This is a genomic window from Anabaenopsis arnoldii, from assembly GCF_028331025.1.
Classification (GTDB): domain Bacteria; phylum Cyanobacteriota; class Cyanobacteriia; order Cyanobacteriales; family Nostocaceae; genus Anabaenopsis; species Anabaenopsis arnoldii.
Genome location: NZ_JAQMUH010000106.1, coordinates 1 through 51,408, shown reverse-complemented (window position 1 = coordinate 51,408; position 51,408 = coordinate 1). Strand labels below are relative to the sequence as shown.

At 41.3% G+C, this 51,408-nt stretch carries 44 protein-coding genes, 1 tRNA gene and 4 pseudogenes; 27 read left to right on the top strand and 22 right to left on the bottom strand.

The features are described 5' to 3' along the window. Nucleotides 1-145, top strand: a pseudogene (locus PN457_RS09910) (photosystem II q(b) protein); the annotation flags it as partial. 180 nt (nucleotides 146-325) lie between these two features. Here PN457_RS09910 and PN457_RS09905 read toward each other — a convergent pair. Together PN457_RS09905 and PN457_RS09900 are read right to left on the bottom strand one after the other, a co-directional pair. Beyond that, the gene (locus PN457_RS09905; RefSeq protein WP_271733061.1) at nucleotides 326-829 is read right to left on the bottom strand and encodes a thermonuclease family protein; all 504 of its coding nucleotides are present in this window, start codon (nucleotides 827-829) and stop codon (nucleotides 326-328) included. Further along, nucleotides 823-2,580, bottom strand: a complete 1,758-nt coding sequence (locus PN457_RS09900) for an ABC transporter ATP-binding protein (protein ID WP_271733059.1) — start codon at nucleotides 2,578-2,580, stop codon at nucleotides 823-825. Before PN457_RS09900 ends, PN457_RS09905 begins: the two co-directional genes overlap by 7 nt. A 41-nt stretch (nucleotides 2,581-2,621) precedes the next feature. Between PN457_RS09900 and PN457_RS09895 the strand changes: the two genes are divergently transcribed. Beyond that, nucleotides 2,622-3,569, top strand: coding sequence for an ROK family protein (locus PN457_RS09895; RefSeq protein WP_271733057.1), 948 nt, complete (start codon nucleotides 2,622-2,624; stop codon nucleotides 3,567-3,569). Nucleotides 3,570-3,636: 67 nt separating this feature from the next. On the opposite strand, the gene PN457_RS09890 is transcribed toward PN457_RS09895, so the two are convergent. Further along, nucleotides 3,637-4,575, bottom strand: a complete 939-nt coding sequence (locus PN457_RS09890) for a phosphoribulokinase (protein ID WP_271733054.1) — start codon at nucleotides 4,573-4,575, stop codon at nucleotides 3,637-3,639. 360 nt (nucleotides 4,576-4,935) lie between these two features. On the opposite strand from PN457_RS09890, the gene PN457_RS09885 reads away from it, so the two are divergent. Continuing rightward, the gene (locus PN457_RS09885) at nucleotides 4,936-6,537 is read left to right on the top strand and encodes a peptide ligase PGM1-related protein (RefSeq protein WP_271733051.1); all 1,602 of its coding nucleotides are present in this window, start codon (nucleotides 4,936-4,938) and stop codon (nucleotides 6,535-6,537) included. Nucleotides 6,538-6,883: 346 nt separating this feature from the next. On the opposite strand, the gene PN457_RS09880 is transcribed toward PN457_RS09885, so the two are convergent. After that, nucleotides 6,884-7,093, bottom strand: coding sequence for a plasmid partition protein ParG (locus PN457_RS09880; RefSeq protein ID WP_271733049.1), 210 nt, complete (start codon nucleotides 7,091-7,093; stop codon nucleotides 6,884-6,886). A gap of 423 nt (nucleotides 7,094-7,516) precedes the next feature. On the opposite strand from PN457_RS09880, the gene PN457_RS09875 reads away from it, so the two are divergent. From PN457_RS09875 to devC, 7 genes are all read left to right on the top strand, one after another. Next, nucleotides 7,517-8,551 carry an aromatic ring-hydroxylating dioxygenase subunit alpha gene (locus tag PN457_RS09875; protein WP_271733047.1) on the top strand — a complete coding sequence of 345 codons (1,035 nt, stop codon included), beginning with the start codon at nucleotides 7,517-7,519 and terminating at the stop codon, nucleotides 8,549-8,551. A gap of 93 nt (nucleotides 8,552-8,644) precedes the next feature. After that, nucleotides 8,645-9,658, top strand: coding sequence for an aromatic ring-hydroxylating dioxygenase subunit alpha (locus PN457_RS09870; protein WP_271733045.1), 1,014 nt, complete (start codon nucleotides 8,645-8,647; stop codon nucleotides 9,656-9,658). Between the two features lie 140 nt (nucleotides 9,659-9,798). After that, entirely contained in the window at nucleotides 9,799-10,800 is a 1,002-nt protein-coding gene (gene hemF, locus PN457_RS09865) for an oxygen-dependent coproporphyrinogen oxidase (RefSeq protein ID WP_271733043.1), read from the top strand. A 256-nt stretch (nucleotides 10,801-11,056) separates the two neighbouring features. Beyond that, nucleotides 11,057-11,689, top strand: coding sequence for a helix-turn-helix domain-containing protein (locus PN457_RS09860; RefSeq protein WP_271733042.1), 633 nt, complete (start codon nucleotides 11,057-11,059; stop codon nucleotides 11,687-11,689). A 106-nt stretch (nucleotides 11,690-11,795) separates the two neighbouring features. Beyond that, nucleotides 11,796-13,184 carry an FAD-binding protein gene (locus PN457_RS09855; RefSeq protein WP_271733041.1) on the top strand — a complete coding sequence of 463 codons (1,389 nt, stop codon included), beginning with the start codon at nucleotides 11,796-11,798 and terminating at the stop codon, nucleotides 13,182-13,184. Between the two features lie 11 nt (nucleotides 13,185-13,195). Further along, nucleotides 13,196-14,419 (top strand): ABC exporter membrane fusion protein, encoded by a 1,224-nt coding sequence (locus PN457_RS09850; protein WP_271733039.1) that lies wholly within the window; start codon nucleotides 13,196-13,198, stop codon nucleotides 14,417-14,419. Between the two features lie 68 nt (nucleotides 14,420-14,487). Next, complete coding sequence (gene devC, locus PN457_RS09845) at nucleotides 14,488-15,645, top strand: ABC transporter permease DevC (protein ID WP_271733037.1); 1,158 nt, start codon at nucleotides 14,488-14,490, stop codon at nucleotides 15,643-15,645. A 26-nt stretch (nucleotides 15,646-15,671) separates the two neighbouring features. Here the strand turns inward: devC and PN457_RS09840 are convergent, their stop codons facing one another. Continuing rightward, complete coding sequence (locus PN457_RS09840; protein WP_271733035.1) at nucleotides 15,672-16,976, bottom strand: efflux RND transporter periplasmic adaptor subunit; 1,305 nt, start codon at nucleotides 16,974-16,976, stop codon at nucleotides 15,672-15,674. Between the two features lie 290 nt (nucleotides 16,977-17,266). Further along, nucleotides 17,267-18,205, bottom strand: a complete 939-nt coding sequence (locus PN457_RS09835; protein ID WP_271733033.1) for a serine hydrolase — start codon at nucleotides 18,203-18,205, stop codon at nucleotides 17,267-17,269. 6 nt (nucleotides 18,206-18,211) lie between these two features. On the opposite strand from PN457_RS09835, the gene PN457_RS09830 reads away from it, so the two are divergent. From PN457_RS09830 to PN457_RS09820, 3 genes are read left to right on the top strand one after another with little or no spacing between them, the layout of a single operon-like run. Next, entirely contained in the window at nucleotides 18,212-18,916 is a 705-nt protein-coding gene (locus PN457_RS09830; RefSeq protein ID WP_271733031.1) for a C40 family peptidase, read from the top strand. A 10-nt stretch (nucleotides 18,917-18,926) separates the two neighbouring features. Next, complete coding sequence (locus PN457_RS09825; RefSeq protein WP_271733028.1) at nucleotides 18,927-19,940, top strand: glycosyltransferase family 2 protein; 1,014 nt, start codon at nucleotides 18,927-18,929, stop codon at nucleotides 19,938-19,940. Between the two features lie 44 nt (nucleotides 19,941-19,984). Beyond that, nucleotides 19,985-21,214 (top strand): MFS transporter, encoded by a 1,230-nt coding sequence (locus PN457_RS09820; RefSeq protein ID WP_271733026.1) that lies wholly within the window; start codon nucleotides 19,985-19,987, stop codon nucleotides 21,212-21,214. Between the two features lie 63 nt (nucleotides 21,215-21,277). Here the strand turns inward: PN457_RS09820 and PN457_RS09815 are convergent. Then, nucleotides 21,278-21,351, bottom strand: a tRNA-Arg gene (locus PN457_RS09815). Nucleotides 21,352-21,513: 162 nt separating this feature from the next. On the opposite strand from PN457_RS09815, the gene PN457_RS09810 reads away from it, so the two are divergent. From PN457_RS09810 to PN457_RS09800, 3 genes are all read left to right on the top strand, one after another. Next, entirely contained in the window at nucleotides 21,514-21,771 is a 258-nt protein-coding gene (locus PN457_RS09810; protein ID WP_271733024.1) for a 2TM domain-containing protein, read from the top strand. Nucleotides 21,772-21,890: 119 nt separating this feature from the next. Continuing rightward, nucleotides 21,891-22,199 carry a DUF3181 family protein gene (locus PN457_RS09805; protein ID WP_271733023.1) on the top strand — a complete coding sequence of 103 codons (309 nt, stop codon included), beginning with the start codon at nucleotides 21,891-21,893 and terminating at the stop codon, nucleotides 22,197-22,199. Between the two features lie 94 nt (nucleotides 22,200-22,293). Continuing rightward, nucleotides 22,294-22,524, top strand: a complete 231-nt coding sequence (locus PN457_RS09800) for an acetyltransferase (RefSeq protein WP_271733022.1) — start codon at nucleotides 22,294-22,296, stop codon at nucleotides 22,522-22,524. Nucleotides 22,525-22,526: 2 nt separating this feature from the next. Here PN457_RS09800 and PN457_RS09795 read toward each other — a convergent pair whose 3' ends face one another. Next, nucleotides 22,527-22,997: an ABA4-like family protein gene (locus PN457_RS09795; protein WP_271733020.1), complete on the bottom strand. Its 471-nt coding sequence runs from the start codon at nucleotides 22,995-22,997 to the stop codon at nucleotides 22,527-22,529. 14 nt (nucleotides 22,998-23,011) lie between these two features. Further along, on the bottom strand, nucleotides 23,012-24,052 hold the full coding sequence (cobW, locus tag PN457_RS09790) for a cobalamin biosynthesis protein CobW (RefSeq protein ID WP_271733018.1): 1,041 nt from the start codon (nucleotides 24,050-24,052) through the stop codon (nucleotides 23,012-23,014). Between the two features lie 101 nt (nucleotides 24,053-24,153). Between cobW and PN457_RS09785 the strand changes: the two genes are divergently transcribed. After that, nucleotides 24,154-26,514: a hypothetical protein gene (locus tag PN457_RS09785; protein WP_271733016.1), complete on the top strand. Its 2,361-nt coding sequence runs from the start codon at nucleotides 24,154-24,156 to the stop codon at nucleotides 26,512-26,514. Then, nucleotides 26,507-28,024, top strand: a complete 1,518-nt coding sequence (locus tag PN457_RS09780) for a coiled-coil domain-containing protein (protein WP_271733014.1) — start codon at nucleotides 26,507-26,509, stop codon at nucleotides 28,022-28,024. The genes PN457_RS09785 and PN457_RS09780 overlap by 8 nt, the downstream gene beginning before the upstream one ends. A gap of 107 nt (nucleotides 28,025-28,131) precedes the next feature. Here the strand turns inward: PN457_RS09780 and PN457_RS09775 are convergent. The 4 genes and pseudogenes from PN457_RS09775 to PN457_RS09765 all read right to left on the bottom strand — a co-directional run. Next, nucleotides 28,132-28,230, bottom strand: a pseudogene (locus tag PN457_RS09775) (biliverdin-producing heme oxygenase); the annotation flags it as partial. Then, nucleotides 28,231-28,428 (bottom strand): annotated as a pseudogene (locus tag PN457_RS18410) (Bpu10I family restriction endonuclease); the annotation flags it as partial. Between the two features lie 34 nt (nucleotides 28,429-28,462). After that, nucleotides 28,463-29,605, bottom strand: a pseudogene (locus PN457_RS09770) (IS4 family transposase). 44 nt (nucleotides 29,606-29,649) lie between these two features. Next, complete coding sequence (locus tag PN457_RS09765; protein ID WP_271733012.1) at nucleotides 29,650-30,102, bottom strand: type I restriction-modification system subunit M N-terminal domain-containing protein; 453 nt, start codon at nucleotides 30,100-30,102, stop codon at nucleotides 29,650-29,652. A 326-nt stretch (nucleotides 30,103-30,428) separates the two neighbouring features. Between PN457_RS09765 and pheT the strand changes: the two genes are divergently transcribed. After that, nucleotides 30,429-32,864 carry a phenylalanine--tRNA ligase subunit beta gene (gene pheT / locus PN457_RS09760; RefSeq protein ID WP_271733011.1) on the top strand — a complete coding sequence of 812 codons (2,436 nt, stop codon included), beginning with the start codon at nucleotides 30,429-30,431 and terminating at the stop codon, nucleotides 32,862-32,864. A 133-nt stretch (nucleotides 32,865-32,997) separates the two neighbouring features. After that, a complete protein-coding gene (locus tag PN457_RS09755; RefSeq protein WP_271733010.1) occupies nucleotides 32,998-33,267 on the top strand; it encodes a YciI family protein in 270 nt (89 codons plus the stop codon). A gap of 144 nt (nucleotides 33,268-33,411) precedes the next feature. On the opposite strand, the gene PN457_RS09750 is transcribed toward PN457_RS09755, so the two are convergent. Next, complete coding sequence (locus tag PN457_RS09750) at nucleotides 33,412-33,603, bottom strand: hypothetical protein (protein ID WP_271733008.1); 192 nt, start codon at nucleotides 33,601-33,603, stop codon at nucleotides 33,412-33,414. A gap of 349 nt (nucleotides 33,604-33,952) precedes the next feature. On the opposite strand from PN457_RS09750, the gene PN457_RS09745 reads away from it, so the two are divergent. Then, entirely contained in the window at nucleotides 33,953-36,481 is a 2,529-nt protein-coding gene (locus PN457_RS09745; protein ID WP_271733006.1) for a mannose-1-phosphate guanyltransferase, read from the top strand. 126 nt (nucleotides 36,482-36,607) lie between these two features. On the opposite strand, the gene PN457_RS09740 is transcribed toward PN457_RS09745, so the two are convergent. After that, nucleotides 36,608-37,903, bottom strand: a complete 1,296-nt coding sequence (locus PN457_RS09740; protein ID WP_271733005.1) for an ABC transporter ATP-binding protein — start codon at nucleotides 37,901-37,903, stop codon at nucleotides 36,608-36,610. Nucleotides 37,904-38,075: 172 nt separating this feature from the next. Between PN457_RS09740 and PN457_RS09735 the strand changes: the two genes are divergently transcribed. The 5 genes from PN457_RS09735 (at nucleotide 38,076) to PN457_RS09715 (ending at nucleotide 42,338) form a co-directional block, all read left to right on the top strand. Continuing rightward, nucleotides 38,076-38,255, top strand: coding sequence for a hypothetical protein (locus PN457_RS09735; protein WP_271733003.1), 180 nt, complete (start codon nucleotides 38,076-38,078; stop codon nucleotides 38,253-38,255). A 48-nt stretch (nucleotides 38,256-38,303) separates the two neighbouring features. Beyond that, nucleotides 38,304-38,849, top strand: a complete 546-nt coding sequence (locus tag PN457_RS09730; protein WP_271733001.1) for a single-stranded DNA-binding protein — start codon at nucleotides 38,304-38,306, stop codon at nucleotides 38,847-38,849. Between the two features lie 38 nt (nucleotides 38,850-38,887). Continuing rightward, nucleotides 38,888-40,993 (top strand): aminodeoxychorismate synthase component I, encoded by a 2,106-nt coding sequence (gene pabB / locus PN457_RS09725; protein WP_271732999.1) that lies wholly within the window; start codon nucleotides 38,888-38,890, stop codon nucleotides 40,991-40,993. 167 nt (nucleotides 40,994-41,160) lie between these two features. Beyond that, entirely contained in the window at nucleotides 41,161-41,421 is a 261-nt protein-coding gene (locus tag PN457_RS09720; protein ID WP_271732997.1) for a helix-turn-helix domain-containing protein, read from the top strand. Beyond that, on the top strand, nucleotides 41,418-42,338 hold the full coding sequence (locus PN457_RS09715) for a hypothetical protein (protein WP_271732996.1): 921 nt from the start codon (nucleotides 41,418-41,420) through the stop codon (nucleotides 42,336-42,338). Before PN457_RS09720 ends, PN457_RS09715 begins: the two co-directional genes overlap by 4 nt. Here PN457_RS09715 and PN457_RS09710 read toward each other — a convergent pair. The 7 genes from PN457_RS09710 to glmM form a co-directional block, all read right to left on the bottom strand. Further along, complete coding sequence (locus tag PN457_RS09710) at nucleotides 42,304-43,392, bottom strand: DNA methyltransferase (protein ID WP_271732995.1); 1,089 nt, start codon at nucleotides 43,390-43,392, stop codon at nucleotides 42,304-42,306. The two genes, PN457_RS09715 and PN457_RS09710, sit on opposite strands and share 35 nt — an antisense overlap. Nucleotides 43,393-43,965: 573 nt before the next feature. Further along, nucleotides 43,966-44,730, bottom strand: a complete 765-nt coding sequence (locus PN457_RS09705; protein WP_271732994.1) for a COP23 domain-containing protein — start codon at nucleotides 44,728-44,730, stop codon at nucleotides 43,966-43,968. A 114-nt stretch (nucleotides 44,731-44,844) separates the two neighbouring features. After that, nucleotides 44,845-45,750, bottom strand: coding sequence for a DUF5331 domain-containing protein (locus tag PN457_RS09700; protein WP_271732992.1), 906 nt, complete (start codon nucleotides 45,748-45,750; stop codon nucleotides 44,845-44,847). A gap of 57 nt (nucleotides 45,751-45,807) precedes the next feature. Then, nucleotides 45,808-46,134, bottom strand: a complete 327-nt coding sequence (locus PN457_RS09695; RefSeq protein ID WP_271732990.1) for a (2Fe-2S) ferredoxin domain-containing protein — start codon at nucleotides 46,132-46,134, stop codon at nucleotides 45,808-45,810. Between the two features lie 121 nt (nucleotides 46,135-46,255). Beyond that, nucleotides 46,256-47,233 carry a cysteine synthase A gene (locus PN457_RS09690; RefSeq protein ID WP_271732988.1) on the bottom strand — a complete coding sequence of 326 codons (978 nt, stop codon included), beginning with the start codon at nucleotides 47,231-47,233 and terminating at the stop codon, nucleotides 46,256-46,258. Nucleotides 47,234-47,497: 264 nt separating this feature from the next. Beyond that, the gene (locus PN457_RS09685) at nucleotides 47,498-48,136 is read right to left on the bottom strand and encodes a peroxiredoxin (protein ID WP_271732986.1); all 639 of its coding nucleotides are present in this window, start codon (nucleotides 48,134-48,136) and stop codon (nucleotides 47,498-47,500) included. Between the two features lie 150 nt (nucleotides 48,137-48,286). Further along, complete coding sequence (gene glmM, locus PN457_RS09680; protein WP_271732984.1) at nucleotides 48,287-49,735, bottom strand: phosphoglucosamine mutase; 1,449 nt, start codon at nucleotides 49,733-49,735, stop codon at nucleotides 48,287-48,289. Nucleotides 49,736-50,216: 481 nt separating this feature from the next. On the opposite strand from glmM, the gene PN457_RS09675 reads away from it, so the two are divergent. Next, complete coding sequence (locus tag PN457_RS09675; protein WP_271732983.1) at nucleotides 50,217-50,933, top strand: biliverdin-producing heme oxygenase; 717 nt, start codon at nucleotides 50,217-50,219, stop codon at nucleotides 50,931-50,933. The last annotated feature ends 475 nt before the right edge of the window (nucleotides 50,934-51,408 follow it).

Sequence of the window (51,408 nt, the reverse complement as noted above, 5' to 3'; positions counted from 1 at the left end):
CATCGCTACCTGGGCTGATGTCATCAACCGCGCTAACCTGGGTATGGAAGTAATGCACGAGCGTAACGCTCACAACTTCCCCTTAGACTTGGCTGCTGGTGAAGTTGCTCCTGTTGCTTTGACTGCTCCTGCAATCAACGGTTAATCATAAAGTTTAGCTGAATCGAAACCGCCTCTCAGAAATGGGGGGCGTTTTTTGTTTGGGTGAATATTTGACAGTATAAAATACAGATATTAATTGTCAAACTATAGTGAGGTACGCATCCTGACCGCCCTGGTCTACCTCAATTAGATCAAATCCGCCGTATTGTATTATTTGTTTAAACTATTTGTTGAAACGCCGAAAATCCCAAGGCATTTGAGGGCGGCGTTGATTCCAAAAACCTAATTTCTGACTCTTTGCAGATTTCTCGGCCTGCAATAAACTATTTCTCAACTCTGGACAATTGCGCAGGAAATAGTGATAAACTACAGCTTGCCCCTCTTCGACCATACTTAGGCTAAGATTGCGATCGCCCACAAACACCTCAGATACTAAGCGATTATATTCATCAGTATATAGGGGTTTGAGGCTGACATCTTGTCCAATAGGCAGTAATTGTTTTAATGTTGCAGTTGATCTACTCCCCCAGGGCTTCTGTTTTCGCTCCGGTGCGTCGATACAAGCTAAACGTACAGTAACTGTTTGTTCATCCCTTTTCACCTCAATAGTGTCGCCGTCTATAATTCTCAAGACCCTAGTGGTGGTATGATTGGTATTCCCAGGGAAGAATTGACATCCTACTACCGCACCACAAAGAACCATAAAAACCAGAATTTTTTTCAACATTCTTTTGAACTCTCTGTGGGTAGATGACCTTGTTGCTGTCTGAGATAAAATCGGGCGTAGCGTTGGTTAAGTGCTAATAATTCTGTGTGGGTTCCTGATTCAACAATTTTCCCTTTTTCCATCACTAAAATGCGATCGCATCGGCGGACAGTGCTTAAGCGGTGAGCTATAATAAACACCGTGCGATTCGCCATCAGTCTTTCTAATGCTTCTTGTACTAATGCTTCCGACTCAGAATCTAAAGCAGATGTAGCCTCATCTAAAATCAAAATTTGCGGGTTGAGAAATACCGCCCTGGCGATCGCGATTCTTTGGCGTTGTCCACCGGATAAATTTACCCCCCGCTCACCCACCCAAGTATAGTAACCCTCTGGTAACTGACTAATAAACTGGTGAGCGTTGGCAATTTTAGCAGATGCGGTGACTGCTTCCATCTCAAAATTATCTTGACCGAAAGCAATATTTTGGGCAATAGTTCCGGAAAACATCACAGTTTCTTGGGGAACAATACCAATTTGTCGCCGCAGACTATAAAGCTTAACATCGCGAATATCTACACCATCAACTAAAATCTTACCTGCTTGGGGGTCATAAAACCGAGGTAGGAGATTAACAAAGGTAGTTTTACCAGCACCGGAAGCACCCACTAAAGCGATGGACTCACCCGGTAATGCCAACAAATTGATATCTTTTAATACAGGTTCCCCTGGTTTATAGGTAAAAGACACATGACAATATTCTACTTGCCCTTTCACCGGCGGTAAAGCGATCGCCTCAGACTTTTCTAATATCGTCGGTTGAATAGCCATCAACTCAAAAACCCGGTCAACGGATGCTTCACCTTGCTTAAATTCGTTGTAGTTATGAGTAGTATGACCAATAGGGTCAATTAACAACGCCGCCGCAGTTAAATAACTAAAAAACTCTCCCACCGTCAAGTTATTTTGGGCAATTTGCCATGCCCCCACTATTAATAAAAATATGGCACTGACAGCCTCTAGAAACCCCACTATAGGTATTTGAACTGCTTTGAGGCGTTCGGCGGAGTATTTAGCTTGAAAACTGCGTTCTGCTTCATTTCCAAACCGATCAATTTCATAATTTTCTGCCGCAAAAGCTTGGACTAAACGGATACCGCTAAATACCTCCGTGAGAATTGCCGATAACCCAGAAACACGATTTTGACTTTTAACAGAGTACTTGCGTAAACGTTCACCAAACCAGCCAATTAAAACTCCCATCAGTGGCGCTACAATCACTGTAGCTAATGTTAGTTGCCAATTCAGGTAAATCATGTAGACGGGTATAGCCACCAGCTGCAAAATACAGGGGATAAAATCGTGAAAGACCTTATTCACAACTTCCCCCACCCGGTCAACATCTTCAGTGAGGCGGTAAGATAAATCACCCGCTTTTGCCGTTTCAAAATAGCTCAAATCCAGTTTTTGCAGATGGGAGTAAACCCGCTTGCGGAGGTCAAAAGCTACCCTTAAAGCCACCTTAGCCATGTACATATCCTGCACAGACTGAAAAAATCCCCGCACCAAAAAGACTAAAAGCAGCATTCCGGCTAATTGAGCGATCGCTACTATATCACCCTTACCAAAGGGTTCAGCCAATCTACCCGCAAGATTAATTAAGGTTAAAGTCGCCAGTACATAACCGATAATCCCCACAAATCCCTTAGTAATATTTTGCCAATGGGGTTTCAGATAAGGTAATAATTGCCAGTAATGAGAACGAGTTTTCAAGCTGTAAATTCCACAAAAATATTTTTTCTTGTTGAGACATTATGACACTAATCTTGGCCCTAGATTTTGGCGGTACGAAGTTGGCCGCAGCACTGGTAAATATTGGTTCTAGGGAATGGTTACGCCATGAAAGTTGTTTATCTCCAGATGATGGTAATGCTACCACCGACCTAGAAATCATGTACTCGCTGATTGACTCTTTACTAAAATCACAAAAACCTGATGCAATTGGTGTTAGTTTTGGCGGACCCGTAGACGCCACCACTGGAACTGTGCGACTGTCTCATCATGTTGCAGGTTGGGAAAATATTCCCCTTCAAGATTTACTACAAGATAAATTTACTGTTCCGGTGAGTGTAGATAATGATGCTAACGTCGCCGCTTTAGGAGAATATCGCTTTGGTGCTGGTATAGGAAACAACAGCTTGTTTTATATCACCATTAGCACTGGTGTAGGTGGTGGTTGGATAATCAACGGCCAGCCTTGGCGGGGTATGGGGGGAATGGCGGGTGAAATTGGACACATGGTTATAGATCCTGCTGGTCCTGTGTGTTTGTGTGGAAAGCGCGGATGTGTGGAACGGTTAGCTTCTGGCCCTTATATGGCGCAGAATATGCGGGAAACTTTGCAAAATCAACCCCACAGAGGCGAAATATTACGCAGGTTGGTAGGTAATAATTTAAATTTAATTACGGGAAAGGTAGTAAGTGCTGCTGCATCCCAAGGTGATGAATTAGCCCAGGAGATTCTATTCAAAGGTGCTTGGGCTTTGGGTCTGGGTATTGGTAACGTGGCGAATTTGATTAACCCCCACTTGTTTATTTTAGGTGGAAGTGTAATTAAATCAGGGGATAATTGGTGGGATGTAGTCCGCAAAGCGGCGCGAAAAACAGCTTTACCAGAAATTGATTTGACAATTGTTCCGGCCGCTTTGGGTGATGATGCACCCCTTTGGGGGGCTGTGGCTTTGGCTGAATTAGCTTGGTAATTGCTATATTATGGGCAACAAAACTCACAAAAACCCCCTATTGTATTGAGTACAGTTAAGTCCCAATTTACTGATACATCTGGGTAGCTTTGAGCATATGGTAGGTAATAATCAACTGTGTGAGCGCCAGAGGATAACTTTGCAAAGTTTCCCCAGTAGTTCCCGCAACTTTTCCTAGTTCGGGATTAACTTCGCGATCGCACACGTTGAGTAAGTAAGGCATATCGGAACATAAAATATGCTCTAATTTACTTACCTGTTCTAAAGTCGCGTGACCATCAACTTCCAGCACATCCACAGGTTTACTCATATCCCGGTCTAACCCTAAACGGATTGCCGAATCAGAATTACCATCAGTTAAGTTCAGAATTGAGGTAAAATCAGGATGGGGGATTGTCGGTCGTAACACTAACCGCACATTTAAATGTCCATTGCCATCATCAACATCATCACTAGGGGAATAAAAACTCACCACTATATCAGACCATTGTCGTTGGGGACGAATAAAACTTTCTGAATCTGGTTCACGCTTTTCTAGTTCTGCCAAAACTTCTTCAGGAGTGTACCCCCGCTTTTGGGTATCGCGTTTAACTTTCCATTGGGCGCGTAGGGGTTCCGGGGGCGCTAAATATACCTTCACGTCGTAGGCTTCACGAGCTACCCGAGTAGAATAACCGAGCAACCCTTCAATAATCACAAACTTCGTAGGTCGGATGTATTGTGGCGGCTCAAATGTACCTGTTTTGTGGCTGTAAACCGGTTTGAGAATGGGCTGTCCGGTGCGTAAGAGGGATAAGTGCTGCTGCATAATATCGAGGTGATTGCAGTCAGGATGCAGCGCCGTGATGCCAATTTCTGCACGTTGTTGACGATCATAACGGTGATAATCATCGGTACAGATGACGGTGACATTTTCAGGTCCTAGTACCTGAGCAATTCCTCTGGTCAGTGTTGTTTTACCTGCGGCGCTGTCACCGACAATTCCCAAAATTATTGGACGTCCCATGATTCCCCTCCGGATATGAACAACAAGTACAGTAATAAACGTTTTTAGTTAATTTTTACATTTTAGAAGGTAATTGACCCATTAACTCAACTCAAACATCCTGCGTAACATCTCTATACATTTAATTTATTCGCGTTTACTTATAATTAAGTAGGTCAATATAGTTAAACATCAATACATCCAACACCTGTTTGATAACTATTGAATCTGCTTATTAAGTTTTTTTAAGTTGAGTTAATTAGGTGTTTTTAGTGCTTAACTGAGTACTCAAAGAAGTGTTGCACATTCGGGGTATGTGATGCTTTTTAGTATATACCAGAGAGGTAAAGCAGTTTTGGGAATCAAGACGGACTAGGGATTATGGTGACGCTGAATATTTCAGATTCCGACAAAATTGATAAGTTTCGGCATCTTCAGTTAAGTTTATGCGATCGCTGGCCGACTATTGAACTATTTGACAATAGTGAGGCGGATATTTTAATTATTCCCTCCCTGAGCATCGACCAGCATGAACTGCATAAAGTAGAAGGCTGTGAGCATTATGAAGAAAGATTACTATTTTGTTTGATGCGGTTGCGAAATCCCCGCACTAGACTAATTTATGTCACTTCCATGCCCTTGCATCCTAGTATTATTGATTACTATTTACAATTATTACCAGGAATCCCATTTTCCCATGCCCGCAATCGCCTGTTACTACTTTCCACTTATGATGCTTCCCTCAGACCTCTAACCGCCAAAATTCTAGAACGTCCCCGGTTGCTAGAGCGGATTCGCCAAGCATTAAGGCTAGAAAAATCCTTTATGACCTGCTACAACTCCACATTTTTAGAGGCGGAATTATCTTTACAATTAAATGTACCATTATATGCAGTCGCCCCAAACCTACAGACATGGGGGACAAAAAGCGGTAGTCGCCAAATATTTGCAGAAAGTGGAGTACCATTACCAGACGGTAGCGAAAAGGTATGGAATCACCAAAATTTGGCAGAAGTTGCTAGTGATTTATGGGAACGCCAACCAACACTACAAAGAATAGTAATCAAACTCAATGAAGGAATTTCTGGAGAAGGAAACGCCCTATTAGATTTGCGCCCCATCATGGATGTAGCACCAGGGAAAGTTACTCGCAGCCAAACAATAGCCACAATTGGCGATCGCTTCTCCACTATGCGCTTTCAGTCCGCAAAAGAAAGTTGGGGGAATTTTCGCGCACGGATTAGGGAACTAGGGGCGATCGCAGAAGCATTTATAGAAGGAGAAAATAAGCGATCGCCCAGTGTCCAAGGACGCATCACACCTAGTGGAGAAGTAGAAATTCTCTCCACCCATGACCAAATTCTAGGCGGTCCAGACGGACAGATTTATCTAGGTTGTAAATTTCCCGCTGATTCTAGCTATCGGTTACAATTGCAGGAATTTGGTTTAAAAATCGGTAAAAAACTCGCCGAAAAAGGCGCATTAGAAAGATTTGGCGTAGATTTCATCACCGTTGACCAAGGAAATGGCCAATGGGACATTCAAGCCATTGAAATTAACTTACGTAAGGGTGGTACAACTCACCCCTTTATGACCCTGAAATTATTAACCAACGGACGTTACGACCTAGCCACAGGGTTATTTTACAGTCAACAAGGGCGGCCTAAATACTATATAGCCACCGACAACCTGCAAAAAGACCCATATCGGGGATTACTACCCAACGATTTGATGGACATTATCGCCCATCACCGGCTGCACTTTGATAGCGGTACCGAAACAGGGACGGTTTTTCATCTTATGGGTTGTCTTTCCCAGTTTGGTAAATTGGGATTAACCAGTATTGGCGATTCCCCACAACAAGCAGAAGACATTTATAACAAAGTCGTCCATGTTCTGGATGAAGAAACCCGCCGCGACAATCCGGATCTACCTTTGTTCTCAGATTACACTTTTCCTATAGCCGGGGATGGATATAACTAGGGAATAGGGAGGAATTTTGCACCCATACCCAGTCTTGATACTTTTTTTTGTCAGTGTCAACGTGACTGCGAATAAACTCGCCAGCGCCTTACCCCCATGTCTAAAACCAGACGGTTCTGGTCGGCGCTGGTATTGCGGTCAAATTTATGCAATATAATCCATGAAAATATTGCTACATCAGGGTTTCAACCATAGTTGTTACCCAATTATCACCAAATCCATCAGCAGTTATTCCAGGTTGGCATAATAGCATACCAAGCTTTAACAACTAACTACCCCGGTGTAACTACACACCCAGAGCAGAACTACAATTACAGTTGCAGCTTATTTAATCAACTTTTTGGAATCATGCGGACCTATTACCATTTTGACCTGTGGGCGATGGTGATATTTTCGGGGAATTTGGTAGTTCCATCTCATTTTTAGCTAACCAATCTTCAATAAGTTCAGCCGAAACATCAGACATATTCAATCCTTTAAAAAAGCAAATTGTTTTAAACCTGTCTTTAATTTCAGGGGGAAGGTAAACCCGAATCGAAGCTTCTCCTTGTGCCACACTATACTCCAAGTAATAAACTTATTAACCAGTTTATTCGTGTAATGGTTCATCAGGGAAAAATATTAACTAGTTGACTAATGCATCAGTTAATTGGTATAGTATCACCTGTACCCCAGGAAAGAGAAGTAAATCTATCCGAAAGATGACACATAACAAAGGCTATAGCATCCAGAAAGTGTCAGCACCAGCAAATGAATATCACAGGCGCAATAGCAAGCAAATTGATCTCAATTTGCTTAAATTAGCTGCAATAAATACCTGTAAGCAAAAGACAGCAGAAAAAATCTGTCAAAAAATGTTTCATCGCCAAACTACAGACTAAAAGCCACAAAAATCAGCAATAGCTTCATAAAAACCGATTTTTAGCCAAAAATTTAGGATCACAAAACTCCAATCAATTATTTATTTCAAAGCTGAGAAATGCTAAAAAATTTCTGGTACGCTTGTGAATTTACCTCAGCCGTTACTAACAAGCCTAAACAAGTTTTGATGTTAAATCAGAGATTTGTTCTCTATCGCAATTCTCAAGGCGAAGTAGTTGTATTAAAAGACCAGTGTTCCCATAGAGGTGCAGCATTATCTCTAGGTTGGCGAGAAGACAACTGTATCCGTTGTCCCTATCATGGATGGAAATTTCAAGCCGATGGGAAATGTGTAGAAATCCCTGCTAATGAAATGGGAACACCAATTCCACCCAGAGCTAATGTCAAGAGCTACCCAGTACAAGAAAAATATGGTTTTGTCTGGATATTCTACGGAGATTTACCAGCAGAATCACGTCCACCCATTCCTCCGTTCCCAGAATATCAAGACCCCAAAATGCATCCAATTTACTTAGAATATGAGATGCAAACTCACTATACCCGTGTCATAGAAAATGCACTTGACCCCGCCCATCTTTATGCAGTTCATGGTAATTCCTTTGGTGCGGGATTGGCAGAAGATACCACAGTAGATGAGTATGTCATTAAAGATGAAGATTGGGGCATAAGTACCAAAATTATCTACAGGAATTATACCCAGCCCAAAAATGGCATCTTTAAATCTTTTTTCGGTCCAAAAAAGACACAATTAAATGCCAAAATTAGCTTTTACCTACCCAATATAACTAAAATTGAAAGTGACTTTGGTCGTGGTAAAATTATCAACTATGCTATTCATGTTCCCGTTAATGACCAGAGAACCATTAGTAAACGAATTCAACTGCGTAATTTCTTTACCTATGCTTGGGCAGATAGATTATTTATCAAGTTTCATCATCAAGTTGGTTTAGAAGATAAAATAGTCACAGAGTCACAAATTCCCCAATTAATCCCAGATAATTTAACAACTGAAGTTCATGTTGCTGCTGATGCTATGAACCTGGCTTATCGCCAGATACGACAAAAATATTTAGCTATGGGATGGGGTTTGAATTATCATCAAAATCAACGAGAACGGTCATTGACAAAATAGATTTGATTTATTTTCACTTGTGAGGCTAATAATTATGAAAAAGTAATTCCCCGTTACGCCAATTACACAACGAAAAAGGAAGTAAAGGCGCTGATGTTGAAAAACTTTTGGTATGCTTGTGAATTTAGTTCTGCAATTACCAATAGGCCAAAGCAAGTTTTGATGTTCAATCAGAGATTTGTTCTTTATCGCAACTCTCAAGGAGAAATAGTAGCTTTAAATGACCAATGTCCCCATCGCGGGGCTGCTTTTTCTCTGGGTTGGATTGAAAAGGATTGTATCCGGTGTCCCTATCATGGCTGGAAATTTCAAGCTGATGGCGAATGTATTGAAATTCCCTCTAATCCACCTGATACCCCTGTACCTAAAAAAGCTCGTGTTCCTCACTATCCAACCCAGGAAAAATATGGTTTTGTCTGGCTATTTTATGGTGATTTACCAGCAACAGAACGCCCTCCTTTACCGACTTTTCCAGAGTACATGGTATCGACTATGCGCCCTGTATATGACGATAGTATAGATAATGCCAACTATGCTCGGCTCATGGAAGCTAATCTTGATTTTACCCATGTAATCGCCGTCCATAAAAAATCTTTTGGGCAGAGAATACCCATAAATACAACTATTAACTATCAAGTTGATAAATATGATTGGGGTGCTGTGGCTAAGGTTAACTATGAATCTTTAGGTAACTCCAAAAGTTTCTTAAACTTTTTATTGGGTGGACGACCAGAACTGAAAACAAAATTGACCTTATATCTACCTAATGTTACTCTGGCAGAAATTAGTGTGGGTCGCGGTAGTAGGTTTGATGTCAAGTTTGGCGTTTTAGTGGCTCACCTACCTATTGATGATCATACGACTCGTGTTAAACGGGTGTTATATCGCAATGTTTTACCATTTCCTTGGCTTGATGGATTTTTTAGAAAGCTTGACCACAAATTAGCACAAGAAGATACAGTAGTGGTTTCAAGTTTAAATTCTCAACCAATACCAAAAATATCAGAGGAAGTTCATGTAGCTGCTGATGCTTTAGATATTACTTTTCGGCGGTTTTTGCAAAGCTTTCAGACTGACTTTGATGGATTGAGTCAGGATAAAAACTAAAAGATAGGGAACCCCAGATCAGAAGGTTTTATTTTGGGTGCTGAGTTTATATGGGGTTGAGTTTTGTAGCAATAATGATTTCTGGTAGATAAATACACGCAGGTTGATATAAGTATTTGACTAATACTGGGGAGATAAGTATGAACCATGTACTGGAAAAAATCACTGAGGAACTAGGAATGCGTGGAGTTATTGATAAGTTTTTCAGGCGGATGTTTGATAATACTTGTCAGGCTCTGGAAGCGTTGGATGGTAAGCATCTGTGTGAACAGTCCTGGAATCGTGACCAGGAGGGAGTCTGGAAGGTGGGTGAAAGTAGTCAAGATGCTATCTATATTGACCGGGTTCTGCACAATGGTAATGTGTTGGAAAAGGTAGGGGTGAATTATGTAGCCATAGAAGGTGAGTTACCTCCGGGAATGTCTTTTCAGCAATCGGGCGCTCTGGGTACAGATGTAGCTGATAAAATCACCCGCAGTCAGGCTAACCGCTATTTCGCTACAGGTTCTAGTTTTGTCATCCATCCCCATAACCCCATGGCTCCCACTGCTCATGCTAACTACCGCTATTTCGAGATTTGTCATGGTGACCAACCGGTTTATTGGTGGCTCGGTGGTGGTGCTGATTTAACACCAGCATATCTGTTTGAGGAAGATGCAGTTCATTTTCATCAGGTGCATAAACAGGTTTGTGATCAGTATGATTCTTCTTATTATCCGCGGTTTAAACGGTCATGTGATGAATATTTCCACATACAACATCGCGGTGAACACCGCGGTATTGGGGGAATTTTCTTTGACCATTTAAATAATCAAGATCCGCAAAAACTACTTGATTTTGTGACTGATTGCGCTGATGCTTTTATCCCTGCTTATATGCCAATTTTGGAAAGGCGTAAAGATATGTCTTTTACAAAGCTAAATAAGTATTGGCAACATCTGGTACGTGGGCGCTATGTAGAGTTTATCTTATCATGCGATCGCGGGGTGCGTTTTGGTTTAGCTAGTGGTATGGTTAACCAACAAAGTGTTTTTAACTGTATGCCTCCCGCTGCTAGTTGGGAATATGATGATCAACCTATTCCCGGTAGCAAAGAAGCTATGTTAAAAGAAGTCTTGAAAAATCCTCGGGAGTGGTTGTAAATCGGTTTTGATGGCTCCCCAGATGATGGAACACAATTTAACATCAAAATTTAATATCAAACCAACATATAGCGACTACAGGTAATGAAGAAAGACTTTACTTTTAACAAAACCAGAAAAGATACATCTTTGAGCAGTGACATAGAAATAGATATGGCATTATCATGTCTTAATGCTTGTAAATATGTACTAGTGTGGATAATTCTACTTTGCCTGTATTCCAGTATATAAATAATTTATTCAATCAGAAATGAGCATGGAAAAGGAACTAGTTACAGGGAATCTCCGCATGGAAGATATCATCAATCTAGATGAATCTAAAGCCATGAATTTGTTTCGCAAGAGATTACAAAGATACAAAAATCTGGTTGCAGAAAAAGGAGATGCAGCCGCTTTTGAACAAATGATGGCAAAATATCCTGAACAACAAAAGGCGCTGATGGGTACTTTTATCGAGCATAACACCTTAGCGAAAGGTTTCACCCAAGCTGCACCCTTGCTGGGATTAATGGGTTTTGTGATGGATGTGGTAGATATTTCCCAAAATGGTACAGATGCAGCATTAGAAATACAAAGAGTTTGCCCAGTTTTATCCTTGGCGAAAGAGTACGGTTTTGATAGTCCTTGTCGTGTCTTCTGCGAAATGGAACAAGAAGCTACCAGAAGAGCTTTTCCGGGAATCAAGGCGGCAATTTTGAGTAAACAAGCAGAGGGTGACTGTGTTTGTGTATTCAAGTATGAAAGAAGTACAAATAATTTACCGGTGATGAACACAGACAATAAAATTACTTTATCTCAGGTAATGTCTCGGTTTTTTGATCTCATAGGATTAATTCCTAGTTTGTGCGCAATCGGTTGTAAAATGCTGAAAATTCGTTTTTTTCACTAGTATCAATTCCCATTAATTATCAATAAATAAACTGTGATTAATTAAACAGTTGCTGGGACATAAAACACAAGATTCTTAAGAAAAAACTATAATTTAAACTAAAGTTATGAGTGGTATACTTACAGACTTAAAACAGATTATTGCCGGAGAAGTTAGTAACAAAGAATCAGACTTAGAAGCAGTTTCTCAAGATTTTGGCAACATTATTAAAAAACAGCCCCAAATTGTGATTCGTCCGCAAGATTCTAGTGATGTTGCTCAAGCAATTAAATATGCTGCTCAACAGGGTTTAACAATTTCCTCACGGGGTGCGGGACGTTCTTTAAGTGGTCAATCTTTGAATCAAGGGGGAATCCTCTTAGATATGAGGAATCTCAATCAAATTGGTGATTTCCGCCCCGATGAACTCTGGTTCCAAGCTGACCCTGGTGTGACTTGGAAGCAAGTTATTGATACTGCTATACCTGATGGTGTAATTCCCCCAGTCCTGACCAATAACTTTGACGTGACTTTGGGGGGAACTCTCTGCGCTGCTGGTTTAGGTTTGAGTTCTTTTCGTTATGGTTCTCAAGCTGATAACTGTTTGGCTTTGGAAGTTGTGACGGGGACTGGGGATATTATTTGGTGTACACCGGAAGACAACAGCGAACTTTTCTATCATGTTCTGTGTGGCTATGGTCAATTTGGTATTATTACTAAAGTTAAAAATCGTCTGAGGAAATATCGCCCTTACACTCGCAGTTATTTTCTTTGCTATGACGATTTAGATAAACTTTTAGATGATGCACGTGGGTTAGTCACAGAAGGTCGGATAGATGGTTTAGTATCTTTGTTTTCACCCTGCTTGCAAGGAATGAGCAGAAAAGAAAATCAGATCAAACCATTAATTCAATGGTTTTACAGGATGCAAATTACTGTAGAATTTGATGCTGTCAATCAGGTAAATGATGCAGAATTGCTGGCTGATTTAAATTTTTATCGCCATATCCACACTGAAGACTTGACTTTTGAGCAGTTCATTCAACCATTAGGTCAAGTTCCTCATCCTGTCAATACTGCTAATACTTGGATAGATTTACTTTTACCTGGTTCTAGTGCTCAGGAATTTATTAAGATTGCTCTGGAGCGTATACCTAATTTCTTGGATTTCCGCACTTTACCTATAGGTTCTTTTTGTCTCAATTCTCGCCATCATAAATTACCCATGTTTCCTTTACCGGATGATGAGTTAATTATCGGTTTGGGAATGTATCCGAGTATTCCCCAAACTCAGGTGGAAGTTGTGTTACAGCAGTTAAATTTACTGACTGATTTGGGCTTCCAAATGGGGGGTAAAAGATATATGGCGACTTGGGCGGAATTTGATTTACCAAAATGGCGATCGCAATTTGGTGATTACTGGTTGACCGTCAATGAAATCAAAAGGAAATACGACCCCTGTGGGATTCTGAATCCTGGTTTCTTCAAGTATGAACAACCCGTTGGTGCTATGTAAGGAAATAGAGAATGTTGCGAAATTCTGAAAATTCCTCTCTACTCCCCCCCAATTTTCGCTGGTTATTGGCTCTGGGTATGACCTCGCTCACAGCTATGGGGGTGGGTATCCTGTCTATAACTCGTCCGCTCAATACTCAAACCCCAGGGGTGACTACCAAAGTTAGTCAACCAGTGATTTCAAAAGTGAATGCGCTCGGAAGATTGCAACCAGCTGGTGAAGTCATGAGAATTTCGGCTCCTACTGATGTTAGTGGTGCTAGTCGTGTGGCGCAACTTTTGGTGACTGAAGGTCAGGAAGTAGGCGCTGGAGATGTGATTGCTATTTTGGACAATCGCGATCGCTTACAAGCTAATCTTAAGGAAGCACAGCAACAAGTGCGAGTGATGAAATCACGGTTAGCTCAGGTAAAAGCTGGCGCACAACCAAGTGAAATTTCCGCCAGAAAAGCAACTGTGAGCAATCTGCAAGCACAGTTAGATGGTGAAATCCCAACCCAGCAAGCTACCATCGCTCGCTTAGAAGCTGAGTTACAAAATGCACAGATAGAATTTCGCCGTTATGAAAATCTTTATCAAGAAGGTGCGATCGCTATTTCCACTCTTGATACTCGCAGATTAACTTTAAAATCCGCCCGGGAAGAATTGAATGGTGCGCAAGCTAATTTAGCCAGAACACAACGCACCCTCACCGCCCAAATTCAGGAAGCTAAGGCTATTTTAGCCCAAACAGCAGAGATACGTCCTACAGATGTGGCTATAGCACAAGCAGAAGTAGATCGGGCGATCGCCACTGTGGAAAAAATGCAAGTAGAACTAGATTCAGCATATATTCGCGCCCCACAAGCGGGTCAAATTCTCCAGGTTCAAGCTCATCCGGGTGAAACCATCGGTGAGGGGGGAATTGTGGAACTTGGTCGAACTAATCAAATGTATGCGATCGCAGAAATCTATGAAAGTGATATCAGTAACATTCGCTCTGGTCAAATTGCGACTATTACTAGTCCTAGTAATGCGTTTGAGGGTGAATTAAGGGGAACAGTCGATAGTATTGGCTTTCAAGTGGCGAAGAAAGATGTGTTAGACAGTGACCCCACCACAGCTACGGATGCTAGGGTAATTGAGGCTAAAATTCGTTTAGATGCAGCATCTAGTCAGCAGGTAGCTAATTTGACTAATCTCCAAGTGAATGTAGAAATACTTACCAGTCAAGATGTGAGTAAGTTAATTAGGTAAAAGTCATAAACATACTGGGTGTTGCTCTAGTTTTTTTATCCTTTTTTTTCCTTAAATCTTAAATATTTATGTTTAAACGGAGAATCCCTTTGGCTTGGCGACAATTAATGAAGCAAAAGGGGCGGTTTTTAGTCGCTATTTGTGGTATTACTTTCGCTGATTTTTTGATGTTGATGCAGTTGGGCTTTCAGTCGGCTTTATATGATAGTAATACCAGATTTCATGAAGTTTTACAAGCGGATTTAGTCTTGGTTAGTCGCCAAGGGCAAAACTTAGGGCTTCTGAGTAGTTTTCCTCGTCGCCGTTTGTTTCAAGCTGCTAATTTGTCGGAGGTTGAGTCGGTTAATCCTGTCTATGTTCGTTTAGGTGTTTGGAAGAGTCCCCAAACTAAGTTAGATGAGTCAATTTTAGTGATTGGTTTTAATCCGGAAAACCCGGCTTTTAATTTACCGGAAGTCAATCAACAATTGGCTACGATTAAATATCCTCATACTCTATTATTTGACCGCAATTCTAGCGGAAAATATCAACAAGCGATCGCCCAAATATCTCAAGGTCAACCCGTCATCACAGAATTACAAGGGCGTAGGGTGCAAATTCAGGGTTTGTATGAGGTGGGCGCTTCTTTTGTGGCCAATGGTAGTGTCATCACTAGTGACCAGAACTATTTACGGATTTTTTCGGGACAAAAACCTGGTCAAGTTAACTTAGGTTTAATCAACCTCAAACCTGGTAGCAATGCTGATTTAGTCGCCAAAGCCTTAGAGTCCTACCTGAGTGATGATGTCCGAGTTTTCACCCATCAAGAATTTATTGATTTTGAAAAGCAATATTGGCGAGAAAATGGGGCGATTGGTTTTATTTTTTCCCTGGGTGTTACCATTGGCTTTTTAGTGGGTGTGATTATTGTTTATCAAATTATTTATAGTGATGTTATGGATCACTTGCCGGAATATGCCACACTTAAGGCTATGGGTTATCGCAATATATATTTAATGTTTGTTGTTCTTCAGGAAACATTAATATTAGCTATATGCGGTTTTATTCCCGGTGGTTTAGTATCGTTTTTTATGTATAATTTTACCCGTAATATTACTAAATTACCATTATTTCTCACCCCTGAGAGACTCATTTTTGTACTGTTATTAACAGTGAGCATGTGTTTAATCTCCGGTGCGATCGCCATGGGTAAATTAAAGTCAGCAGATCCAGCCGATATTTTTTAAACAAGAATCAATCTATAATTATAAAACTATTCAGGCACTATTGGCATACCATCTTTTAGATTCAAAACGCCTGAAGTAACAATTTTATCTTCTGATTGTAATCCTGCCAAAACTTGGTAATGATCATCTCTAATATTACCTAATTGCACCCGTCTTTGGCGAGCTATAAGTTGAGATATCCCTTGTGGTGATTCCTCTGTTGTCATCACATAGACAAAAGTTTCCCCACCTACGCGAAACACTGATTTGGTAGGGATTAATACCCCAGAACGCTGATTCCAAATCACTCTCGCCTGTACTAATTGATCAGGTCGTAACTGACCTTCGGAATTATTAAACAGTGCTTTAACCAAAACTTCTCGCCGCTCATTTTTAGCATCAGGAGTAATTGCAGATATTTTACTACTACTTATCACCTCAGCTTGTGGATTCAACACTTCCACGGCCATTCCCTGACGTAATTGGGTGCTTTGTTCCACCGGGACAAAAATATGCAGTTCTAAGGGTTGATTTTGAGAAACAGTAACTAGTGGTGTAGAAGTATTGACTAAATCACCTACTCTCACAGAAATATTACCAACTGTACCGCTAAAAGGTGCTGTAATTGTATAACTCTGGGGGTGGAGTCGTTGGCTGCGAATCTCGGACTGGGTTTGTTGCAAGGTTTTTTCAGCTTGTGAGATAGTCAGTTGCTCTCCTTGAATCTGAGCATTAATCGCCCCAAGATCAGCCTTAGTTGTAGCCACCCGATTAGCATACTGATTTCGCGCACGTCGAGAGATAGCTCCCTGGGTTGCTAGGTAAGCATACTTTTGATAATCCTCTTCGTGCAATTGTAAATCAGCAACTTGAGATTGGCGTGCTGCTTCCAGAGACTCAAGTTTAGCACGGGCATTTTCCCGTTGTAATACAGCAGCTTGATAAGTAGCATTAAGCTCAATTGTTGCTGGTCTAGAATCTACTTGGATAATTGCCGTTCTGGCTGTAACTTGATCCCCTGGTTTGAGAAATATTTGGGTAACTTGTCCGGGAATTTTCGACTTGATCTCTACCGAACGCCCAGACTTTAAGCTAGCAACAAAATTTGAACTTTCATCGACTATACCAGAGCGTACTGTTAACACCTTGACCCTGACGCCGGGAGTTTTAATATTAGTAGGTACTGCTTGATATGTAGGAGTAAAAACACGCCAAAATATAGCGCTACCACCTGCAATAATTAGTATAGAAGCTAACAATAATCCCTGCCATCTTCTTTCTGGCAACCTTGGCTGATATGACTTTGGCGAATGATTATCTCCAAAATTATTTGGCGGCTCAGGCAATGTCATGGCTAACTAAATATAAATAACTCAATAGTAAGTCATGATTCGATATTTTGCCATCATAACCATTCATTTAGTATCATACTTACTTAAAAATTTTGTGTCATATATTTTAATATAATCTTGAATCAATTATCTCTAAATCTATCCCAGGTTCAATAATTAACAAGATTATTAAGCCCTCCCCTAGTTCAGGAGAGGGTGGGGCTGAGGGTTGATAAATCCTCAGAAAAACAGATTAATACAACCGAATATTAGTAATATTCCCTTGTATCTGTGTTCTTACGAATTACAAATTATAAATTACTCATCCCCTTGGCAAATAGCCCAGAAATAAAAGGTAAGATATCCCGGCGTTTGGCGTTAGCTTTACCTTCAGTAAATACAACTAAGATGTAGGGAAGCTGTTCTGATAACTCAATATAAGCTGCGTCATGACGAACTTGACTTGTCCAACCGGCTTTTGACCAAATTTGAGTATTTTGGGGAAGTCCACCCCCCAAGAAACCTGTTACCTGATCCTCTTCCACATCGGTGGGTAAATGATTGGGGTTAAGACTACGTTTGAGCAAATTCATCATGGCTTGCGATCGCTTACTAGACACTGCCACCCCACCTACAATAGTATGAATTAACTTAGCCGTGGCATTAGTGGTCACCATATTGCGATTATCAAGCATTTCCCCATAAAATGCTCGTTCCCTACCATAGGGACCATCACCCCAAGTTTTTTGACAAATATTAATTGTCTCCAACTCTTCCCAACCCAAAGACTGGTAATAGCGGTTAATAATATGACGTTGATATTTCCAAGTTTCAAAGGGTGCGCTTGGTAACTCTGGACCGGAAGTAGTGCCACTCAGGACATCTACAATTAAGCTAGTAGCATCATTGCTAGAGTCCACAATCATATCAGTTAAGGCGCGTTCCAACTCCTGACAGGGTGGGGTCATACCTTTTTCCAGCCATTCGTGGACAGCGACTAAATAAAACAATTTGACCACGCTAGCGGGATAAATTCGCTCCACCCCCCTATAAGTAAAACCACGGGGTATATGGCTCCAAAAAGCATCAGGAGTCAAAGCACCACCAGTATTTACAGGTACTGGAGGATCATAAACAATCCAAGTTATAGCCACTTGGTTACGGGCTAAACTGGGAAATGTTGCCCAAGTTGCCTCTAAAATATCATTACCAAGATTTTCGAGTTGTTCGTCTTTTCTAAAGAAAATCATTGCAGAATGCTCTCTAATTCAGAATCCCCAATCCTCAAGACATCGGCTCAAGAATACCAGTGTATTGCTAATTTGAATTTATATGATTCTCCTGAATGTATAAGCCTGAGCACTCAAGCAGCTACAGGGCGACATTTGCGGGTCACATTAAATCATCAGTTCTCAGCATTTGAGGTGTATTTATGTGAAGATGACTATCCAGGGTGGGTATCTTGTGCCGACTTGGATATATTACAACCTGCTACCACACTTTATCAGGCCAAATCATTTTCCCAGTCTGAGATCACAAAATTACTCCCTGATGTGATTAATTTTACCCAAAAATCCATGGAACAGTCTAATTATTATCTGTGGGGTGGTACAGTCGGTCCGAATTACGACTGTTCCGGGTTAATGCAGGCGGCGTTTTTGTCGGTAGGCGTTTGGTTACCCAGAGATGCTTATCAACAGGAAGCTTTTACCCAGAAAATTCATATAAATGAATTACAACCAGGGGATTTAGTTTTTTTTGGAACTGTAAAAAAAGCCACTCATGTAGGGCTATATTTAGGCGATAATTCTTACATTCATAGTTCGGGAAAAGACCAGGGACGCAATGGTATTGGCATTGATATTCTCTCGGAACAGGGGGATAGGGTAAGTCAGTCATATTATCACCAGCTGCGGGGTGCAGGTCGGGTGATTCAGAGTTATCAACCACACAGAAACTAAGGACGTTAATATGAGGAGTGGCTTAATTTCCCAGGGTTTAAATCAGGAAAATGGTTCAAGTGGGGTAGTTGTCCCCGATGTTTCGGTGGTAGTACCAGTGCGGGATGAGGTGGAAAGTTTACCACTTTTGCTCGCAGCGATCGCTACTAGTGTCAGCGCCAGTAATTTCAGTTATGAAATCATTTGCGTGGATGATGGTTCTACAGACGGATCGGCGGAATTTCTCAAGTCACAAGCCCACATCCGTAGTGATTTAAAAGCGGTGCTATTACGGCGAAATTACGGACAAACTGCGGCAATGGCCGCTGGGTTTAATTATGCGATCGGTAAAGTGATTGTCACATTGGATGCTGATTTGCAAAATGATCCGGCGGATATCCCCTTATTACTAGCTAAATTGACAGAAGGCTATGATTTAGTGAGTGGTTGGCGACATCAACGCCAAGATGCTCTAGTTTCCCGCCTAATTCCTTCTCAAGTTGCTAATTGGCTGATTGGTAAGGTGACGGAAGTCAAGTTACATGATTATGGTTGTTCCCTCAAGGCTTATCGGTCGGAGCTTGTAGCTGATATGAATCTCTACGGGGAACTGCACCGATTTTTACCGGCTTTGGCTTACATTGAGGGGGCGCGAATTACTGAAATTCCCGTACGTCATCATGCGCGGCGTTTTGGCCGCAGTAAGTATGGTATTTGGCGCACCTTTCGCGTCATGATGGATTTGTTAACTATTTACTTCATGAAGAAGTTTCTCACCCGTCCCATGCACGTTTTCGGGTTGCTGGGATTGGGATCTATAGTTACAGGTATGCTGCTGGGTATTTACTTGAGTTTTATTAAATTGGCTTTAGGGGAGTCAATTGGTAGTCGCCCTTTGTTAATTTTGGCGGTGCTGCTGTTAGTCACTGGGATGCAGTTGTTTTGCTTTGGTCTGTTGGCTGAGTTATTGATGCGTACTTACCATGAATCCCAAGGTCGTCCCATCTATCGGGTGCGGGAAGTAGTAGCCAAAAATGTTAAGTAACGTAACAATATGAGAAACACTCTGGAACTAAACTGACATTTATTTTGAAAGCTATTCAGACCTTAGACAGCCAACTTAGACGTAACCTGCTGATTTTGTTTACCGCAGGTTTATTATTCTGGTCTAGCATTGCCTCATTATTACCCACTCTGCCCCTATATATCGAAGATATTGGCGCTACCAGTCAAGAGATTGGCATTGTTATGGGCAGTTTTGCCATCGGGATGCTACTATTTCGCCCTTGGTGTAGTAGTTTAGCAGACCGTCGGGGTCGTAAGATTGTGTTGCTCATTGGGATGTCAGCAGTGGCTATTGCACCTCTGGGTTATGTGTTAGCAAAGTCAATTATCCCATTAATGGTGTTACGCGCCTTTCACGGTATCAGTATTGCCGCTTTTGGTACTGCTTATGTAGCATTGGTGGGAGATTTAGCCCCTCCTCACAATCGCGGTGAGGTGATTGGCTACATGAGTTTAGTCAATCCCCTTGGTGTGGCTATTGGGCCAGCTATGGGGGGATATTTACAAGCTGCTGCTGGTTATACTCCCTTATTTCTGTTGTCCGCGGCTTTGGGTTTTGCGGGAATGTTATGTATTGTCCCCCTGGGGAATCCATCTGTGGCTCACCAGCTGGACAATAACCCTGAAAATAATCTATTCTGGCGATTATTATGGGCTCCTCGTGTGCGTGTTCCGGCAATAGTCATGCTGTTGATTGGTATGGTTTTAGGAACTTTACATACTTTTGTGCCATTATTTATCAAATCCACTAATGTAGATTTGAACCCAGGACTATTTTACACAGTAGCGGCGATCGCCAGTTTTAATGTCAGGCTATTTATTGGCCGCGCTTCTGATAAATATGGACGGGGTTTATTTATCACCCTGAGCTTAATTGCCTTCACCTTAGCCATGGTGGGTATATGGCGAGCTAACAGCGCCCCTATTTTCTTACTCTCAGCATTTGTCCAAGGTGCTGCTTCGGGAACTGTAATTCCCATGATGGCGGCGATGATGACAGACCGCGCCCAACCCCACGAACGCGGGCGGATATTTGGCGTCTCTTTAGTAGGATTAGATGTTGGTATTGGGGTCGCGGGTCCGGTTCTGGGTGTCATTGCTGAACAAGTAGGTTACCGCCAGATGTTTGGTTATGGTGCTGCTTTGACTTTTCTAGCCATGATTATATTTCTCACCCAGTCCAGTCATAACCTGAATAATTCTCTCCGCTTTGCCTTGGGGCGTGGTGAAGATAGTTACGCATTAGATAGATAATTCCAAGTATAGGAAAAGGCAAAAGTGATTTTTAAAAGTAAAAATCATTTCTGCCTTTCTTAACGGGCGAGGAGGGATTCGAACCCCCGACACCGTGGTCCGTAGCCACGTGCTCTAGTCCGCTGAGCTACACACCCTTACAACAAAATAATCTTAACACTACTATGAAAATAATGCAAGGCCATTTTTTATTTAATTCTGCCGAACTAACACACCTGAATCATGAGGGGTAAGCACAGATGGTGAATGTGTCTGCTAAAGTTGAGTAAGTACATGGCTCAAGTCTCAAATAAATCCTTATGCCTCCTCGTTGGCCTCGCAAACCCGACCGCAAAGATCCAGATTTCCGCAAGTTAGATGACCGGATGAATTTTGCTGTCCATGTAGCATTGACTACGGCTGTTAATTCCGGTTTATGGTTTGTCCACAACTTAAAATCGGCCACCTGGGAATGGCTACCCTGGTTAACCGCAGGTTGGATATTAGTATTGTTGGTGCATCTGATTTATATTAGTGCGATCGCCAACTATAGCGAAACTCCACCCAAATCTACCTGAAGATTGATTATTGCGGCTAGGGGGATTGTAACCTGTGGTGGTAGATCCCAATACATAATTGTGCGATCATGTGAGAAACCCTGACATTTAACGCTCTTTGTTGATATAAGGTGATTTTTATGGCTACAACCAACACCGCTGAAATACTGGAAGCCCTAGCTGCTGAAATTGGCGAAGCGGTATATATAGATATTGCCAAATGGCATCTTTATTTATCTGATGCGAAACTGCATACTGTAGTTGCTGAACAGATGTATCCCTTAATTACTTCCCAGACTGTCAATGAAGACACTGTTATAGCAGTATTAACATCTATCCCAGTCAAAATTGGCGGTGGGAGGAAAGAATTACCTTTAAATGATCTCCTCCCACTACAATGTCAAGTCAACTTGGTAGATATTTTAGAGAAATATCAACGCCAGATTTAAGTTCCGCTCGGTTGAGGTGAGGCGGTATATCTTCCCCAACAAAAAGATGAGGGGTATTTTCCATTGTACCTTCAAATTTATTGAGGTGATGAATATGTTTTTACAACTCAAAGATTCAGGTGATATTATTAAGGTCCTTGATTTTCAGGAATTAATTGATCCTAATAGTCGGATTATCCGCGCCCAAGACCAATTAGGTCAAGAAGAACAAGAACCGGAAACCTATCAAAAACAGAATCTTGTATTTCCCTCTGGTGAAAGCCTACCGCTTTGTTGGGTTGATCCCAATTATCGACATCCTCAACTTTGCACCTCTGCTCACTAACTCTAATTACTGGAAGAAACCGCTGGTTCTCCCATATCCTTAGTCTGTGAATTGGGGAAAAATGCCCTAGTGATCCAGTAGGTGACTATATGAGATAATAAACCTAGAGGTCCAGCAAACAAACATAAAGCCAGAGAATGAATTGTCCAGATACCTGTTTTCTGACCCTCTAAATATATCCAACGACCTACAAATAAATCCATGACCAGGAAATGAATCCATCCTGTTGCAGCTGCTGTTTCATTAGTAAAAAATCGCGCAATATCTGCTAACTGGGGATTAGATAAAGCGGCAGCATTTTCTGGGGTAATACTATTGACAAACAGATACAAATATGCACTAGCTAAAACTACAAAAGGTAGATATGATCCCATTACCCACCGTGTAAATTTCCAGTTAGGTAAGAAAATCATTAACGCCCAAAAGGGTAAAACGAAAATATTGGCAATGTCAAATAGTTGAGAGATGTTCATACAATTAGGGGTGATTATAAAGCTACTAATTGGGATGCTATTTCCGCAGGTTTCAAATCACGACCAATGAAAACTAAACTGGTTTGTTTAGGTTCTTGGACTTTCCAGGGGCGATCGTAGAATTTGTCAAACCGCGTTCCTACACCTTGCATTACTAAGCGCATAGATTTATTCGGTACGGAGACAAAGCCTTTAATCCGATAGATTTCTTGTTGATGTGCTAGTTGTTGCAGTTGCTGTTGTAGCTTTTCTGGGTCAAAGCTCCGGTCTAATACTACGTGAGTTGAGGTAATTTCTTCGTCGTGTTCGTGGTCTTCCTCCGTGTCGTGATGACTGGGACGACTATCTAAATTATCTTCAACTGCGGCTTGAAATCCCAGTAAGATGGAAGCATCCACTTGACCGCGATCGCTTTCCACAATCTTCACCACTCTGGGTAACTCTTGCTTAATTAGTTCCTCAACTTCCAGCTTTGTCTCCAGATCCACTAAATCAGTTTTATTCAACACCACCAAATCTGCACAGGCCAATTGGTCCTCAAACAGTTCTTGTAAGGGTGTTTCATGTTCTAGGCTATCATCTGCTTGGCGTTGAGCAGCTATAGCCTCCGGGTCGCTAGCAAATGTACCTGATGCTACCGCCGCACAGTCTACCACGGTAATTACTGCATCCACTGTAGCAGCGGCGCGAATTTCTTGCCAGCGAAAGGCTTTAACTAAAGGTTTCGGTAAAGCTAAACCAGAAGTTTCAATCAAAATACAGTCAATGCTATCTCGTCGCTTAATTAACTGCTGCATCGTGGGATAAAACTCTTCTTGCACAGTACAGCATAAGCAGCCGTTAGTTAACTCAAAGATATTACTCCCCTGTTCCCCATCTTCAGGGCAAATCTCACAGGATTTTAACAACTCACCATCAATACCCAGTTCCCCAAACTCATTGACTAACACCGCAATACGGCGACCTTGGTTGTTTTGTAGTAGGTGGCGAATTAGGCTAGTCTTACCACTGCCTAAAAAACCTGTAATCACTGTTACTGGTATTTTACCGGACATTATATACTACCTTTACTCCCTGCGCGACAAAAATTATATACTCATGATAAACTGGAACTTAGACTAAATTTTTACATAGTTGACATTACTTCGAGTATTTCATGTGTAATTATACTATCAAAATCACCAGGGCTGTTATTCGGCATATCCTCAAGTTACATAATTATTTTGAGGATATAGCAAGAGTCTTGACAGACCTGAGTCAGGGAAACCTGGGAGATACAAAAAAATTACGGGGATACAGATACAGAACAGGTGATTTATGGCGCACTAAAAGAGGTGATATTAGAGTTATTTGGAGGAGATATATTGAAAATAATCATGAAATTATTTTAGTAATCGCAGCGGGGTTAAGACGTGATATTTATCAAAATATTTATAAAAAAATCCGCCGCGATGTAAATACAGAAGGTGCAATCACACCAGCTGAGTTACTGGGAATTGAAGAAACACGTTTAGAGCATCTCCCCACTTACCAATTTGATCATAAACGAGTTACTTCTTGGTATGAGTTTGTTTATGGTGGTTACTTGTATTCACCTCTTCTTACTCGTGAGCAACAAGCAATTTATAAGCAATTAATAACCTCCGCACCACCAAATCATATTGAAATTAATAGTTTTTTATTACAGAGCGCACCAGGTACAGGTAAAACGGTATGTGCTGCTTTAATAGCTTGTGAATTATTCAAAACAGCAGGTTGGAATGTTGCCTTAATTGTTCCCGAAGCTTTACGCTCTGATCTGGAAAAATTTACTGAGATAAAATCAATTTTACAGGATCAAGATTTAAATTCACAGGAGCAAAGGCCAAATTTTTTCCTAGGTACTTTTAAACAGTGGTTGCAGCAGGCGGAACCAAACACATATGCTCAGATTGCTACGGATGAAGAAGAGTTAACTGCTTTTCACTCTGACAACATCAAATATCGCGATTTGGTGTTATTTAGGGCGTTTGTACTCAATGAACATAATTTAGGCGACCTAAACAATAATAGAACTTACATAGAAAATACAGCGGTAATCCAACAACTAAGAAGAGTTAATATAAACGAATGGAAACAAAGACTAGGAGATAAAAAAACTTGGCTAGATGGGTTAGAAGAAATTACAAAAACTATTCCTCCACCAGAAGGGATTAAAACGCTGTTGATATTTGATGAAGCTCAAGATTATTTAATGGCTGAAATTGAAGCTATCAAAAGAATCTTGTTAAGATGGCATGAACATAACCATTCTCATGTCCTCTGGCTGTTAGGAGATATGAATCAAAGGATTAAACCCACTGGTTTTGATTGGGGACAATTACAACTGAATAGAAGACATAACCTGACATATAATTATCGCAATACCCAGCGTATTTTAGAATTTGCCAATATTTTTCACTCTTTTGCACAAGCAGCTAACTTACAAAACCGCGGAGAACATTTACCTCATCCCAGTGATCCTAAAAACTGTTTTGAAGAGGGTGAACCCGTAAGGATTTTAGAATGCAACTCACCAGAAGAATTATCACAAGTTCTCTCTCGACTCAATCACAGGGTATTAAATCGAGATGATCGCTATCTTCTGCAAAGAATTTCTAGCCGTGTCAAGTTAATCCATCAAGATATTGCTCCAAAATATCAGAATTTACCGGGAATAGATTACCTGAATGTTACCGAAGCTAAAGGGAGGGAGTTTGACGCTTGTGTGGCTTTTTCCGTATTCCAGGGACAAGGAAAACTATCAATGGAAGAAGCAAGTAATTTATATACAATTTTTACTAGACCTCGTTATAGATTACTAATCCTTACCACTACTGATAAAATTGAGCGGATTGGTAGAACCCATTTTAATCAATGTCAGTTTTTCAATTTTTCTAATGCTGATCAACCATTAGCATGGATTACAGAGTTTGGTAATGGAGAACAGGTATCCCAAGATTTCGAGACAATACGTAACCTCATTTATGAACGTTTACGCAGTCAGCCTTTGAGAATTTACTGGGATACCTATGCAGCTTTGAGAGCAGCCAGAGTTGACAATCAAACAGTATTAGAAATTGAGCAGAAAGCTATAGAAATTTTAAGAGCATCTCAAAAGGATAAAATTATTCTGCAAGAATTAACAGAATTAAAACTACTAGAAACTAATAGTTTTTGGAGTCCCATTGATATCGTTCCCCTCAAATGCCTATTATTCAGGGCTTTAGGTAGATACTGGGATGCAGTAGAAGAAATATCCCAATTACAAGACAGAGAACTGGAAGAATATCGCTCTTTAGTCATAGTGAATATTGCAAATGAACTTGAGCAACAAGGACTGATATATGAAGCGGCTAGAGTGAGAATGAGGATTGGTGAAGATATTCCTCAAGATTATCCATTCCGAGATATAATTGCCCATCAACATGGTTCCATTGTATCTGTCCTGTGTCAGGCTGCTATCAACCAAATTTATCAAGGAGAAACCAATGACTAATCATAAAAAACGGACAGATGTAGAAGTTGCTCAACAACTTCTACAACTCACCGAGGTAATTGATAATTCTCTAGACAGAGCCAACGCAATTCTTGAACAAGCCCAACAACTTCAACAACTCACCGAGGTAATTAATAACTCTGTAGAGAGAGCAAACAGAACTCTTGAACAAGCCCAAGAAGTTGATCAACAAGTTCGCACTAGTCGTGATCAACTTATAGAATCTCAAAGCAACGCTAGAGAAATTGGAGATCAACTATCCCAGAAATTACAAGCTGGACAAATTATTGAAACAAATATTCAACAACTTGAAGCTAAACTATCCCATAAATTAGAAGCTGCAGAAAGTTTTAGCCATATTCTCGATGAATTAACGAAAGCAAAAAGAGAACTGGAGGAAATTGGTGTTACCAGTCTTGTGGAACAAGCAATATTAATTTTGGAGGATGTAAATAATGTCAGAGCAGAATCCCAGAAAATCTTACTAACAACACAAAATTATTTAGAGCAATCTCAACAAATTATGCAAGAAAATCTGGCAATATCTGGGGAGAATGCTACAAGGATTAATGAGGCCATCTCACAAATTGATAGATATTATCAAAATATTGACGCTCAAGTATCCCATAACTTAGAAGATTTACAAAGTTTTGGCAATATTCTCAAGGAATTAAAGGAAGCAAAAAGAGAACTGGAGGAAATTGGTGTTACCAGTCTTGTGGAACAAGCAATATTAATTTTGGAGGATGTAAATAATGTCAGAGCAGAATCCCAGAGGATTTTACTAACAACACAAAATTATTTAGAGCAATCTCAACAAATTAAGGAAGACAATCTGGCAATATATGCCGAGAATGCTACAAGGATTAATGAGGCCATCTCACAAATTGATAGATATTATCAAAACATTGAACCTCAACTATCCCAGAAATTACATGATTTACAAACTCTTGAAACCAATATTAGACAACTTGAAGCCCAAGTATTCCACAACTTAGAATATTTACAAAGTTTTAGCAATATTCTACATGAATTAAGGGAAGCAAAAAGAGAACTGGAGGAAATAGGTGTTACCAGTATTGTTGAAGAAGCAAGATTAATTTTGCAGGACGTAAATAATGTCAGAGCAGAATCTGAAAAAATTCAGCAAGAAAATCTGGCAATATATGCTGCTATTGATAGATATAATGAAAATATTGACGATGCCAAAGGTATTTTAACACAACTTGAGTCTATTAAGAGTGAAATAGACGGTATAGGAGGTTTAGACGAAATTAGAAACCTACTGCAACAGGTAGATAATACCCGTGTGGAGTTGACGAATTCAAACGATCAATTGTCATTGTTACAAGGGGAAATAAGCCAGATCCAATATTTGGAGAACTATTTACAAGATTTTGGCAGGGTTCGTAATCATAAACAACTTAGGCAGTTTTTAAGACAGGAGTTAGGATTTATAGGACTGATAGTTTACGTACTTCACTTACTAACTCGTAACAGAAAAAGATAGGTAGTAAAGATAAGGTTTTGGGGCTAATTTCCCTCTGGTTGTCTTCATATACAGAAAACAATCACAGGGACATTACCCCCATATATAGTCACTCCAACTCCAAAAAATTACGACTCAGTAGCTAGTTCAGTGTTACCACGTTGACGACGACGGGTGAGACTATTAAACAGCATCACACCGATGGACTTGATAAAATTACCTTCCAATTAAAAATATCCTCTATCTAGCACTACTTCTACCTGATCATGTCCAGAATCAGGAAAGCATTCATTCAGGTGAAAAATAAATCTTTTAAAACAATCTAAATTAAGAGGATGTTCATCAACATAACTGACATAGGTGTCTCTATTTTCTCTTCTGTCATTAGAATTTCTAAATTTACTTCGTATATCAGATGAAAGTCTTTTTGCTTTTCTGCTGAAGGGGGGACAAAATAAACTAAAAGACCGACTGTATAAGGTTCATAGCTCTTAGACCTTGTTGATAATACTTGCGCTTATTAGGATTTAGTCTCATTAATTGGGCTACCAAAGATTGACAATTATCCATAAGAATGACCCAAGTATAACCATATAGACCAATATAAAAACTGCTATGTCGTCTGGTACTACGGCTCTTTTCTTTAACTCTTCCGACATATTCTTGTACACCCTTGCGTTTAATCTGTTGTCCTTGAATTGTCGCTGATGTGTAGGCAATAGCTATTAACAAAATTAGTGAAATCAACCCTTCTCCCGTGACTTTTGTATCTTCTAAATTATAGCCTACTGTTTTAAAATCTCTAAACATTTCTTCAAGTTAAAAGCGTTGTTTATAAGCTGTAATGGCTGCTCCTAGCTCTGGTAAATCTGTGAGAATCAACCATCCTTATTTTGGTGCTATACCCTTGAGCTTCCGTTTCCATTTACAGGCTAAATTAAAATATCCAAAACCTTTAAGTTTCGTGACTTTAACTCCTGGTAAAAATAATGATAATCCTGGTGCTAAACCCAAATCTTTCAACTCTAACCAAATCTCCGATTCTTTTTTGATAAATTCATTTTTTCTTCACCTTAAACAAAAGCTTAAACCTTGCTGATTCAACCAATTTGCTAATTTTACCGAACAAAATTCTCTATCTCCTAACACACATATTTTATATTTTTTTACTATCGCCAAAATCTCGGTCAACGCTTCTGTTTGTTGTTTGAGATTACTATTTCCTTTTTGCTTCAATAATTCAAAATATATCGGTATTGCTCGTTTGTCCCACACTATGCTTATCATGAATAAATTTATACATGACCATTTAGTCCGGTCTATTACTAGATATATTGTTTCTTTGTTTTCAAAGTATGTCTCTAACCAAACTTCAATTATTGGCAACCATATTTTCTTTATTGTTAATTTTGGTGATGATAAAAATCTTTGTATTTTTTTGCGTCTGCTTTGAAATTTTATGGGTATTGGTAGCGCATTCGCTAAAGTTTCTAAACTCACCTGTTTGATTGATTGTAAAATATCGAGCAGGATTTTTAACAACAGGTATTCTCCTAGACTTAATTGACTTCTGATATAGTTTTGATAAAATGTTGGTATCATTTTCATTAGATAGGTCTTATTGACAATACTTGACCTATCTTTTTCTACCATAAATCGTCACATTCTTGACACTGCCTTGCTTTCAGCCTTGTTTGTCTCCCCTTCAGGTAAACTATATTATCAATGGGTAATACACCTTTGAGAGAGGGATTTTCCTTTTCTATGGCTTCCATCCCTTGATCAACTAATTGCCCAATCCGTGGGTTTTTAGCGTTACCCTGGAAATGTAACCATCGTGCAGGTATGGGAACATAAAATACATTTTCCGCCTTGTATTCGTCCCGATCTTCGGGGTCGGCGTATTCATCCTGTGCTAATTTATCGTAGAGTTCATTAAAAGCATCAGAGATGTACTTAAGGAAAATCAAACCCAAGACAACGTGTTTATACTCAGCAGCATCTAAGTGACCCCGCAATTTATCCGCAGCTTGCCATAATTTCTCTTCAAAGCCCAAGTTAGTGCTACCAGCTTTAGATTTAGTTTGTTTCTTGGCCACTTAGTCCCTCACCCTTTACCTGCTGTTGTCCTGGTTCTGATTGATTAAATCATACCATCAACTTAGTCAGTGATTTTACGTTGATTTTAGTAATACTTATGATTGTAAATCAATCAAGTAACAAACTCAGGGGGGAGTGTCAACAAAAATCTTTGCTCAACTCGCCATAAAACTGGGACGCTCTCACCCCAAATTTTCGGTAGGATGATTCAAGATGCAAAAGAGGCTAGGTAAAAACTAGATATTAGTATTCTCCCTCTTTGTTAGAGATACCTTAATTCCGTCTCTACAGCACTCGACAATATTTCAACAAGTAAGCACACTCCATGCGTATTTCTCTAAATTGGCTGCGGGAACTGGTAGAAATTAAACTGAGTCCAGAAGAATTAGCACAAACCCTGACAATGGCTGGGTTTGAAGTGGAAGAGATCGAAGATCGCCAAACTTGGGCTAATGGCGTGGTTGTGGGTAAAGTGCTTGAGCGTCAACCCCACCCCAACGCTGATAAATTAAGTGTTTGTCAAGTGGATATCGGCGCATCTGAGACTTTAAATATTGTCTGTGGTGCGCCTAATGTCAAGGCGGGTATTTACGTACCAGTGGCTACTACTGGTACTTATTTACCAAATATCGATTTAAAAATTAAGCCGGCAAAGTTGCGCGGTGTCCCTTCTCAAGGTATGATTTGTTCTTTAAAAGAACTGGGCTTACCTAGTGATGTGGATGGAATCCATATTTTCCCCCAGGAAAATCTACCTTTGGGTAGTGATGTGCGTCCGTTATTAGGTCTAGATGATGTAATTTTAGACGTTACTGCTACTGCTAACCGTGCTGATGCTCTGTGTATGGTAGGGATAGCCAGGGAAGTGGCGGCTTTGACTGGCGGTAAGTTAAGTATACCTCAACCTGAGACTACATCAGTATCCAGGGGTGCTAGTAATTTAAAATTAAAAGTTGCTGATACCCAGGCTTGCCCTGCTTATATTGGTACTGTAGTTGCACAACTGAAAATTGCCCCTTCTCCTGATTGGTTGCAACAGCGTTTACGGGCGGCTGGGGTAAGACCTATAAATAATGTTGTGGATATTACTAACTATGTTTTATGGGAATGGGGACAACCACTACACGCCTTTGACAAAGACCGTTTACAATCTGTTGGGGGCGGTGAGGGTCTGACTGTTGGTGTTCGCTTTGCTACTGCTGGGGAATCTTTGAAAACCCTGGATGGGGTAACGCGCAAATTGTCAAGCCAAAATTTGTTAATTACTGTTAACAATACACCGGTTGCGCTGGCGGGTGTGATGGGTGGAGAGGAAACAGAAGTCTATGACGGTACTCACAGTATTGTTTTAGAAGCTGCTTTGTTTGATTCTGTGGTTATTCGTCGTTCTGCTCGGAGTGTGGGGTTAAGAAGTGAGGCTTCGGGAAGATATGAACGGGGTGTTAATAGGGCTGAGTTAGAAATAGCTTGTAACCGTGCTTTATCTCTGATGAGTGAATTAGCTGGTGGGGTGATTGTCCAACAGGAAATTGCTGACACTCGCCCAGACCCATCTACTTGGAGTCGTTCTATATCTCTACGTCTTGACCGAGTTAATCAGGTGCTCGGTCCTGTGGATTTGGGAGAGGATACCGGAGAAATTACCGCCGCTGATGTGGAACGCATTCTGTCTGCTTTGGGATGTAACCTAACTTCTACGGGTGAACAAACTTGGAGGGTGACAGTACCGCCCTATCGTTACCGTGATTTAGAACGGGAAATTGATTTGATTGAGGAGTTAGCCCGTCTCTATGGCTATGACAATTTTTGTGATACTCTGCCAGAAAAGTCGGAGGCTGGTTATTTACCCGTAGATCAAGAGTTAATCCGGAAGTTACGCGCTATTCTCAGGGCGGAAGGATTAACTGAAGTGATGCATTATTCTTTGGTCAAACCAGGGGATGATAGACAAATTGTTTTAAGTAATCCCTTGTTTGGGGAATATTCGGCACTGCGAACTGATTTGATATCCGGTTTGATTGATGCTTTTCAATACAATTTAGAGCAAGGAAATGGTTCTCTGAATGGTTTTGACATGGGGCGCATTTTCTGGGAAGAAGAAGATGGTTTGGAAGAAACCGATGCGATCGCTGGTATTATGGGAGGGGACAGGTTTTTGGGTAAGTGGTCAAAAGGCGGTCGTGAACAACCTATGACCTGGTTTGATGCCAAAGGTATTTTGGAAAGTGTTTTTAATGCACTCAATTTAAAGGTAGAGTATCAACCAGATTGTCGCGATCAGCGTTTACACCCAGGACGCACTGCTTCTTTGTGGGTGGGTGGTAACAGACTGGGTATATTTGGGCAACTTCATCCCCAATTACGACAGGAGCGGGGTTTACCTGATTCTGTCTATGTGTTCCAGCTAGATGTTAATGTGTTGTTGGATGCCATTGATCAAGATGAAATTCTCATTCCCACTTTTGTGGCTTATTCTACCTATCCAGCGAGCGATCGCGATATTGCATTCTACGCACCTGTAAACGTCTCGGTGGCAGAAATTGAAAAATCTATTCACAAAGCCGCAAAGGGACTGCTGGAATCTGTAGAATTGTTTGATGAATATCGTGGTGAAAATGTCCCCCCAGGACAACGGAGTTTAGCTTTTCGTCTAGTATATCGAGGGAGCGATCGCACTCTTACTGATACTGAAGTTGAGCCTGTACATAATAAGGTTCGTGAAGCTTTAGTGGAGAAATTTGGCGTTAGTCTCAGAAGTTAATTAACAGTGATTGGAGGTTTTGACCATCAAAATCTCCAATCTTGAAATTCAAGAATTGCCCATCTTAACTGTCTCAGATATATAGTAGAATCTTGGGAAAGAAGTATATTTTCAAGATAAAAAAACAGTAATTATGCCGAAATACATCATGTGGGGAACTTACTGCGAAAACGTTTTGGAAAAACGGGATCCCTATCGTCAAGACCACTTAGATGGGTTAGCAAAACAAAAAGCATCAGGTTTACTGATTACTCTCGGTCCGACCAAGGATACTACTAAAGTGTTTGGAATTTACGAAGCTGAAGACGAAGCAACTGTGCGCCAATTAGTGGAAAATGACCCCTACTGGAAAAATGGCATCTGGACTGAATATTTTGTGAAAGAGTGGATTCAAGCCTTTTGAATAATTATAAGGTGCGTTGACGAACGCGTAACGCACCGAGAAATTTTCTGTTACGGCTAGTCTAATTCACTCCCTCTAACTCTCACAGCTTCGGATACCTATTGAACATTTACCTCAACTGGACTGGCTTCATTAGTGAGTTTATTAGCCTTTTAAAGCTTTTCTAAAATTGCGCCGATATGACTTATTGGCAATAAATAAAGCTGGCCATAACAATGATAAACTCAGGCGATTAGATAAAGTTTGACTGAAATTAGTTCGTTCAAAGCCATTCCATAACTTCCAAACACCACCCACATAAACCACTATTAAGCCAAAAATAATTAACTTGATCATTGTCATCGACTCCGTTATTGACACTTAAAATCTGTAATCTATGATACTTACTCTCGGCAAGTTCATATTTTACAGCTAGTTAACATTGAGCAAAATGAAGTACCTAATGCCACCATAAAACATAGAGACAAGAAAAACCAATTGAAAGTCAAAAGATCCCAAATTTTCCTTGTTCCTTGTTGTGTCATGGCTTCCTGATGAAGAGATCATAAATCTGCCTATTTCTCACTAGATGCTTCTTAGGTAAGTTACTTAAATACCAATATCCATAGGAGACTAAAGAAAGAACATACAATATACTCTCACGGGTGTGTAAGCAGCAAAAACTGCAAATAACTAAGGAGAATTTATGCGTGCAGTACTGATGGCAGGCGGTTCGGGTACTCGGCTTCGCCCGTTAACTTGTGATCTGCCTAAACCAATGGTGCCTATTCTGAATCGGCCCATTGCCGAACATATCATCAATCTACTAAAGCGACATCAAATCACAGAAGTTATTGCTACATTGCATTATCTACCAGATGTCTTGCGAGACTACTTTCAAGATGGCAGTGATTTTGGCGTGCAGATGACCTATGCTGTGGAAGAAGACCAACCCCTAGGAACCGCAGGCTGTGTCAAGAATATTGCCGAACTGCTGGATGAAACATTTTTAGTGATTAGCGGTGATAGTATCACAGATTTTGACTTAACAGCGGCGATCGCATTCCACAAGCAAAAACAATCAAAAGCCACCTTAGTTTTAACCCGAGTTCCCAACCCCGCAGAATTTGGAGTGGTAATTACGGACGAGGAAAGTAAAATTAGGCGCTTTTTAGAAAAACCTTCTAGCAGTGAGATTTTTTCTGATACGGTCAACACAGGTATTTACATTCTGGAACCAGAAGTATTAGATTATCTACCATCTCATACAGAATGCGACTTTTCCAAAGACTTATTTCCCTTAATGCTGGAAAAAGGTCAAGCCCTGTATGGTTACATTGCTAAAGGTTACTGGTGCGACGTGGGTCATTTAGATGCCTATCGTCAAGCTCAATATGACGCCTTAGATCGTAAAGTAAAACTTGACTTTGCTTATCCAGAAATTTTACCAAACTTGTGGGTAGGGCAAAATACCTTTATCCCCTCCACAGCCATAATTGAAACTCCCGCCCTAATTGGTGATAATTGCCGCATTGGGGCCAGAGTGCAAATTGAAGCAGGAACCATCATCGGAGATAATGTCACCATTGGCGCTGATGCCAATCTGAAACGACCGATTTTATGGAATGGGTCAATTATCGGAGATGAAGCACATCTGAGCGCTTGCGTGATTTCTCGCGGTACCCGTGTTGATCGGCGCGCTCATGTTTTAGAAGCGGCTGTAGTGGGTTCCCTGTCTACTATAGGGGAAGAAGCACAAATCAGCCCTAATGTCAGGGTTTGGCCCAGTAAAAAGATTGAATCAGGTGCAGTGCTCAATATTAACTTGATTTGGGGGAACACTGCTCAAAGAAACTTATTTGGGCAGCGTGGTGTACAAGGATTAGCTAATATTGACATCACCCCAGAATTTGCTGTGAAGTTGGGATCTGCTTACGGTTCTACCCTGAAACCCGGTTCTAAGGTGACAGTTTCCCGTGATCAACGCAACATTTCTCGCATGGTTACCCGGTCATTAATTGCTGGTTTGATGTCTGTAGGTATTGATATTCAAAATCTCGATGCTACAGCTATTCCCATAGCACGGACAGTTATACCCACAATGTCCGTCGCCGGTGGGGTTCATGTACGGGTACACCCAGATCGCCCTGATTATATCCTGATTGAATTTATGGATGCTAAGGGGATTAATATTACCAAAGCTCTGGAGAAGAAAGTTGAAGGAGCTTATTTTAAGGAAGATATGCGGCGATCGCAAATTCATGAAGTTGGGGATGTAGCCTATACCAGTCAAGTAATTGAACGCTATTGCACAGCCTTTGAGAAGCTGTTAAACGTTGATACCCTGCGCAACAGTCGAGCAAAAGTAGTAATTGACTATGTTTATGCTGTATCTGGGGCGGTTTTACCACTCATGTTAGATAAATTTGGCGCTGATGCAGTGGTACTGAATGCGAGTGTGAATAAATCGGCCATGTCAGTTACCGACCGCGAAACACTGCTGACTCAGCTGGGTCATGTAGTGGAGGCGCTCAAAGCCAACTTTGGTGTGCAAGTTTCAGCTAATGGGGAACAGTTGATTTTAGTTGATGAATCAGGCTTTCCCATCCGGGGGGAAATTTTAACAGCACTGATGGTAGACATGATATTAACATCTAACCCCAGAGGCACGGTAGTTGTACCTGTTCATGCTTCTAGTGCTGTGGAACAAGTCGCCCGTCGTCACGATGGCAGGGTAATTCGCACTAAGGCTAATCCTACAGCTTTGATGGAGGCTTGTCAAAAAAATTCTCATGTCGTCTTAGGCGGTAGTGGCGAAACTGGTTTTATTTTCCCCCATTTACATCCGGGTTTTGATTCCATGTTCTGCATCGCTAAGTTAATTGAGATGCTGACTATTCAAGAGCGATCGCTGGCTACTGCGCGTTCAGAATTACCCCGTGTAGTTCATAAAGCTTATACAGTCCGTTGTCCTTGGAGTGCTAAAGGAGCGCTGATGCGTTATTTAGTGGAAACACACCCAGCCCAAAACCTAGAGTTAATTGATGGGGTGAAAATTTGCCAACCCTACGATGATAGTTGGCTATTAGTTTTACCAGACGCCAGCGAGCCTTTAGTACATTTGTATGCCAACAGTAATGATCGCGATTGGGTAGATGAAACACTCAGAAACTACCGCACTCGTGTTCAGACCTTCGTGGAAAGACAACAAGAATACCAACCAGCAGAGGTGTAAATATTGATAGGATAGCGTGGCGATAGCCATACAATAGTGGTTATTTAGAAGTCATTCTTAGACCACTGGGAAGCTCGGAAGTTAAGTGTAGACTTGGTTAGTTTTGAGTAGGTTTAACAAAGCGGATTAGCCGGGGTAACCTATCGCTAACTCAGTTTGAGGATCAAAAAAGTGCAGTTTTTCTGGATTTAACGAGAACCATAATTCCTCACCAACCTTGACTAACCTATCCGGTGGAACTCGCACCTGTAGATAGTTATCTGTATACTCAATTTGAGATTCAGGTGGGGAAATTCTCACAGACACAAAAGAATCATTGCCCAGATTTTCTACCAAGTCTACTTTGACGGGTAAATTTTTGGTCGCTGGTACACTCAAAATTAAGTGTTCCGGGCGAATACCTAAAATGATGGTTTGCTGATCATATTTCCGCAGGGGTGTCGCCCAAACGTCTGGGAGAGTGAGGCGAAAATGGTTATGGGTAATTAATAACGGAGCATGGAACCTCACCGGAATAAAATTCATGGGCGGGGAACCAATGAATTCAGCCACAAAGCGGTTAGCAGGATGGTTATAAAGTTCTAATGGGGATGCGACTTGCTGAATTTGACCTTGATTCATAATGGCAATGCGATCGCCCATAGTCATAGCCTCGGTTTGGTCATGGGTGACGTAAATGGTGGTGGTTCCTAGTTGGCGTTGCAATTTGACAATTTGGGCGCGGGTTTGGGCCCGCAATTTAGCATCCAAGTTAGAAAGGGGTTCATCCATTAAAAACACTTGGGGGTCACGGGCGATGGCTCTTCCTAAAGCTACCCGTTGTCTTTGACCCCCCGATAGCTGTTTGGGTAAACGATTCAGCAAGGTTTCCATTTGTAATAATTGGGCAACATTTAGCACCTGCTGATCTACCTGCCTTTCTTGATCAGAAATGTAACGTAGTCCTTTAGGTAACTTTCTGGTGATTCCTACAAGGATATTTGTCGCCCATGTTGGGAGTGAGGAGTTTTGACTTTCCCCATTGCCTAATGGGCGGCGACGGAGTCCAAAAGCAATGTTGTCATAGACAGTCATGTGGGGGTAGAGGGCGTAATTTTGAAACACCATGGCAATGTCTCTTTCTTTGGGTGGTAGGTGATTAATTAAGCGATCGCCCACCCAAATATTCCCTGCTGTCATCGCTTCTAACCCGGCAATTAACCGGAGTAGAGTGCTTTTACCACAACCTGAAGGACCCACCAGCACCATAAATTCACCATCGGCGATGGTCAAATTAATTCGCCGTAAGACATTGATAACTTCTGCCGGTTCTGGGGTAGCATTTTTTTTATTCCTATGACTAGGAAAGGTTTGGGATGCTACACTTTCCCCTTTCCGCTGGGGAAACGTTTTATAAATATTTTCTAAAACAACTTGCGCCACGAGTATCTGAAGTAACGGTAATTATATGGCTGACTCCGCACAGGGGAAGGTATGGCTTACCCCACGCTACGCTATCAGCACCCATGATATATGTTACCTGTGACTAGGAAAAGTAAAAAAACTGTAACCAACAAAGCAGACTACCCTAGATTTATGAGAGTATTTTTTGCCCATGAAGTGGTATGATTGTACTACTCATGCAGAATTTAATGCTCGTTGTAGTCAGGCGAAGGTAGGGAATGGTATCGCAAGTACTATTCAAAGCGATCGCTTGGCTTTTATGCTAGAAAAGACTCAAAGCTCAAAGTGTATGTCAGGAATTCATTTAGGCAAATTAAATATAGTTAGCTAATTAAAATCTTATTGCTTGATCAAAAACTTGTCCAATTAGGAGGATTCAATGAATAGCTGCGTTTTAATGGCGGAAATCATTCAAGAACCACAATTACGCTATACAGCGGATAACTTAGCAATCACAGAAATGCTGGTACAGTTCCCCAATTCTCAGCGTGCAGAAGACCAGTTAGTTACCCTAAAGGTAGTGGGCTGGGGGAATATGGCTACAGAAATTCAGCAAAACTACCACCAAGGCGATCGCGTGATTTTAGCAGGACGCTTAGGGATGCACACTGTTGAGCGTCAAGAAGGGTTTAAAGAAAAACGGGCTGAATTAACAGTACAACAGATTCAACCTCTAGGAAGTAATTTTACATCATCCACAACGATAAATTCGTCAGTCACCTCAACACCCCTACAAACAGCATCCCCTGTTGTTACACCTTCACGCAACGAAGTTGAATTACCTCCAGTCAGCGCCCCGACTCCCGTTGGCGCTGCACCTCAGCGGAACAACTTCCCATCCACACAGCCAGTCCAAAATTTTGAACGCACTGCTTATCCCCCTGTGAACGAGCAAGAACAAGATCCCGATGACATTCCTTTCTAAGTCGGGGATGGGAACTGGGTCACAAGAACCGTTGAGTAATGAGCAAGGGGAAACATGAAGTGCGATCGCTGATTATTGATAACTACGACTCCTATACATTTAATCTCTATCAGATGCTCGCTCAGGTGAATGGAGAACTTCCCCTGGTAATTCGCAATGATCAGATTGATTGGAAGGATGTAATCAAACTCACATTTGACAATGTTGTGATTTCCCCAGGTCCGGGTCGTCCAGAAAATGTCTCGGACTTTGGTAGCTGCGGCCAAGTGATTCAAAATCTCCAAAATCTTGATGTACCCCTGCTGGGTGTTTGTCTTGGTCACCAGGGACTAGCTCATGTATACGGCGGTACTGTAACTCATGCACCGGAGGTTATGCATGGGCAATCTAGTAAAATATATCACAATTGTTCTGCTCTATTTGAGGGAATTCCCCAGGGCTTCTCTGTGGTACGCTACCATTCCTTAATGGTTGCCCAAGACTTACCCAACTGTTTAGAAAGAGTCGCTTGGACAGAAGCCGGATTGATCATGGGGCTGCGTCATCGGTATTTACCATTTTGGGGTGTGCAATTTCATCCCGAATCAATCTGCACTGAATACGGCTGGAAGATTTTAGAAAACTTCCGTAATTTTACTAAGAACTTATCCCCGAACCGAGAGAGAGAAACTAAGTATCAAGACAGTGCCAAAAAATTGACTCGACAAAATCCTATTCTTCCTTGCCAGTACCAAGTTTATAGTCAAAAACTGGATATCTATCCAGATCCAGAACAGGTGTTTGTACATCTGTATGGCCAGGCCACACAAGCGATCGGTAAAGATACTCACGCCTTTTGGCTTGATAGTAGCTTAGTTGAGCCTGGTCTTTCTCGCTTCTCTTTTATGGGAGGAAGTGGCGGTTTAAATAGCTTGTTGGTTGAATACCGCACGGAAACTAGAGAATTAACTATTACCCAATCTGGTCAAAAGACACAGATAAATGCCAGTATTTTTGACTATCTTCAAAGTCAAATTAATGAGCGTAGTTATCAGTCTGATGAGCTACCCTTTGACTTCAATTGTGGGTTTGTGGGCTACTTTGGTTATGAAATCAAGGCAGAATGTGGTTCTGAGTTAGTTCATTGTGGACCCCTTCCCGATGCTATGTTTCTGTTAGCTGATCAAATCATTGTGTTTGACCACCAAGAACAAACTACCTATCTGGTATGTCTGGCCAAACAGCATCAAACTACAGCAGCAAAGGAGTGGTTAGAGTCAACAGAAAAACAACTGCGCACACTCCCAGACCTTCCACCTATTGTACCGCCCCTTAGTCATACCCCCATCAATTTTCGTCTGAGTCGTTCTCACCAGACCTACATAAATGATATTTACCAATGTCTGCACAAAATTAAGGACGGGGAAAGCTATCAAATTTGTTTGACTAATAAACTTTACACAGATGCTGCTCCCGATCCATTATGCTTTTATCGTACCTTACGCCGAGTTAATCCGGCTCCTTACTCGGCATTTATGCGCTTTGGTGAAGTTGCTATTGCTTGTTCATCCCCAGAACGATTTTTACGTATTGACCGCGCTGGGTGGGTAGAAACTAAGCCGATTAAAGGAACTTTAGGCCGTGGTCAGACTCCAGAGGAAGATAAAATACTGCGGGAAAAACTGCTCAGTAGTGAAAAAGACCGCGCCGAAAACTTAATGATTGTGGATTTGTTACGCAATGATTTAGGTTTGGTATGTGAAGTGGGTAGTATCCAGGTGACAAAGTTGATGGATGTGGAAACTTACGCCACAGTACATCAACTTGTGAGTACGATTCGGGGTTATTTACGCGCGGATATGACTGCTACTGATTGTATTAGAATGGCGTTTCCCGGTGGTTCGATGACGGGTGCGCCGAAAATTAGAACTATGAAGATTATCGATGAGTTAGAATCTGAAGCTCGTGGAGTTTATTCCGGTGCTATTGGGTTTTTAGCTCTCAATGGTGCAGCAGATTTAAATATTGTCATTCGTACCGCAGTGTTGACTCCTAGAGGGACTTCTATTGGGATTGGCGGTGGTATTGTGGCTTTATCTGAACCGGAAGCTGAGTTTGAGGAGGCTTTTCTCAAAGGTAAGGCGTTAATTCAGGCTTTATCGTAATTTATGATCATAGTTTTTGAGAATCCGCGATCGCCTCTCCTATTAAACTGGACGGACAAACACAGGAATCTTGTTAATTAGCTCAACCCACCTTTTATCCTGTTTTGGGATTATCCGAAAATAGGTTTATTGTACTGACATACATATAGTGCTAAAGCCAAAGCCCTATGAAATCTATCTCCAGCCATGAGTATGAAATATTCCGGCGCTGTATGATTGCGGCACGCAAGGAAGCACAACTTACTCAGGAATCTCTCGCTAAATCTCTTGAAAAACCCCAATCTTTTGTTGCTAAATATGAGAATGGGGAGCGGCGCTTGGATGTCGTTGAGTTTATCATAGTTACTCGGGTAATTGGCGTGGATCCTTGTGCCATTCTGAGGAAGGTTGAACAACAAATATCTAAAGCATCTTGTGAAGAAAAATGATGAACACACAAGATGTAATCAAACTTGCTGCTGAGTATTTAGCTAATTTATCGGGGCATACATTTGATGTTTTAAACATATCTAAACCTATGACAGTTAATGCAGCAGTCAATTTAGCTAAAGTGATCTCGAAGCTTTCACCATTACTGGGAAATCTAATCGAATTTAACACTGTTGAGTTTTTAAATAAGCAGGATGATTTTGCTGAATTTGGAACATGGCAGAGGCAAGATCCGGGATTCCCTGATGCTATCTTTGTGGGAAACATTCAACCAATACCAGGATTAGAGATTAAAGCATGGTTTCCATTGGCAACAGAGATAACAGCGCGATTCAAAGATAGCCAGAATCACTTTCAATTTGATCAAACTCACGTTGCGATATTGGCATGGCTACCTGAGAAGATTATTTACGGAAAACCTCGTATTTTAGATGTGTGTGTTGTATCTGGCTTGTCAGTAGCTCTAGCTAGAGACACTCATTACCATAATCCGCCAGACTATCTTGTTTTGGAGCCAGAGGATACAACCCAAAGGACGGCAAATTTACAGCAAACGAACACTAATGGCTATAAATTTCAAGGTTCTGACAGTGAATTTTTAGAGGCTCAGAAAATAGTTGACTCATGGGGATCTGAAGCCAAAATTTACAAGCCGACTAAGGAATATCAGCACCTTCTACGGGAATTACTAATACGATATAAATACAGGCTAGACACTAACTTTGCTAAAATAGACAGAATTATGCACCCCGGCATTGAGGAATTCAAGAAACGTGTTTACAGGGTTGAAGTTTGTGGTATGCCAGTTAAACAATGGAACAGGATTTTATCAAGCCACCAACAAGTCACTATAAAAAAATCATTGCAGGAGTATCTAGGGATTAAAGAAGAGAGCATTGATGAACTTCTGGATTAAATCGCTCGACTCCATAATAGAAATAATCTGGATCAATTTCACACGAGTAGGCTTTGCGCCTGAGTTTCCGGGCTGCTAAAGACGCACTAAACAGTCCCCCGAAGGGTTCCCAGACTACATCATATTCATCACTTGATGATTCAATAATCATGGTCATCAAATCGAGAGGCTTTTGGTTAAGATGCAATGCCTTTCCAGATGTTGTTTTAACTCTTTCATCACCTCGTAGGGGTTGGCGTTCCCATACATTGGTAAAACCATGAGGACATCTAAACTTTGATCGCATTTTACTCCATTGTGCTCCTGTCAATGGTTGATTACCATCTAGAGAAAAATAAGGTTTTCCTTCAGAGCTACCATGCTCATTCGCATAATTTACTAGCCTTTCAAACATCTCTGGAGGGGGAAAGTACCATAAATGTCCTTGATCAAAATATTTCCTAGTGGCCGCATCTACCACACCACAAGCATCGTTTGCTCTTCGTAAAGGCAATCTAGACCGTTTCCATTCTTTCAGTAACCAGGCTTTTAAGGTAAGTTCGTTAATTCTAACTTCTCTTACATATTGAACACAAACTTCTGTAACCACCGGAAATCTGCGAATTTTTTCTGTGTTAACATTCCCTGCAATGTGACCTTTGCCTTTATTCCAAATATTGCAGTTAATATAGCGCCAACCATACTTTTCTAAAATTGGATGTACCACAGCCCAGCCAATTTCTGAGTTCCAAAACCAGAGTGTTGTGTATGGCATCGCTGCTTTTGACCACTCCTCAATATGAGGCTCATACCAATTGGGCAAATCAATATGATCAGATGTGTCTCCTTCAAAACCAAGAATACCATAAGCCCCATCTGAAACGATTACACTAGGCTGCTCCCAATCTTGATAATGTTCAAAGCTATTACCTAGAAATAAAGCAACGTACTCATCTCTCCATTCCGAAAAGTTAAGTTTGGTGTTTGGGCTAACGACCTTTCCGCGGCCAACTGTACTGGTGGCTTTACTTTTCAAGGTAACTGTAGAACTAGCTTCTGGATTAGATCGGCTCATTGATTCTTTCGGCTCTTCAAATCATGATATATGTAAATATATCCTATTTTAGGATAATAATCTAGTGAGAGACACTAAAATAAACGCCAACCGCACTTTATTCTCAATCGAGCAATTTCATATATATTTCTACTCAATACTTACGTTTAGCTGAATAGGTTGATTAGATTTCTTGAACACAAATACTTTTGATGCCTGGGATTTTTCTTAGAGGATGTTTGATAAGTCATGATTAGTGTATCAAACATTGTTTGACCCCACCCTAACCCTCCCCTTGTCAGGGGAGGGGACTGGATTTTATTGTTTTTTGTGTGTTCCCCAATCCTTCCCATTCCCCAATCCTTCGGTGTTCGGTGTTCCCTGTTCCCTAATATAAAAATTACCTGTTTAATACTTTCCAAACAACCTCTTAGGGTAATAAGACTTACGCAAGATTGGACTAAAAACCTAGTTCTGATGTACGGGTGATTCATGAATTACCCCTAGTTTCGTTCTGTTTTGCGTAAGTTCTGGGTAAGTCTAGATAAATCTTACCCTAGAGATCGCCTTGGGGACTAATCAAAATTGCCAGTGTTAAGGGAAACTATTAGGATTCAAGCGACGGCGGTTTGCAGGTGCTGACTCAGGGTTCTGGGTAGTGCTACTGGTCAAAGTTCCACCATCTTCACGGGTGAGGAAAGGTTTTAAATTAATACCGCTTCTAGATGCAGTCATGGGATTGTTACCACGACCTACAACTGTGCGCCCTAAGTTGTCTAATCCATTTACTCTTCTACCATTGCTAATATAAGTATTCACGGGTACTGTCTGTCTTCCACTATCAGCGGTAATCAAGTTTTGGAAAACGTCATTGAGTACTACAAATGGGTCTTTATCACGGGGTACAGTCAACACAATCCGACACAAAGGATTAGTCCGTGTAGTCACGCAAACGATGTTTTCATTATTTTGTACAGATGTTTGCAGTTCTTCCAGACCATCTGGGCGATATAATTCTAAGCGACTGGCAATAGCTTCACAGCGTCTTTGGGGACTCCAACCACCACCTAAAGTCCTAGGTGCAGCCCAGGGGAAGAATTCTCCTGGTATACTTTGTGGTTGGTACATGACAGTGTACTGTCCATTATAAAATTGACAAGTAAACCGAGTGCCACTAGTTACCGTTGGTGTGTTTATGGGTGGAGTGGTTGGCGTTGATGTACCCCCTGAGGGTATGGTGGGTACAACCACCTCACCGGAACTAGAATCATTAAATTGAGCTAGTGCCGTAGAATTACTCATTAGTAATGATAAGCCAAGACTGCCCAAACATCCAAACTTGAAAAGTTGTGCAAACATAAATGATTTCCCACTCTCAACGTAGTTAGGTGTTGATAACTTCAGTGACGAATAATTGGGGATTTTTGATTCATCAAAGATGCTGCTTTTTTTGTAGAAGTAGCGACCTCAAGATTACATGGAAATAGCTTGTTCTGGGTTATAGTTTCTACCCTGACAAAACTCATCTATCCAATTCGCCAGACTACGACTATGGGTACTAGGTGATGGGGTGAGTTGAGGGCGAACATTTTTCGGTTTTGGCGATATTTCCCCCTGATTCCGGGAAACTGGGCGTTTGAGGTAGTCAAGTAGGAATAAAACCCCAGTTAAATAGTTTTTTTGTAGTAAAAGAGTCCAAAACTTCATAGGTAGATGATCAAACCGAGGATCTCGGACTTTTGCACAAGGTCGAGTTTTGGCTTTGTGAATTACCTCCATTGTCATTGCTAGGGGCGATCGCCTTTCCCCTACTGTCAGAGGTAATCGCACTGGTTGATATTGACGTAGTAAATTGGCAGGTAGTTTAGTAGAATATGCTATTTTAGCACCCGGTGCAGAAGTAACCTTAGTCGCCATTGCAACCGTGGGAATAATTTCATGATTTTTTGTATACGGTGCAACAGATTCAGGCAAGCGCGGCAGATTAACATTCGCAGTGGCAGGACTAGCAATCTTAATAGTAGGTGCAACTAAAGCCACATCTTTGGTTTGAGTATAATTTTCTGGCAAAGATTCCCTTTCCCACTCACTTGTAGAATCCTCAGAGTTAATTACATCTAATTCTTGGTCAGGATTAAAGTTAAGACCTAAAGCTGTAACTATCTGATCGGGATTACTATTTAAATCCACCATAAAAGAAAGATAATCCTGAAATTGCGGCTCTAAAACCGACAAAGTGGCCAAAATAAACCCAGATGAAGGACGACGCAGACCATTGTAAGTACCCCAAACCCTGATTTTTGCCAGCCAAGAGCGATTTTGCTGGTAGTAACTCAGCCACTTAATTTTCACGGACTGGCGCAGCTGCTGAATATTCATGGATTTTCCCCTTGGTCAGAAATTGAGTAGTATTTTATATTTTGGATTTACTTAATATTAGCGATGAAAGCGACGATATAGCATTTTTTTGACACTTTCACCACCTAACAAATGTTGTTTTACCAGTAGAGGTACTTCATCGGGTTTAACGCCGCTATACCAAACCATATCGGGTAAAACTAGCACCATTGGCCCGTTACCACACTGTCCTAAGCAGCCACTGGCTATTATCGTTACATTGGCAACTGGTAAACTTGTAAAAGCGGCTAATACCTTTGCTGCACCTTGCTTTTTACAAGTACGATTTTGGCACACTCGCACACATCTAGCCGCAGACTTTGGGTCTGTCTTTGGGAAGTTGGATGGTTGACTTATATTTGACATTGCTCTATCAAGTGGTAGATATACAGCAAAAATATTGACTGATAAGCTCCCTCTCCTTACCTAGGAGAGGGTGGGGCTAAGGTTTAATCAGGTGAGATATTCCTAGCGCCATAACCAACTACTAATCACTAATGACTAATCCTTTTGAGGCTAGCCATTGGTGATTGAATATGCGTGACTGATACCGGGAACCACTATCACATAATATGGTAGCAATAGTATGTCCTGGTCCCATCTGCTTTGCTAAAGCTACAGCCGCGCCAACATTAATCCCCGTGGAACCGCCCATTAATAGCCCATCTTTCCGCAGCAGTTGATATACCACCCGTAAAGCCTCTGTGTCATCTATCTGAATAGCGTCGTCAATGGGTGCGCCTTCCATATTGGCAGTGATGCGGCTATTACCGATGCCTTCTGTAATAGAACTACCTTCAATCTTGATTTCACCGGTTTTGATGTAGCTATACAGTCCACTACCTAGGGGGTCGGCAACTACACATTTAACAGATGGATTTTGTGATTTTAGGTACATTGATACACCAGCAAAAGTACCACCAGTACCAGTTGCAGCTGTCCAAGCGTCAATTTTCCCCTTTGTCTGTGCCCAAATTTCTGGGGCCGTGGTTTCGTAGTGGGCGAGGCGGTTAGCTAAGTTATCAAACTGATTAGCCCAAATAGCATTATCTAATTCGGCGGCGATTCTGCCAGATAGTTTAACGTAGTTATTGGGGTCTTTGTAGGGAACTGCGGGAACGGTGCGCACTTGTGCCCCCAGGGTCGTGAGTGCATCTATTTTCTCTTGGGATTGGGTATTGGGAATAATAATTAGGCATTTATAGCCTTTAGCGTTGCAAATATGCGCTAGTCCAATACCAGTATTACCGGCGGTTCCTTCAACCACAGTACCACCGGGCTTGAGTAGGCCTTTTTTTTCCGCATCTTCAATAATATAAAGTGCAGCGCGGTCTTTGACGGAACCCCCAGGATTCAGAAATTCTGCCTTACCAAGGATTTCGCAACCCGTTTCTTCACTAAAGCTGTTTAGGCGAATTAGTGGTGTGTTACCAACGGTGCCAACAAATCCATTTTTGATATCCATTTTGATTTTACCTGAGTTCTTGTCTATAAAAATTTTGCCTGATGGCAGTGTTCAGATGTACAGATTCTGCCATGAATATCTCTTGCTTTGGGTCGGTCTCAAGACCAGCTATTGAGCGATCGCTTTTGTTGTGTTATTAAAGGATTTGCACCCTTGGCCACTGTGACAAGAAGACGGTTTAATCTAGATTGATAGGCAAAAACGCCAAGGTATCGTCTGGTCTTGGCGCTGGGTTTAATATTGTAAGTGGACTAAGGAGCAGTTTTACTTGTTAGGCTGAGGGGTCATTCTCAGATAAGGCTTAATTTCTTGGTAGCCTTTGGGGAATTTCTCTTTGAGAACTTCTGGATCTTTGAGTGAGGGGACTATGACACAATCATCCCCATCTTTCCAGTCAGCAGGTGTAGCTACGCTGTAATTATCGGTCAGTTGTAGAGAGTCAATTACCCGTAAAAGTTCATCAAAGTTGCGGCCAGTGCTGGGGGGATAGGTAAAGCTCAGGCGCAGTTTTTTATTAGGGTCGATGATGAAGACAGAACGCACGGTGATGTTAGCAGCTGCGTTGGGGTGAATCATATCATAAAGGTCAGAAACCTTTTTGTCTGCATCGGCGAGAATTGGGTAATTGAGGGCGGTTCCTTGAGTTTCTTCGATATCTCCTACCCAGCCATTATGGGAGTCAACATCATCAACGCTCAGGGCGATGGGTTTGACGTTACGTTTGTCAAATTCCGGTTTGAGTTTGGCCACTGTGCCTAGTTCAGTGGTACAAACGGGGGTGAAATCAGCCGGGTGAGAAAACAGCACTACCCAGCTGTCACCTGCCCATTCATAAAAGTTGATATCGCCGTGTGTGGATGCTTGTGTAAAGTTAGGTACTGTATCACCAAGACGGAGAGTCATGTAAGATTCCCTGTAATTTAGAAAGGCATATGTATTCTACTTTGCCATCATGACACAATACACGGTTTTCCTAGAGGCTTTTAGCACTTTTTAACAAAATTTCATTTTCCCGTCAAGACTGGAAAATCAACTTATGAAAATTTAACAGTTTTAAACTGCTAGGTGCTGCCGGACTTGAGATACTAATTCATCTGTCCAGTGGTTAGCCAATTCATCATTAACAGCTTCTACCATGACTCTGATTACCGGTTCTGTACCGGAAGCCCGGACTAATATTCTCCCCGCATCACCCATTGCAGCTTCGGCTTGGGCGATCGCTTGTTGCAAGGGTTGGCAATCTTGCCAATTTAATCGCCGATCGCGATCTGTAACTCGCACATTCCGCAATAATTGGGGGTAAGTTTGAAAACTTTCATCTACCATTTGACTGAGGGGAACACCCGCTGCTGTCACCAATCCTGCTAGATGTAATGCTGTTAACAACCCATCACCGGTAATGGCATAATGGCGGCAGAGAATATGACCAGATTGTTCACCACCTAACATCCCCCCTGTGCGCATCATTTCTGCTTGCACATATTGATCACCTACGGCGGTGCGAATTAACTTCCCACCCTGTTTTTGCCAAGCTCTCTCAAAGCCTAAGTTAGCCATGACTGTAGAAACAATCAGGTTATCTGGTAGTTGTTGCTGTTGTTGTAGGTGTCTACCCCATAGGTAAAGGATGTAATCGCCATCTACTGGCCTACCAGTATGATCTACAGCTAAAATGCGATCGGCATCGCCATCAAAGGCAAAGCCCAAGTCTGCGTTATGTTCTTTGACCGCGGCTTGCAGAATTCCTAGGTGAGTCGATCCACAGTTAACATTAATGCGATCGCCATCAGCTTGATTATGTAGGCTGATCACCTCCGCCCCCATGGCGGTAAATACTTTGGGTGCTAACCCCACCGCTGCACCCCACGCTAGGTCTAAAACAATTTTCAGTCCTTGCAGATTGACCTTTTCCGGCAAGGATTGCTTTAAGATGTCCCCATACTGGTCTACTAGTTCCCGGCGAGAATAATGCCGTCCACAATTAGTAACTTTACCTGCAACTCCATCACCCCTTACTCCCGCCTCGATTTCCGCCTGCAAGGCTGGAGATAATTTAGTACCATTACCATTAAAAATCTTAATCCCGTTGTCTTCTGGTGGGTTATGACTAGCAGAAATCATCACTCCACCTATGGCCTCACTCATACTGGTGAGGTAAGCCACGGTAGGAGTGGGACATAACCCCAAATACCAAACCTCCACCCCGGACGCTGTTAACCCCGCACTCAACGCCATTGCCAGCATATCACTAGAGTTTCTGGAATCTTGCCCCAGGATAACTGGCCCTGTGTGACCACCATGTTTTTGCAAAATCACACCCGTCCAGAAACCCACTTCCAAAGCTAAGGGAGCATTTAGTAATTCTCCTACTTGCCCACGAATACCGTCTGTACCAAATAAGCGGGTATTAGCTACTGAACTTAGGTTTAACCTCCAATTGTGAGATTCACATGGATAACTACCTTGAACGTTACTTTGGTTTGTGTTGATAGATGTCACCATAAGTTCAATATCCCACGTAATTACAGGTTGACTCAGCAGTTATACTTGAGTTAAGTTTCTCTGTGTAAGTAATATATGCGCTTTTTTTGGCGAAAATCATTTGAATCACACATTATTATGTGACAATACTGTATTATCCTTTCTCAATTGTCAATATTTAATATTTACCGAGTTTTATCTTATTTAATGGTTTTCAATTCAATTATTCCTTTCTACACTTGTTAGCTGCTATTTAGCAATTTGAACACAGGCGGAATAACTAGGATTGATACCAGGATGGTAAAAATCAGATGTTTTAGTTTTGACTTCACCCTGGTGGTAGTGGTCTATAGACCCTTGGAGCAACCTACAAATTCAAGATACTTAAAAAAAATTAATATAAATTCTCATCAAATAGTTCTAATCTAACATCTTAATGGCTTTTTTAGTCATTCATAAATCCTAAATTCGGCAATTAACCTTTTAACTTGAGAGATTTAGTATGAGCAGCAATTTAGCAAGCAAATTACGTGTAGGCACTAAAAAAGCCCATACAATGGCAGAAAATGTGGGTTTTGTCAAGTGCTTTTTAAAGGGAGTTGTAGAGAAAAACTCCTACCGAAAACTAGTTGCTAACTTTTACTTCATCTACTCGGCCATGGAAGAAGAGATGGAAAAACACCGTCAGCATCCCATTGTCGGTAAAATTAACTTTCCCCAACTCAACCGTAAGCAAACTTTAGAGCAAGACCTAAGTTACTATTTTGGTGCTAACTGGCGGGGGGAAATTCAACTATCGCCAGCAGGTGAGGCTTATGTGCAACGCATCCGCGAAATTTCCCAAACAGAACCAGAATTATTAATCGCTCATTCCTATACCCGCTATTTAGGTGACCTATCAGGGGGTCAAATCCTCAAAAACATTGCAGTCACAGCCATGAACTTGTCGGAAGGTCAAGGTACTGCTTTCTATGAGTTTGCAGAGATTACCGACGAGAAGGGATTCAAAACTCAATACCGTCAAACTCTGGATGAATTACCTATTGATGATGCTACAGGCGATCGCATTGTCGATGAAGCTAACGCCGCCTTTGGGATGAATATGAAGATGTTCCAGGAATTGGAAGGTAATTTGATCAAGTCCATCGGTGTGATGCTGTTTAATAGTCTCACCCGTCGTCGTCAACGTGGTAACAGTGAACTAGCTACTGAGTCGTAATTTTTTGGAGTTTGAGTGACTATATATGGGGGTAATATCCCTGTGATTGTTTTCTGTATATGAAGACAACCAGAGGGAAATTAGCCCCAAAAAATTAAACAATTTAGTAAAATACTTTTTAGGCGACATTGAAAACACTGATGAAGACAAAAACTGTTATCAAGAACTCCCCTATTGCTATAAGCTATAGGTTTTTGCTAGTCAAGTATACAAATCTATTGTATCTTAGGGTTTCATATTAAAATGACATCAATAGTATTCCCAAATATTGAAACTATAGTGGAGCGTGTAGCACAGATTCAGATAGATAAAAACAGTGCTACACAATCATTTCTGGCTCTACCGTACTTGTTATGCTAATTTAACAACTGGTTCGAGGGAACAGGGAACAGGGAACACACCGAACAGAGATTAAGAAGGAATATTCAGGCATTTTCTTCAATAACCAACATTATTTCCCTTATACGGTAAGCCT

Excerpts from the sequence above, each read along its gene's own strand:
- PN457_RS09905 (WP_271733061.1), bottom strand. The coding sequence starts at position 829 with ATGTTGAAAAAAATTCTGGTTTTTATGGTTCTTTGTGGTGCGGTAGTA.
- PN457_RS09895 (WP_271733057.1), top strand. The coding sequence starts at position 2,622 with ATGACACTAATCTTGGCCCTAGATTTTGGCGGTACGAAGTTGGCCGCA.
- PN457_RS09890 (WP_271733054.1), bottom strand. The coding sequence starts at position 4,575 with ATGGGACGTCCAATAATTTTGGGAATTGTCGGTGACAGCGCCGCAGGT.
- PN457_RS09885 (WP_271733051.1), top strand. The coding sequence starts at position 4,936 with ATGGTGACGCTGAATATTTCAGATTCCGACAAAATTGATAAGTTTCGG.
- PN457_RS09875 (WP_271733047.1), top strand. The coding sequence starts at position 7,517 with ATGCTAAAAAATTTCTGGTACGCTTGTGAATTTACCTCAGCCGTTACT.
- PN457_RS09870 (WP_271733045.1), top strand. The coding sequence starts at position 8,645 with ATGTTGAAAAACTTTTGGTATGCTTGTGAATTTAGTTCTGCAATTACC.
- hemF (WP_271733043.1), top strand. The coding sequence starts at position 9,799 with ATGAACCATGTACTGGAAAAAATCACTGAGGAACTAGGAATGCGTGGA.
- PN457_RS09860 (WP_271733042.1), top strand. The coding sequence starts at position 11,057 with ATGGAAAAGGAACTAGTTACAGGGAATCTCCGCATGGAAGATATCATC.
- PN457_RS09855 (WP_271733041.1), top strand. The coding sequence starts at position 11,796 with ATGAGTGGTATACTTACAGACTTAAAACAGATTATTGCCGGAGAAGTT.
- PN457_RS09850 (WP_271733039.1), top strand. The coding sequence starts at position 13,196 with ATGTTGCGAAATTCTGAAAATTCCTCTCTACTCCCCCCCAATTTTCGC.
- devC (WP_271733037.1), top strand. The coding sequence starts at position 14,488 with ATGTTTAAACGGAGAATCCCTTTGGCTTGGCGACAATTAATGAAGCAA.
- PN457_RS09840 (WP_271733035.1), bottom strand. The coding sequence starts at position 16,976 with ATGACATTGCCTGAGCCGCCAAATAATTTTGGAGATAATCATTCGCCA.
- PN457_RS09835 (WP_271733033.1), bottom strand. The coding sequence starts at position 18,205 with ATGATTTTCTTTAGAAAAGACGAACAACTCGAAAATCTTGGTAATGAT.
- PN457_RS09830 (WP_271733031.1), top strand. The coding sequence starts at position 18,212 with ATGCTCTCTAATTCAGAATCCCCAATCCTCAAGACATCGGCTCAAGAA.
- PN457_RS09825 (WP_271733028.1), top strand. The coding sequence starts at position 18,927 with ATGAGGAGTGGCTTAATTTCCCAGGGTTTAAATCAGGAAAATGGTTCA.
- PN457_RS09810 (WP_271733024.1), top strand. The coding sequence starts at position 21,514 with ATGCCTCCTCGTTGGCCTCGCAAACCCGACCGCAAAGATCCAGATTTC.
- PN457_RS09805 (WP_271733023.1), top strand. The coding sequence starts at position 21,891 with ATGGCTACAACCAACACCGCTGAAATACTGGAAGCCCTAGCTGCTGAA.
- PN457_RS09800 (WP_271733022.1), top strand. The coding sequence starts at position 22,294 with ATGTTTTTACAACTCAAAGATTCAGGTGATATTATTAAGGTCCTTGAT.
- PN457_RS09795 (WP_271733020.1), bottom strand. The coding sequence starts at position 22,997 with ATGAACATCTCTCAACTATTTGACATTGCCAATATTTTCGTTTTACCC.
- cobW (WP_271733018.1), bottom strand. The coding sequence starts at position 24,052 with ATGTCCGGTAAAATACCAGTAACAGTGATTACAGGTTTTTTAGGCAGT.
- PN457_RS09785 (WP_271733016.1), top strand. The coding sequence starts at position 24,154 with ATGTGTAATTATACTATCAAAATCACCAGGGCTGTTATTCGGCATATC.
- PN457_RS09780 (WP_271733014.1), top strand. The coding sequence starts at position 26,507 with ATGACTAATCATAAAAAACGGACAGATGTAGAAGTTGCTCAACAACTT.
- pheT (WP_271733011.1), top strand. The coding sequence starts at position 30,429 with ATGCGTATTTCTCTAAATTGGCTGCGGGAACTGGTAGAAATTAAACTG.
- PN457_RS09755 (WP_271733010.1), top strand. The coding sequence starts at position 32,998 with ATGCCGAAATACATCATGTGGGGAACTTACTGCGAAAACGTTTTGGAA.
- PN457_RS09750 (WP_271733008.1), bottom strand. The coding sequence starts at position 33,603 with ATGATCAAGTTAATTATTTTTGGCTTAATAGTGGTTTATGTGGGTGGT.
- PN457_RS09745 (WP_271733006.1), top strand. The coding sequence starts at position 33,953 with ATGCGTGCAGTACTGATGGCAGGCGGTTCGGGTACTCGGCTTCGCCCG.
- PN457_RS09735 (WP_271733003.1), top strand. The coding sequence starts at position 38,076 with ATGAAGTGGTATGATTGTACTACTCATGCAGAATTTAATGCTCGTTGT.
- PN457_RS09730 (WP_271733001.1), top strand. The coding sequence starts at position 38,304 with ATGAATAGCTGCGTTTTAATGGCGGAAATCATTCAAGAACCACAATTA.
- pabB (WP_271732999.1), top strand. The coding sequence starts at position 38,888 with ATGAGCAAGGGGAAACATGAAGTGCGATCGCTGATTATTGATAACTAC.
- PN457_RS09720 (WP_271732997.1), top strand. The coding sequence starts at position 41,161 with ATGAAATCTATCTCCAGCCATGAGTATGAAATATTCCGGCGCTGTATG.
- PN457_RS09715 (WP_271732996.1), top strand. The coding sequence starts at position 41,418 with ATGATGAACACACAAGATGTAATCAAACTTGCTGCTGAGTATTTAGCT.
- PN457_RS09710 (WP_271732995.1), bottom strand. The coding sequence starts at position 43,392 with ATGAGCCGATCTAATCCAGAAGCTAGTTCTACAGTTACCTTGAAAAGT.
- PN457_RS09705 (WP_271732994.1), bottom strand. The coding sequence starts at position 44,730 with ATGTTTGCACAACTTTTCAAGTTTGGATGTTTGGGCAGTCTTGGCTTA.
- PN457_RS09700 (WP_271732992.1), bottom strand. The coding sequence starts at position 45,750 with ATGAATATTCAGCAGCTGCGCCAGTCCGTGAAAATTAAGTGGCTGAGT.
- PN457_RS09695 (WP_271732990.1), bottom strand. The coding sequence starts at position 46,134 with ATGTCAAATATAAGTCAACCATCCAACTTCCCAAAGACAGACCCAAAG.
- PN457_RS09690 (WP_271732988.1), bottom strand. The coding sequence starts at position 47,233 with ATGGATATCAAAAATGGATTTGTTGGCACCGTTGGTAACACACCACTA.
- PN457_RS09685 (WP_271732986.1), bottom strand. The coding sequence starts at position 48,136 with ATGACTCTCCGTCTTGGTGATACAGTACCTAACTTTACACAAGCATCC.
- glmM (WP_271732984.1), bottom strand. The coding sequence starts at position 49,735 with ATGGTGACATCTATCAACACAAACCAAAGTAACGTTCAAGGTAGTTAT.
- PN457_RS09675 (WP_271732983.1), top strand. The coding sequence starts at position 50,217 with ATGAGCAGCAATTTAGCAAGCAAATTACGTGTAGGCACTAAAAAAGCC.